Source organism: Corynebacterium parakroppenstedtii, from assembly GCF_019754935.1.
GTDB lineage: Bacteria > Actinomycetota > Actinomycetes > Mycobacteriales > Mycobacteriaceae > Corynebacterium > Corynebacterium parakroppenstedtii.
On record NZ_JAGSOA010000001.1, the window covers coordinates 749728 to 807398 of the forward strand.

51 protein-coding genes (2 of these 51 only partly in view) are annotated in these 57671 nt (G+C 59.0%); 16 read left to right on the plus strand and 35 right to left on the minus strand.

From position 1 onward, the window contains the following. From KCQ76_RS03145 to KCQ76_RS03165, 5 genes are all read right to left on the minus strand, one after another. Positions 1-2321, minus strand: the 5' portion of a protein-coding gene (locus KCQ76_RS03145; protein ID WP_060941912.1) for an ATP-dependent helicase. Its footprint begins 1285 nt before the window's first position; the window shows 2321 of its 3606 coding nt (coding positions 1-2321); it begins with the start codon at positions 2319-2321; the stop codon falls past the left edge of the window. 98 nt (positions 2322-2419) lie between these two features. Then, positions 2420-5965, minus strand: coding sequence for an ATP-dependent DNA helicase (locus tag KCQ76_RS03150; RefSeq protein WP_046202643.1), 3546 nt, complete (start codon positions 5963-5965; stop codon positions 2420-2422). A gap of 112 nt (positions 5966-6077) precedes the next feature. Then, complete coding sequence (locus tag KCQ76_RS03155; RefSeq protein WP_052722179.1) at positions 6078-7013, minus strand: TIGR02569 family protein; 936 nt, start codon at positions 7011-7013, stop codon at positions 6078-6080. A gap of 36 nt (positions 7014-7049) precedes the next feature. Further along, positions 7050-8096, minus strand: a complete 1047-nt coding sequence (locus KCQ76_RS03160) for a DUF3152 domain-containing protein (RefSeq protein ID WP_052722178.1) — start codon at positions 8094-8096, stop codon at positions 7050-7052. A gap of 124 nt (positions 8097-8220) precedes the next feature. After that, the gene (locus KCQ76_RS03165) at positions 8221-8454 is read right to left on the minus strand and encodes a DUF3107 domain-containing protein (protein WP_373369096.1); all 234 of its coding nucleotides are present in this window, start codon (positions 8452-8454) and stop codon (positions 8221-8223) included. A gap of 156 nt (positions 8455-8610) precedes the next feature. Here KCQ76_RS03165 and KCQ76_RS03170 point away from each other — a divergent pair, with 156 nt between their 5' ends. Continuing rightward, entirely contained in the window at positions 8611-10260 is a 1650-nt protein-coding gene (locus KCQ76_RS03170) for a DEAD/DEAH box helicase (protein WP_231725329.1), read from the plus strand. 85 nt (positions 10261-10345) lie between these two features. Beyond that, positions 10346-11680 (plus strand): Rv3212 family protein, encoded by a 1335-nt coding sequence (locus KCQ76_RS03175; protein WP_221914786.1) that lies wholly within the window; start codon positions 10346-10348, stop codon positions 11678-11680. A gap of 29 nt (positions 11681-11709) precedes the next feature. Here KCQ76_RS03175 and KCQ76_RS03180 read toward each other — a convergent pair whose 3' ends face one another. Together KCQ76_RS03180 and KCQ76_RS03185 are read right to left on the minus strand one after the other, a co-directional pair. Then, on the minus strand, positions 11710-12258 hold the full coding sequence (locus KCQ76_RS03180) for a hypothetical protein (protein WP_231725330.1): 549 nt from the start codon (positions 12256-12258) through the stop codon (positions 11710-11712). An 80-nt stretch (positions 12259-12338) separates the two neighbouring features. Next, positions 12339-12578 carry a hypothetical protein gene (locus KCQ76_RS03185; RefSeq protein ID WP_146003191.1) on the minus strand — a complete coding sequence of 80 codons (240 nt, stop codon included), beginning with the start codon at positions 12576-12578 and terminating at the stop codon, positions 12339-12341. A 264-nt stretch (positions 12579-12842) separates the two neighbouring features. Between KCQ76_RS03185 and KCQ76_RS03190 the strand changes: the two genes are divergently transcribed. Then, positions 12843-13103 carry a WhiB family transcriptional regulator gene (locus KCQ76_RS03190; RefSeq protein WP_046202645.1) on the plus strand — a complete coding sequence of 87 codons (261 nt, stop codon included), beginning with the start codon at positions 12843-12845 and terminating at the stop codon, positions 13101-13103. A gap of 223 nt (positions 13104-13326) precedes the next feature. Beyond that, positions 13327-13401 (plus strand): 50S ribosomal protein bL37, encoded by a 75-nt coding sequence (locus tag KCQ76_RS11145; protein WP_012732104.1) that lies wholly within the window; start codon positions 13327-13329, stop codon positions 13399-13401. Between the two features lie 144 nt (positions 13402-13545). Here KCQ76_RS11145 and KCQ76_RS03195 read toward each other — a convergent pair whose 3' ends face one another. Genes KCQ76_RS03195 through KCQ76_RS03205 form a run of 3 tightly spaced genes read right to left on the minus strand, consistent with a single transcriptional unit; the run spans position 13546 to position 14685 of the window. After that, the gene (locus tag KCQ76_RS03195) at positions 13546-13866 is read right to left on the minus strand and encodes a hypothetical protein (RefSeq protein WP_052722176.1); all 321 of its coding nucleotides are present in this window, start codon (positions 13864-13866) and stop codon (positions 13546-13548) included. Between the two features lie 56 nt (positions 13867-13922). Beyond that, entirely contained in the window at positions 13923-14510 is a 588-nt protein-coding gene (locus KCQ76_RS03200) for a sigma-70 family RNA polymerase sigma factor (RefSeq protein ID WP_373369095.1), read from the minus strand. Further along, complete coding sequence (locus tag KCQ76_RS03205) at positions 14503-14685, minus strand: hypothetical protein (protein ID WP_146003190.1); 183 nt, start codon at positions 14683-14685, stop codon at positions 14503-14505. The genes KCQ76_RS03200 and KCQ76_RS03205 overlap by 8 nt, the downstream gene beginning before the upstream one ends. Before the next feature lie 83 nt (positions 14686-14768). On the opposite strand from KCQ76_RS03205, the gene KCQ76_RS03210 reads away from it, so the two are divergent. From KCQ76_RS03210 to KCQ76_RS03230, 5 genes are all read left to right on the plus strand, one after another. Beyond that, positions 14769-15332 (plus strand): aminoacyl-tRNA deacylase, encoded by a 564-nt coding sequence (locus tag KCQ76_RS03210; RefSeq protein WP_046202804.1) that lies wholly within the window; start codon positions 14769-14771, stop codon positions 15330-15332. A 94-nt stretch (positions 15333-15426) separates the two neighbouring features. Continuing rightward, positions 15427-16890 (plus strand): 3-phosphoshikimate 1-carboxyvinyltransferase, encoded by a 1464-nt coding sequence (locus tag KCQ76_RS03215; protein ID WP_046202805.1) that lies wholly within the window; start codon positions 15427-15429, stop codon positions 16888-16890. Further along, complete coding sequence (gene rsgA / locus KCQ76_RS03220; protein ID WP_046202647.1) at positions 16887-17954, plus strand: ribosome small subunit-dependent GTPase A; 1068 nt, start codon at positions 16887-16889, stop codon at positions 17952-17954. Before KCQ76_RS03215 ends, rsgA begins: the two co-directional genes overlap by 4 nt. Continuing rightward, positions 17920-19257, plus strand: coding sequence for a chloride channel protein (locus KCQ76_RS03225; RefSeq protein WP_082090318.1), 1338 nt, complete (start codon positions 17920-17922; stop codon positions 19255-19257). Before rsgA ends, KCQ76_RS03225 begins: the two co-directional genes overlap by 35 nt. A gap of 17 nt (positions 19258-19274) precedes the next feature. Continuing rightward, positions 19275-20972, plus strand: a complete 1698-nt coding sequence (locus KCQ76_RS03230; RefSeq protein WP_052722175.1) for a chloride channel protein — start codon at positions 19275-19277, stop codon at positions 20970-20972. Here KCQ76_RS03230 and KCQ76_RS03235 read toward each other — a convergent pair. Together KCQ76_RS03235 and KCQ76_RS03240 are read right to left on the minus strand one after the other, a co-directional pair. Then, positions 20902-21408 carry a DUF6912 family protein gene (locus tag KCQ76_RS03235; RefSeq protein WP_046202649.1) on the minus strand — a complete coding sequence of 169 codons (507 nt, stop codon included), beginning with the start codon at positions 21406-21408 and terminating at the stop codon, positions 20902-20904. The two genes, KCQ76_RS03230 and KCQ76_RS03235, sit on opposite strands and share 71 nt — an antisense overlap. Before the next feature lie 10 nt (positions 21409-21418). Further along, complete coding sequence (locus tag KCQ76_RS03240; RefSeq protein WP_041628875.1) at positions 21419-21829, minus strand: HAD family hydrolase; 411 nt, start codon at positions 21827-21829, stop codon at positions 21419-21421. A 164-nt stretch (positions 21830-21993) separates the two neighbouring features. On the opposite strand from KCQ76_RS03240, the gene KCQ76_RS03245 reads away from it, so the two are divergent. Beyond that, positions 21994-22650: a hypothetical protein gene (locus KCQ76_RS03245; protein ID WP_221914787.1), complete on the plus strand. Its 657-nt coding sequence runs from the start codon at positions 21994-21996 to the stop codon at positions 22648-22650. Positions 22651-22700: 50 nt separating this feature from the next. Here KCQ76_RS03245 and secA read toward each other — a convergent pair whose 3' ends face one another. The 6 genes from secA to mtrA all read right to left on the minus strand — a co-directional run bounded on the left by secA (position 22701) and on the right by mtrA (position 32426). Further along, positions 22701-25436 (minus strand): preprotein translocase subunit SecA, encoded by a 2736-nt coding sequence (secA, locus tag KCQ76_RS03250; protein WP_046205107.1) that lies wholly within the window; start codon positions 25434-25436, stop codon positions 22701-22703. A 241-nt stretch (positions 25437-25677) separates the two neighbouring features. Further along, complete coding sequence (hpf, locus tag KCQ76_RS03255; protein ID WP_046202652.1) at positions 25678-26373, minus strand: ribosome hibernation-promoting factor, HPF/YfiA family; 696 nt, start codon at positions 26371-26373, stop codon at positions 25678-25680. A 243-nt stretch (positions 26374-26616) separates the two neighbouring features. Further along, the gene (locus KCQ76_RS03260; protein WP_052723061.1) at positions 26617-27357 is read right to left on the minus strand and encodes a ComF family protein; all 741 of its coding nucleotides are present in this window, start codon (positions 27355-27357) and stop codon (positions 26617-26619) included. 62 nt (positions 27358-27419) lie between these two features. Continuing rightward, positions 27420-29318 (minus strand): MtrAB system accessory lipoprotein LpqB, encoded by a 1899-nt coding sequence (gene lpqB, locus KCQ76_RS03265; protein ID WP_046202654.1) that lies wholly within the window; start codon positions 29316-29318, stop codon positions 27420-27422. Further along, positions 29315-31759, minus strand: coding sequence for an MtrAB system histidine kinase MtrB (mtrB, locus tag KCQ76_RS03270; RefSeq protein ID WP_231725332.1), 2445 nt, complete (start codon positions 31757-31759; stop codon positions 29315-29317). The genes lpqB and mtrB overlap by 4 nt, the downstream gene beginning before the upstream one ends. Further along, a complete protein-coding gene (gene mtrA / locus KCQ76_RS03275) occupies positions 31752-32426 on the minus strand; it encodes an MtrAB system response regulator MtrA (protein WP_041629492.1) in 675 nt (224 codons plus the stop codon). The genes mtrB and mtrA overlap by 8 nt, the downstream gene beginning before the upstream one ends. A gap of 97 nt (positions 32427-32523) precedes the next feature. Between mtrA and KCQ76_RS03280 the strand changes: the two genes are divergently transcribed. Then, the gene (locus tag KCQ76_RS03280; protein ID WP_146003188.1) at positions 32524-34686 is read left to right on the plus strand and encodes a 6-carboxyhexanoate--CoA ligase; all 2163 of its coding nucleotides are present in this window, start codon (positions 32524-32526) and stop codon (positions 34684-34686) included. A gap of 22 nt (positions 34687-34708) precedes the next feature. Here KCQ76_RS03280 and KCQ76_RS03285 read toward each other — a convergent pair whose 3' ends face one another. The 3 genes from KCQ76_RS03285 to KCQ76_RS03295 all read right to left on the minus strand — a co-directional run bounded on the left by KCQ76_RS03285 (position 34709) and on the right by KCQ76_RS03295 (position 36715). Continuing rightward, entirely contained in the window at positions 34709-35368 is a 660-nt protein-coding gene (locus KCQ76_RS03285) for a dTMP kinase (RefSeq protein WP_046202655.1), read from the minus strand. Between the two features lie 64 nt (positions 35369-35432). Continuing rightward, entirely contained in the window at positions 35433-36251 is an 819-nt protein-coding gene (gene mtnN, locus KCQ76_RS03290) for a 5'-methylthioadenosine/S-adenosylhomocysteine nucleosidase (RefSeq protein WP_046202656.1), read from the minus strand. After that, a complete protein-coding gene (locus KCQ76_RS03295) occupies positions 36248-36715 on the minus strand; it encodes an S-ribosylhomocysteine lyase (RefSeq protein ID WP_046202657.1) in 468 nt (155 codons plus the stop codon). Before KCQ76_RS03295 ends, mtnN begins: the two co-directional genes overlap by 4 nt. A gap of 325 nt (positions 36716-37040) precedes the next feature. On the opposite strand from KCQ76_RS03295, the gene KCQ76_RS03300 reads away from it, so the two are divergent. Further along, on the plus strand, positions 37041-38417 hold the full coding sequence (locus tag KCQ76_RS03300) for a hypothetical protein (protein ID WP_221914788.1): 1377 nt from the start codon (positions 37041-37043) through the stop codon (positions 38415-38417). Positions 38418-38426: 9 nt separating this feature from the next. Here KCQ76_RS03300 and manA read toward each other — a convergent pair whose 3' ends face one another. The 4 genes from manA to KCQ76_RS03320 all read right to left on the minus strand — a co-directional run bounded on the left by manA (position 38427) and on the right by KCQ76_RS03320 (position 43498). Next, a complete protein-coding gene (gene manA, locus KCQ76_RS03305; protein ID WP_046202659.1) occupies positions 38427-39761 on the minus strand; it encodes a mannose-6-phosphate isomerase, class I in 1335 nt (444 codons plus the stop codon). A gap of 99 nt (positions 39762-39860) precedes the next feature. Next, on the minus strand, positions 39861-41093 hold the full coding sequence (locus tag KCQ76_RS03310) for a hypothetical protein (RefSeq protein WP_046202660.1): 1233 nt from the start codon (positions 41091-41093) through the stop codon (positions 39861-39863). Positions 41094-41104: 11 nt separating this feature from the next. After that, positions 41105-42484 carry a phosphomannomutase/phosphoglucomutase gene (locus KCQ76_RS03315; protein WP_046205104.1) on the minus strand — a complete coding sequence of 460 codons (1380 nt, stop codon included), beginning with the start codon at positions 42482-42484 and terminating at the stop codon, positions 41105-41107. A gap of 60 nt (positions 42485-42544) precedes the next feature. Further along, positions 42545-43498 (minus strand): DUF3499 family protein, encoded by a 954-nt coding sequence (locus tag KCQ76_RS03320; protein WP_052722173.1) that lies wholly within the window; start codon positions 43496-43498, stop codon positions 42545-42547. A gap of 85 nt (positions 43499-43583) precedes the next feature. Here KCQ76_RS03320 and KCQ76_RS03325 point away from each other — a divergent pair, with 85 nt between their 5' ends. Next, a complete protein-coding gene (locus tag KCQ76_RS03325) occupies positions 43584-44036 on the plus strand; it encodes a metallopeptidase family protein (protein ID WP_012732132.1) in 453 nt (150 codons plus the stop codon). A gap of 24 nt (positions 44037-44060) precedes the next feature. Here the strand turns inward: KCQ76_RS03325 and KCQ76_RS03330 are convergent, their stop codons facing one another. The 4 genes from KCQ76_RS03330 to rfbD all read right to left on the minus strand — a co-directional run bounded on the left by KCQ76_RS03330 (position 44061) and on the right by rfbD (position 48302). Beyond that, positions 44061-44372, minus strand: coding sequence for a WhiB family transcriptional regulator (locus tag KCQ76_RS03330; protein WP_046202810.1), 312 nt, complete (start codon positions 44370-44372; stop codon positions 44061-44063). Positions 44373-44960: 588 nt separating this feature from the next. Next, entirely contained in the window at positions 44961-46112 is a 1152-nt protein-coding gene (gene manB, locus KCQ76_RS03335; protein ID WP_046202662.1) for a mannose-1-phosphate guanylyltransferase, read from the minus strand. A gap of 211 nt (positions 46113-46323) precedes the next feature. Next, entirely contained in the window at positions 46324-47280 is a 957-nt protein-coding gene (locus tag KCQ76_RS03340; RefSeq protein ID WP_231725336.1) for a glycosyltransferase family 2 protein, read from the minus strand. Positions 47281-47303: 23 nt separating this feature from the next. Continuing rightward, positions 47304-48302 (minus strand): dTDP-4-dehydrorhamnose reductase, encoded by a 999-nt coding sequence (gene rfbD, locus KCQ76_RS03345; protein WP_052722172.1) that lies wholly within the window; start codon positions 48300-48302, stop codon positions 47304-47306. A 230-nt stretch (positions 48303-48532) separates the two neighbouring features. Here rfbD and KCQ76_RS03350 point away from each other — a divergent pair, with 230 nt between their 5' ends. Both KCQ76_RS03350 and KCQ76_RS03355 read left to right on the plus strand, forming a co-directional pair. Next, on the plus strand, positions 48533-50557 hold the full coding sequence (locus tag KCQ76_RS03350) for an LCP family protein (RefSeq protein WP_082089758.1): 2025 nt from the start codon (positions 48533-48535) through the stop codon (positions 50555-50557). 86 nt (positions 50558-50643) lie between these two features. Further along, positions 50644-51549 carry a TIGR03089 family protein gene (locus KCQ76_RS03355; RefSeq protein ID WP_052722171.1) on the plus strand — a complete coding sequence of 302 codons (906 nt, stop codon included), beginning with the start codon at positions 50644-50646 and terminating at the stop codon, positions 51547-51549. 120 nt (positions 51550-51669) lie between these two features. On the opposite strand, the gene KCQ76_RS03360 is transcribed toward KCQ76_RS03355, so the two are convergent. The 6 genes from KCQ76_RS03360 to KCQ76_RS03385 form a co-directional block, all read right to left on the minus strand. Next, the gene (locus KCQ76_RS03360) at positions 51670-52245 is read right to left on the minus strand and encodes a DoxX family protein (RefSeq protein WP_012732139.1); all 576 of its coding nucleotides are present in this window, start codon (positions 52243-52245) and stop codon (positions 51670-51672) included. A gap of 153 nt (positions 52246-52398) precedes the next feature. Continuing rightward, positions 52399-53400 carry a YdcF family protein gene (locus tag KCQ76_RS03365; RefSeq protein WP_052722170.1) on the minus strand — a complete coding sequence of 334 codons (1002 nt, stop codon included), beginning with the start codon at positions 53398-53400 and terminating at the stop codon, positions 52399-52401. Between the two features lie 22 nt (positions 53401-53422). Next, a complete protein-coding gene (gene purE, locus KCQ76_RS03370; protein WP_257994307.1) occupies positions 53423-53995 on the minus strand; it encodes a 5-(carboxyamino)imidazole ribonucleotide mutase in 573 nt (190 codons plus the stop codon). A gap of 50 nt (positions 53996-54045) precedes the next feature. Then, complete coding sequence (locus KCQ76_RS03375) at positions 54046-55371, minus strand: 5-(carboxyamino)imidazole ribonucleotide synthase (protein WP_221914789.1); 1326 nt, start codon at positions 55369-55371, stop codon at positions 54046-54048. A 20-nt stretch (positions 55372-55391) separates the two neighbouring features. Beyond that, positions 55392-56012, minus strand: a complete 621-nt coding sequence (locus KCQ76_RS03380) for a YdbT family protein (RefSeq protein WP_046202663.1) — start codon at positions 56010-56012, stop codon at positions 55392-55394. 189 nt (positions 56013-56201) lie between these two features. Then, positions 56202-57353 (minus strand): biotin--[acetyl-CoA-carboxylase] ligase, encoded by a 1152-nt coding sequence (locus tag KCQ76_RS03385; protein WP_052722168.1) that lies wholly within the window; start codon positions 57351-57353, stop codon positions 56202-56204. 197 nt (positions 57354-57550) lie between these two features. Here KCQ76_RS03385 and KCQ76_RS03390 point away from each other — a divergent pair, with 197 nt between their 5' ends. After that, a protein-coding gene (locus tag KCQ76_RS03390) for an acyl-CoA carboxylase subunit beta (RefSeq protein WP_046202664.1) crosses the window boundary here: on the plus strand, positions 57551-57671 show its 5' portion. The gene runs 1508 nt beyond the window's last position; 121 of the gene's 1629 nt are visible here — the first part of the coding sequence; the start codon lies at positions 57551-57553; its stop codon lies beyond the right edge, outside the window.

Genomic DNA, 57671 nt, shown 5'->3' on the forward strand with positions numbered 1-57671 from the left:
GGGAAACCTAGCGGGTTATCGGGTGAAAGGGGGTCGCGTCTAAGGGCAGAGGGCAGGACACTCGAGTCTTTCAACCACGTGCTTGTCCAATTCCCCCTTGCCCTGTTTATATCTGGACTGTTGTAAGCGGAGTCATCACAAAATGGAACAGCGACGACATCCCATTCCAATCCCTTTGCCTTATGGACAGTAAGAATTTGTACCTGGTCCGAATGAACAGAAACTTCTCCTGCCTCCATAGTCGACCCGGTAGCCTTCTCCGCTGCCTCGAGATAGTCGAGGAACTCTTGTGTGCTTCCTCCGCGCGCTGTAAAGTCTTCGGCCACGTCGCGGAGCCGATCGAGGTGAATTGTTCCTGCAGCACCATCCTCGGATGGATCTTGCCGAGCAAGTACCTCGGTTCTCACGCCTAAGGTGCTCTCAATCTGTGCAAGGAGGTCCGGAAGCGGCACTGTCATACTTTGTTGACGCAGCCACCGCAGTTCAGCTGATAAAGCCTGTAACCGTATGCGTCCTTCATCGCTGAATGCCGGTTTCTCCACCTGGTCTGGCCTTATCCCGAGATCCGCGATCGCATCAGCAAGGCTAACTTCGGTTCCATCCCCTGGGAGTTCCAGTTCGTTAGCTTTTTCTTCAAAAACTTCTTTAGAATCAATCTTTTCGGGTTTCGATTTCCTCGTCCCGAGTTGATCGGCGACCCCTCGAGCAAGGTCTTTGGCCCTGTAACTGAGTGTTTTAATATCCCGAGTCCCTATTCGCCACCGCGGGCTACTCAGCACTTGGAGTGTAGCCTCGTCGTCACTTGGGTCGACCACAACACGGAGTACGGATAGAACCTCTCTGACTTCTGGGATGTCATACAGAGCATCTGGCGACACACCGACGGGAATGCCTCGCTTAATGAGAGCTTCAGCAAAAGGGGCTACATCGGCGTTTTTGCGCACGAGAATAGCACCTGTAAATGGTTTGGTGGACCCACCTTCTGAGCTCTTCTGCATCGCTGAGCGGTATTCCTCTGTGAAAATGCCAGCGACCCACTCCACTTCTTCTTGCTTATCTAGAGCCCATTTCAGAGATACTTTCCCCGAACTGGTTTCCCCACCGCTCTCTAAATTTTCTTCATCTCCAGGCAATGCATCTTTCGCTACAGCGTTGGCTAAATCGAGTACTTCAGTCGGGTTACGAAAGGACGTAGCGAGCGATTTCGTTTTACATCGGCTTAGAGAACCGTTCTCATACCGAGGAAAGTCCTTGGGGAATAGATCTAGGTTGCCAGGAGTTGCTCCACGGAAACCGTAGATGCTTTGCATTGGATCCCCCACCGCTGTCACACCGATAGGTTCATCCGTTGACTCCTCATTCTCCGACGCCGAAGCAGAGCCAAAAAGATTGCGGAGAAACTCGTGCTGGGCGAAGTTAGTGTCCTGGTATTCGTCGAGGAATACAGCTCGGTAACGGGTACGCAATTCCCGCCCTATTTCAGGATGCTTTTGAACTAACTTCGTAGCTTTGGCAGTAATCTGACCATACGTCATCAGATACTTGTCAGAGAGCCTCTTATAAAACTCTTCCTGATACTTAAGGAGCATCAGACGATCTTTTTGAGCGTCACAAAGGTTGACTACATCGTCTCGCAACTTGCCACGGTTTGGACCACGTTTATAGGTAAGATCATCGGCATTGATTACGTTGTCATAAAAAGCCTGGGATTCTTCCCTCACTTCTTCGGGAGTGGCCAGGTGGTTGTCCATCGCTTCAGACAAGTCAAGCATTCTTTTTCTGGCCGTTGAGGCCTCTTTCGAAAAGGTATGTTTGAGTGCCTCATCTTCATATCCAAGATCACTAATGACTCGGCTGGCAGTTAACCATTTTTCCGGTCCATCAGCTACTTGGGCAACTGGTTCAATCGGCAGGAGCAGACCAAATTCGTGAACGATCTTCTGCAAAAATGAGTCATAGGTCACCACCGTTTGTTGCGAATCCCGGATGGTTTTCATGCGCGGATCATTCGATGGAATGAGACCACTATCAGCAAGCTGGTTGAGGCGGTGACGAATACGAGCATTAAGCTCACCCGCAGCTTTTCGGGTGAATGTTAAGCCCAGTATTTGATCCGTGGAAACCCACCCGTTAGCAACGAGAAAGACCGCGCGGGCCGCCATAGTCTCGGTCTTTCCTGCACCTGCGCCCGCGACAACAAGCTGTGGTTCTAATTTTGCCTCAATAACTTTTCTTTGTTGGTCCGTGGGGGCAGGCTGGCCGTCTATAGACTCAGCAATTTTTTCTGCGCTGAATTCTGGTTCATGGGAAGCGTAGGACATAGTGATCTCATCCAATCTTTTTAACAACTGTGTTCACAAATGTGAAGGGGGGCGGTGAGTGTGCAAAAGCGCCGAGGTGACGAGGTTCGAAATGGCAACTAATCTGTGTCCTCAGGGGTCGATGGGGTAAAAGTCGGGTCCAGCGCCGATTTTCCGGTCAGCAGAAGACCGAGAGAGCCAAAACGGATTTTCTCATCGTGTTGTAGTTCAGAACGCCCTGCAAACTGGGGACCAGCCATAATAATTGCAAGGTCAATGAGCTGTCTCGTCCAAGCGTCAATGTCGTCATTAGTAAGCGGGTCTTGTTCACGAGAGGTAGCTTCACTCCCGGGCTTCGCGTCCCCTAGCTTCAGATATATGAGTTCTGCTCCTGCCAAACAGCTGTCTCCTCGAGCTTCGTCCGCGCTAGAAGAGGAAACAGGTAAACCAGAATCAGGACTGAGCTTCTCCTCTTGCCTTTTCGCCATCGCAGTCTGATAGGTCTTGAGTTGCGGGTGATTCTTCGCATCATTTTTGCCAATGGCCTTGCCCCCTGTTTTGAAATCAATGATGAAATCCTTTCCGTCATCATTAGTTTCACGACGGTCGATTTTCCCCTTGATCACCACGTTGTCACCAGAATCTGTCTGACCGACGATAGAGCTCAAGTCTTCTTCAATCCTTACCGAGCCGGCCTCATTATTCCCTCGCCCGTCCAGCCATCTCTTTAGACGATCAAATCCATCTTCCCATTTTTTGAATTCTTCTTCTTTTTTCCACGCATGCGGGCCTAGAAGGCGAGGTACTGTATCTAGAAACTCATAGCGAACGTCCTCCTCATCAACGCCACGCTCCATGGCCTCAGCAGCCATGTGCGTTAACGTACCCAACAACGTTGCGCTACTATCACTCCCCACAGTTTGGACGCTCTTTAGAAAAGCCCCCAGAGGATAGGCAAGGTAATCTTCCACCTGAGATGGAAAAATGACGTACGGCTTATCATCGTCGTGCAAGCTCTTCGTCGTCGAAAGTCCCTGAACACCCCACCAATGATCAGGGTTGGCCGCAGCGATCACCGATTCCCGGGACGGGGCGTCACCCGCAGCCAAAGCCAGACGAGCTAGCTGACGGGCAGCCTGTTCCCGCTCATGACTAGGCGTGTCCTCAGATTCAACCGCGCGCCTAAGTTCCGCAATAAGGGAATCCGCCGATAAGACGCGAGGGAACTCGCACTCCGAGCGCATCGACAACGACGGCTGCGCCGCCGCCCCATCACTGTTTTCTGCAGCACCGGAATCCGTGCTTTCAGAGGACTCATGATCGCTTTCACCATGCGAATTCACCACAATATCGTCGGTAGCAATCTCCTCCAAAAACCGAGAGCGCGTATCTGCGTCGCTATCAACTTTTCCATCATCCGAAACATGAGGCCCTACAGCTGTCACCAACAAGGAGCGTCGTGCACGTGTCACTGCCACAAGGAACAGACGGCGTTCTTCGGCCAAACGATCGTCATAACGGCCACGTCTATTCCCGGGCAGGCCCGGTTCAACATCACGATCCACCAAGTCAATAAATTCTTCTTGTCGGAAGATAGTGCCTGTTTCAGACAGCGACGGCCATACGTCTTCCTGCAACCCGGCAACGACGACAGTATCCCACTCTTTTCCTACAGTGGCGTGGGCTGGAGATACAACGACGGCGTCGCGCACGGGGCCGCGTCGATCACGAGCACCCGTCGGTAATTCTTGATCACGCATGAACTGCAGGAACGTGGTGATTGTGCTGGCTGGATGGCGTTCAACATAGTCGCCGGCAGCGTCAAACAAGGACATGACAGCATCGAGATGTCTGTCGGCCATTGACCCCACAGCACCACCACGTAACGATTGATCAACCAACACATCCGACAAGCCCGCGGCATTCCATACTTCCCACAGGATTGTCTCGATGCTCTCACCGTTGCGATAAGCCGTCTGACCAGCTTCAATGACACTGCGTACCCGCATGATCAGATCTTTTTCACGGGCGGTGAGGTTCTTCGTGAGATCGGCAAGCTCACCACCTAAAAGAATGAACCGCAGAGCATCAATCGCGCGGAAAACTCGTCGACCGTCGTCCTCAACATCGGTCCTAATCATGCGTGTCAGACCATCCGCTTTGTCGGGATCATCGAACTCTAATCTCATGAACCCACGCCGAAGCCCGCGCAAAATACGCCGGAATGTTACTGGATCACCACCACCGATGGGGCTGAGCACCATTCGTTCTAGCTCGTCGTTCGTGAGGTTTGTATCAACAGCACCCCGGACAACGAGAAGAAGTGCTCGAACCATCGGTTGCTCAGACAGGACGATCTCGGTCGGATCATCGGCGACCGGCACACCCGCGGACAACAACCCCCGCCTGATTGGGGCGGCCTGACTCTTTGACCGAACAATAACGGCAATACCTTTCCACGGAACATTATCGACGAGGTGAGCACGCCGAACACGATCCACAACCGCGGCAACCTCTGCTGATGGTGTCGTGAGAATGCGGATACCAGCCTCGCCGCGGTCGATACCATCATTTGCCGAGTTCGCGGCAACCTGCTGCCGGATTTCCTTCGCCCACTCATTACTTTCGCGGGTATGCATCGATTTAGCTACACCAGCATCCAGTTCCGCCACCGGAGGGGCCATTCGTCTCGTCCCCGGCAAGTAGATAGTCTTTCCTTTGTCCACTAGCTTCTCCGCGTAAGTCGTGCTGCCACCGCGGAATCCAAACACTGATTCCGATTCCGCGCTAGCGACCATTGTTAGCCGCGCACGAGATCGGAAGCGTTCCACCAGAGCCGAGGACAGCGGATCAAAAAACTGGGAGTCGTCGATAAGGATGACATCGAACTTCAGCGACTCCGATAATTCCTCATCGTTGTCGAGTGCGTCGACGGCGGTACGGATCAGTTCTGAGGCATTAAGAGCGTTCGACCCCATAAGGCGAGCCGTGGAGCGATAGTCATCGTAAAAATCAGCGGCAGCAATCCATTCCTCACGAGAAAATCTCTGGCCCAGCTCACGGAGATCCTCGGACGTAACCCCACGCTCAGTCACACGCAGCAAAAAGTCTCGCAGCTGGCGGGCAAAGCCAAGAGTTGTCAGGGCAGGTTTCAACTTGTCCGGCCATATATCGGAGCCCTGTTCCGCCTGTTCACGGAGCAGGTCTTGGGTCAAAGCATCGTGTTCCGCGCCCGTTAATAGACGCAGTTTCGGTGCTCCAGCGTTGTGCGCCGCTTGGTGCCGCAATACAGCGAATGCGAACGAGTGCACTGACCGGGCGATCGGCTCAGAAAACACTCTCTCTACCGCGTTATCTTTATCAAACTCTTGTTCGATTGCGCTTAAAAGCCACCGATTAGTTTCACCAGCAGCCTCTTTCGACGCAGTAAGAAACAAGATAGAATCCGGATTTGTGCCGGCCATAATCTCTGCCCGGGCAACATCCCGTAAAAACGACGAACGACCGGAACCAGGCCCTCCCTGCACTACAAAAGTGCCTGATGAGGAGCCTGCTGAGCTAATAAGATCAGCCGCTTGTCCTTGCCAATGGAAGTCAGCATGGACGGAAGCTTCTTTAGTCAGTTGAATGTGGAGGGGACTGTGTGAGGGGGTCGATGTCAGCATAGTGCTAATTATTGCACTTGGTTAGGACACGCTAGCTCATTTTCTACTCACATTGTCCAAAAACACACTGCACTGCCACTGTCTCAGGAGGTGCAGCAGGACAGCCACTGCCCTACGACGTGCGCACCCCAGAACCGCGACGAGCGCGCACGACCTCAACCATGCGCCCCAGCCCCACGAGTGAGCTCTCCTTGGCATCGGGATGCAGAGCATGAATGAACAACCGATAGAGCACCGCGCGAACCATCATTTCGTCGAAGTCCGGCAAGTGCGACCACCGCGACGCCAAGCCGTCGTCGGCATTTCCCCAGGCCATACCGTCGACGACGGTCAAAGCGACGGGCCATGCATGTGGGTGAAACACCGGCGGAATCTCGGTCACAACGGCCGGGGAGGACCCATCAAACACCGTCGTCCCGACCATGTCAGAGGACACCACGCGGTTGGGAGCCCGCACCTCGTCGCGCAATGCCGCCACCGAGGACGCCAACTCCAAGGCTTGAGCAACGGTGGAACTCGCCACTGCGGAGACGTCGAGACCCGGCGCGATTACCTGCGATGGATCCTCGGAGAACGCCGCCTGATCGGCTGCGGCGAAGAGGTGTTGCGTCGTCCACGGGCGTTCGTCGAGGTCAATTTGCGGAAGTGGGTTCTCGCTGAAACGGTCGTTTCCGCCTACCCCCATCGCCTGGTCAATGGATTCCGACAGCAGAAGCGATGCGGCGGCGATTTCATCAAACCGAGGAGCAGGGTGGCCCTGTACCCACGTGTCCGCGTGCCACCCTCCAAGAATGTAGCGCCCATCAGAGGAGCTCAGGGGACGGACAACACCGATCCCCGATGGCTTCAACTTGTGCCGCATTTTCGCCGACCAAATTGCCGTATCGGCATGGTGCGCGCGCCGGAGCACTGCGGATTGGACTTTCCACCCGTACCCCCATTCGCGCCCCAAGAGTTCGGGGGTTCCGCGATCCGCCCGGAAGCCCATCAGGATGGGGTCCGATGGTGGGGCCATGTCATGAAGTGGTGTCGGCTCCGCTGAAGTCATGGGTTCCATCCTTAAGTACGTTCTGTCCCTTACGCACTACGATTTCGACGCTTGCGGGTACGGCCATGCATTGTATTTACAGACTTTATTGTCCTCGGGGTACACCTGGGCGGATTCTTTATCCAGCTTATGCAATGGGTTATTAGCCAACCCCAGTGTCTGCTGCATCATGATAGGCGCTAATCCGCCATCGTCTTCACATGCTTTGTGGTGAGCGTAGCCAATTCCGTGCCCGACCTCGTGGTTGATCATGTACTCGCGATACGACCCAAGATCACCATTAAAAGCCCCGGAACCACGAACCCAACGAGCCTCATTGAGAACAACACGATTACCCGCGGCAGTAAAACAGCTGGTTTCAATTTTGATGCTATCGCCACAGGCCTGGCGGGCGGTTTCCGGGCTGGAAATCTGGATGCGCAAATCGGGCGTCTGGGTGGGGTCATCGATATCGATGTGTTCAAATGCGATGTTCTTATCGTGTGTCCAACTCCGCGGATCAGAAAGAGTGCTATCAATCATCGTCGAGACCGCATCGTCCCCACCGTAGCTATTCGTATCAAGCCCGTTTTCAGCCTCGATAACAAATTTCACACGCTTGGTTTTCCCCTCGCCGACCTTCATCCCAGGTCTACCGATCGCCCGGTACGTCCCCTCACCGGCCTCGGTGTACGGACCACCTTTCGGCAACTCCTTCTGCAGGCCTTTTTCCGACTCCGGCGACGACGGAACCGGATTATCGCCCAGCCCATGCGGGCCATCGCCTTGCGCTCCATCACCATCGCCCTGGCTAAAGGGGGAATCTTGCACTGTCGACGCGCGAAACGGGTTCCCCACTCCTGTCGTGGCAGCGACAACCAGCCACAGGACAAGTACCGCGACGACGGGGATAACCAGCGCACCCCAACCCCATCGACGGGCCAGCATCACGGGCGTGGATTCCGCAGGGGCGGCCGCGCCCGGCCGAAGCTTCTTCTTCAACGGGGTACGGGTCATCGGCGCAGGACCGTCGGGGTCGATAGCAGAGTTATTGGCGTGGCCGGCATTGGCGCGGTCACGGTGCACGTCGTTGTTGTGGCTCATTCGATAATGACTCTTTGGGGAAACCTCGTGGGGGCGGACAGGCGAAAGCAGCAGGCGGATATTAAACGGGCGATATTAAAACACGAATACTAAAACACGATTGCTAAAACAGCTGGCGCGTGGTTTACGCGAAGCCGACGGGGCGGGCCGACTCAGAGCCGATCTCTACGTAGGCAATGGCGGCACGGCGAATCAAATGGGTGTGCCCTTTGGCATCGTCGATGCTCAACACAGCACTGGTATCCGTCGGCTTGGACAAGGCGTCGTTAATTGTGGTGGTGATTTCTTCTTTCTTCCCCTTGGCATTAATGACCAGCTCACGGGGGTTATCTGTAAAACCAATCTTGATTTCCATCATCAATCCTTATCATCAACGTCGGGTTGTCTCTATGCCGCCTATGACCTCACCATGATGGCTATATGACGGCACCATAACGGCTATTTTTCGGCAGATGCGAACACGCCTCACCAGCCCAGCACCGGCCATTGTAGGCACCACGATAGGATAACCACCATGACGGACAAGCGGCGTTCGCAGCAAGCACGTACATCATCGCGACGGCGGAGAGCTGTCCGGCGTTCATCACGCTCGGCAGCGCCTCAGACGGCATCGCCTAATCAAGGGACGAACAATACCACTCCCGAGGCCACCTTCGCTCCCAAAGACGCGACTGCCTCCACATATGCGCCCGCCGACGATCATGCGACCGCTTCCGACACGGCACCCCAGCCCGCCGACTCCGCGCAATCCGAAACACCGACATTTGAGGAACTCGGCGTCGCGGCAGAAATCGTCGATGCGCTGGCCGAAAACGGTATCACGCACACATTCGCCATCCAGGAGCTCACTCTACCGCTGGCCCTCGACGGTAAAGATCTCATCGGACAAGCCCGAACCGGCATGGGGAAGACGCTGGCATACGGGGTGCCGCTCCTCGACCGCATTTTTGACGACGCTGCCATCCCCGAGCTCGACGGAACGCCCCGGGCACTAGTCGTCGCCCCCACCCGCGAGCTGGCCTACCAGGTCTCCGATGACCTCACCTTGGCCGCGAAACACCTGGCCAATTTCAACGATGAGCATCGTTCGCTACGCGTGACGACGATTTGCGGCGGCCATCCCTTCGAGAAACAGATTGCGCAGCTCCGCGAGGGAACCGACTGCATCGTCGGCACACCCGGCCGGCTACTGGACTTGTGCAAGAACCGTGAGCTCGACCTCTCCCACGTCGCCGTTCTGGTGCTCGACGAAGCCGACGAAATGCTGGACCTCGGGTTCCTCCCCGATATCGAGAAAATCCTCCAGCAGGTTCCTGAGACGCGCCAAACCATGCTGTTCTCGGCGACGATGCCGGCCCCGATTATGGCGTTGGCCAGGACGTTTATGAACAAACCCGTTCATATCCGCGCCGAAGGTACGGATGATTCGACGACGCACGCCACCACGAAACAAGTGGCGTTCAAGAATCACAAGCTCAACAAGCTCGCCACCTTGTCCGCCATTCTGCAAGCGCATAATCGCGGCCGGACCATCATTTTCACGCGCACCAAACGCTCCGCCGCCGACGTTGCCGACGACCTCGCCCAGCGCGGTTTCCTCGTCGGTGCGGTCCATGGGGATATGGCGCAACCCGCGCGGGAAAAGTCCCTCGACGCCTTCCGCAGCAAGAAGATCGAAGTTCTCGTCGCGACGGATGTTGCCGCCCGCGGTATCGACGTCGACGACGTCACCCACGTCATTAACTATCAAGTGCCCGACGACGCCATGACCTACGTGCACCGCATCGGCAGAACTGGCCGCGCCGGGCACACCGGGACCGCAGTGACCCTCGTCGGATGGGATGAGATCACCAAATGGAAAGTCATTGACGACGAACTCGACCTCAACGTCGGCGAACTCGATGAGTGGTTTTCGACGTCACCTGAGTTGCGTGAGGCGCTAGATATCCCCGATGACGTGGACGAACGTGTCGGAGAATCCCGCCCGGTCTATGGTGGCGCCAAGGTGCTCAGTCCGCAGCGGAAGAGCGCGAAGAGGGCCTCGCGCCCGCGTCGTGATGACCGGCGTCAAGGCGATCCCCATCGACGGTCGGAGTCGCGGTCGCGTCGTTCACGGTCCGGATCGCGTTCGCATTCTCGCTCGCGGTCCCAGCGCCGTAAGTAACGATCCCCACGTCGGGTCCCAACGTCGTAAGCAACAGTGAAGCCCAATGAGGGCGGCGCTGACAACACACGTAAGGTCACAGTGTATGAAGAGATTCAGGCCCCGGGTTCCTGCGGAACGTTCCACGCGCACTGACCGGATTGCAGTAGCTGTTATCACGCTCATTGTGGTCGTGTGGATTTTCGGCGTGTGGGTGACATCTGAGGCGCGCCATTCTCACCTTTCCACCGCGGATGGCACGCCCCAAGCTGAGGATCAGCTTACGAGTGTCCCCGCTCACCTGCAGCAAACGTGGACTCACGAGATTTCCGGCCCGGCCCCCGAAGGGCCTGTTGTCAGTGGCCCGACGGTTCTGGCGACGGGGGAGAAAAAAGTGGAAGGCCTGGACCCCGCCACAGGGGAGGCCCGGTGGTCATACACCCGCAACCAGGACCTGTGCGGGGTCACGGCGTCGTTCTCCCAGTTCGTTTCCGTCTTCAAGGGCCCTGCTGGCTGCGGTGAAGTCAGTTCTCTCGACGAAGCGACCGGCGAATACTCGCACAGCCGCGAGTCGGCGAACTCGAGCCCCGTGTCGATGATCCGCTCCAACGACAACGTCGGCGTCGTCACCCCCACCCGGATGGAATTGTGGCGTAATGATCTCGTGCGCACGGTTGAATTCGGTGATGTCGAGAACCAAGCCGAGCCTGATATGCAGCCCTTCCCCCACTGCACGATCCGTTCTGCGCTGACCCGATCTGACTTGCTCGCCGTCGTCGAAAATTGTCCCGACGACAAAGACAGCGAGGGTCATGCCATGCTTCGGCTGATGAAGGCTGTGCCGGACGATTCCCGCAAGCCCGAGATGATTAAGTCCTACAACTTGGGTGCCGACACCGCGCAAATCGTTGCCATCAGCGAAAACAAGGTTGCTGTGTATGTGGCTGCGAGTGAACCCCGCATTGACGTCGTGGATAAGAAGGGGCACGTGACGTCATCGCAGCGAGTGAAGCCGTCCCCTCTGATCGACGCCCATACCCGGGCGAATGCGGACGCGGCTGAGAAGGGTGAACCTCAGAACACCTTCGAGCCCGCCATTAACGACGGCCCACACAACATGTTCTGGTGGGATGGGGAGCGTCTTTATGCCTTCGATCCCGAGGATCTTTCCGTCCAGTTCGTTGTGGCCGATGCGCTGGGGACTGGGGATGTCGTCGGCGATAATCACCTCTTGCTGCCGGTTAAGGGAGGCATTAGCGTCGTCGACACTAAGAAAGGCGAGGCGGGTAAAACTATCCCCGTCGAGAGGACTTCCCGCGGTGATGCCGTGTCTACCGGTGGGGATGATTCAACAGCCATTGCCGACGCTGTGAGCGTGCGCGTTGCGGGCAAAACCATTGTGGAACGGCAGGGAAATAACCTGGTGGGATATCGTTCCTAGGGCGCGGATTAATGCAGGCTAGTGGCGATCTATTGGCCGTATCGTGATGCCGCCCAGGACACCGCGGCGGGATTAAAAATCAGCCCAAGGCCGACCAGGGACACAAGAAGCGTCGGGATGCCCAGCTCCGGCCGGGACGACGAAAACATATACCAAGCCACCGGCAGCAGAAGCATATTCAGCATTGCCACTGGAGCACGTCCCCACCGCTTACCACGCGTCAACGCCCATCCGGCCGCAGCAACAGCGCCGAAGATGATGACGAACCATAATGCCGTTCCGTAGCCACTACCCCAGCTGGCCAGCACTCCCTCAACCTTCGCGTCGCCATCGCCGTGTCCCCGGGCTGTTTGAATAACCATCACGATCGCGGCAATCAGCCCCACAGCACCTTCAATCATGCCGACGTAGCCCGCCCACTTCACGGTCGACGGGAGCGTTAATTCTGCCTCTCGGCCGTCTTGCTGATGGTCGTGCGCTGGCTGAACATCCTCGCGGGGCTGGCCTAACGACGGCCGCTGGTCAGACTTCCGCCGCACACCACGATTGACCGAACGCTTCTTACGGGAACTAGACACACGCTCACTGTAGCAACCCCGGCACCGACCACGCCCCACGCACGGGTTCGTCGTCGGCAATGAAACCGCAACCAGGCTGATTACCGTACTGCAACCACATCAGGCGGAACATCGGGCTGAAAGATGAGCATATAAGGCCCTGCCACCCCCACAGCTACCCTGTGTTTACCTTGAATTTCCGTGATGTTCACCTGAATATCCAGCGCTTTTAAGGTGACACTCTGTCGCTTTTTAGGCTTAAGGAAGCTATTACAAAAAATCCAAATAATGCTAGAGGTTGACGGCTGGCTGTCAAAAACAGTTCCTGTGACGTTCAACACATTTTACCCCCGAAGCCTAGAAATGCTGGCCAAGCCGTGCCATAGTTTCCAAGTACGCACATCAGCGAGACAAACGTTTCTGCTGACGAGGGTGCTGTTTCGAGGACTAGTTTCGGGATTTCCCCCGGTCATCCTCCCCTAATCCACTGTCGACGCCATGGCCATGGCTGCTTTTGGCGTGCCTGCCGGCCGGAGCATCGGTCGAGTTAGCAATAACCGGACACAGCACCCGCCACACCCACCGCACGTAACAAGGAGAATTTCATGGATTGGCGCCACAAAGCCGTTTGTCGTGACGAAGACCCCGAACTGTTCTTCCCCGTCGGAAACTCCGGCCCCGCACTGGCACAGATCGCTCGTGCAAAGGTCGTCTGCAACCGCTGCCCAGTGACCTCGCAGTGCCTCGCCTGGGCCATCGAGACCGGCCAGGACGCCGGCGTCTGGGGCGGCATGAGCGAAGACGAACGACGCACTCTGAAGCGCCGCCGCAACCGCAACAACTCCCGTCGTCGCGCTACGGTCTAGGGCTCGTTAGCTCACTGACGACGGCTCAGCGCGCGTGAGCTCATCAGGCGATCCGTGGTACATAACTGAACCCCGGGATCAGACCGCGTTAGCTATCACAATGACCATTCGATAAAATCACCTTCCTATGGCGTCGTGACCGCCCGCGCGTGGCCCGGCCCTATAAAAAGACACGACGTGCACTGCACGTCCACTGCCCCCAATCAAGTAAAGGAGAGCCGCGATGAGCAAACGTGGACGCAAGCGCAAGGACCGCCGCAAGAAGAAGGCTAACCACGGCAAGCGGCCCAGCGCATAAAACACCTCGCGTGAAACATTTAGTGCAGCTGCCGAATAGCTGACACAACTCATAACAAAAAGGGTGAACCCACCATGAGGTTCACCCTTTTCTCGTCTATAAATATCGTCGAGACTCCCCGTGACGGACGAGCAACACCCCCACTCACTCGTAGCGAATTTGCTCCGTAATCGCCACGTGAATACGGGCACGCAACTCGCGCGACGCTGGCTCTGAACAGCTACGACGGAGGAGGCTCCGAACGGTTTGCTCAATACCGTAGGCCTCAAAATACTCCGGGCAGCTATTCACCCTCTCCATCAGCGCCTGACGTCGCTCCGGATTGCATGGTTCATCCAGAAGATCGTTCAACTCATCGATAATGTCGTGACAACAACTATCGAGCGCATACCCACCGGCAGATGCTGAGGAGTCTGACGCGCCAGGCTCCTCATCCTTGGGTTCATTCCCGCAGTGATGAGTCATGGGGTCGTTCCTTTCATACATGTGACGGTACTTATTCTTGACGGTACTTTTCGGATTTATTTATGTGTTTCAGCAGATCCGGCAGTTTGGACGCCGCCTATGCCACGTTCCGAGGCCACTTCTTTTAACGCTTCCCGCAGCTTTTTTCTTCCGCGGTGAAGGCGGCTCATCACCGTTCCCACCGGAGTACCCATCACATGAGCGATCTCCTTATACGGCATCCCCTCAACATCGGCATAATAAACAACCATCCGATTATCCTCGGGAAGATCCATGAGAGCATCGCGGATACGCTCGTCGGGAATGTTCTTTAGTGCTTCGACCTCGGTCGACTCCAGCCCCGTCGAGTCATGCTCCGCGTTGGCAGCCAATTGCCAATCGGTGATCTCATCAGTCGGCGATTCCGTCGGCCGGCGCTGTGCCTTGCGGTAAACATTGATGTACGCATTTGTCATGATGCGATACATCCAGGCCTTTAAATTCGTGCCTTCCTTAAAAGACCCGAAATTGCGATACGCCTTCATATAGGTTTCTTGGACAAGGTCTTCCGCGTCCGGTGGATTCCGTGTCATCCGCAGCGCACCCGCATAGAGCTGGTCCAACAGCGGCATTGCTTGCTCTTCGAAATCGGCTTGATTAGCCACAGAGAACCTCCTCACGACGTGCACCTTGAAGACTCTCTTCTGTGCTTAGACTCGCGAACGAGCCGCGTTCCCACGCATCGTGGTTGCCAGCGGAACGGCGCGATCGGTTATTCCCCATCACCAGCCGAGTTCCCGACATCGATCGACACAGAACAGTCGCAACATTCGCAGTCATCGTTCTTCATCGTAACCGACATGATCGTAATCGACATGCCCCACCGTGTATTTACTTTCGGTGACGGTGTACAAATAGCAGCCATGAGTGGCAAGAAGGGTCATGGGAAAGCATCGTCAGGGAAGAAAACAGGTCGAGCCGCAACGCCCGCGCTACAAGTCTGCGCAAATGCCGGCGTCGACCACGAGGTTCGGGAATTCGACCATCACACCACCAATTACGGCGAAGAAGCCGCCGAAATGCTGGCGAGCGAAGGAATCGAGGCCGACCAGATTTTCAAAACCCTGCTCATTGACCTCGCTGCCGGGAAAGAGCCCAAGCCCGACCTGGCGGTAGCGGTTGTCCCCGTCACTGGAAGGCTGTCCCTCAAACACGCCGCCGTCGCCTTGAAAGAACGCGGATACGGGCACGGGAAAGCCAGCATGGCTAAGCCCAAGGACGCAGAGCGCAGCAGCGGATATATCACCGGCGGGATCTCTCCGCTCGGCCAAAAGCATCGCCTTCCTACCGTTATCGACGAAACCGCCCTCCTCTGCGACACCATGTACGTCTCTGGGGGCAAGCGCGGCCTCGATATCGGCTTATCCCCGCAGGACCTCATTTCACTCACCGACGCCACCACCGCCGACATACTCGAAGGCCACTAGGTGTGCTGCTGGGGTCCACGCCATTTTCGGCCTCACGCGTAACCAACCCCCACCATGACGCACTTCTATGCAGTCCCGCGCCGATAATGCAACAATGACAACCGTGAAAGCGCAGTCACCCGACACCCTACTGTGGGAGGCCCCCACTCCCCGACACCCTGTCACCGCCACCGTGACCATCCCCGGTTCCAAATCCATGACCAACCGGGCGCTCATTCTCGCGGCACTGGCGTCGGGCCCCTCCACCATTACAGGTGCGCTGCGCAGCCGGGACACGGACCTCATGATCGCCGCACTGCGAGCCATGGGAGCCACTATTGAGGAGAGCGATTCGTCGTCGGGCTCATCGTCCGGCTCGTCGTCAACGGACAATAATTGCCGACGAACACCACCGGCATCGATTTCCCTCCGCGTCACCCCGACGCCACAACTACACGGAGCAACTGTCGACTGCGGGCTAGCTGGAACAGTCATGCGCTTCCTACCTCCCGTCGCGGCTCTTGCCGACGGGCCAGTTCTTATCGACGGCGACCCGCACGCGCGAAAGCGACCGCTACGAACCATGGCCGACGCGCTGCGTCAATTAGGCGTCACCGTCGAGGGCGACTCGCTTCCGCTGCGGATTGAGGGGGTGGCCTCGTCGGATGCGCACACATCGACGGGTAATCCGCACGCGTCACACGTCGGCACTATTGAAGGACCGCGCGGGGGAGCTATCCGCATTGATGCGTCGTCGAGCTCGCAATTTATTTCGGGCCTGCTGCTCTCGGCGGCGCGCTTCACTCATGGGATTACGGTGACGCACACAGGGACCACGCTCCCCTCGCAGCCGCACATCGAGATGACTATAGACATGCTGCGGGATGCGGGTATTGGTGTCACGATGCCGGAACCGCACACGTGGCAGGTTGCGCCTGGGGATATTCAGCCGAACCGATGGGTCATCGAGCCCGACCTGTCCAACGCCACCCCATTTATGGCCGCCGCGGCAGTCACGAGAGGGCGCGTCGTGATCCCGAACTGGCCGACCAAGACAACTCAACCGGGAGATCAATTCCGCACCATCCTGGAAGAGATGGGGGCTCATTGCGATCTCGTCGATCATGATCTCGTCGTCACTGGTCCTGATGCGCCCGCAGACGGTCGCAGATCCGGTCCCGGCCTGACCGGGATCACGATGGACCTTCACGACATCGGTGAGCTCACCCCCACTATCGCGGCCCTCGCCGCTCTCGCGGACACCCCCTCCCACCTGTACGGAATTGCTCACCTGCGCGGACACGAAACCGACCGCCTTCACGCCCTGGCCACCAACATCAACGCACTCGGCGGTCAGGTCGAGGAAACCGACGACGGCCTCATCATCACCCCGGCCCCACTTCACGGCAACACTTGGCCCACCTACGACGATCACCGCATGGCCACAGCCGGCGCCGTCATCGGTTTGGCCGTGGCCGGGGTTCGCGTCGAAAATATTGGGACCACTTCGAAAACCTTCCCCGACTTTGCACGAACATGGCTGACAGCCACGAATTCTGCAGAAGGCGGCCCTGAATGAGCGCACGACGACGCCCCTCACGCGACTGGGATGAAAGCGATGTCCATATTCGCCCAGGTAAAGGCTCCCGGCCACGCACGAAAGACCGCCCCTCCCACAAGAATGCGCAGTGGGGCATGGTCATCACCAAAGATCGCGGACGGTGGGGAGTTGTCCTGGACGACGCACCCGACGACGCTCGCACCATCGTGTGCATGCGTGCCCGTGAACTCGGTCGAACCGCCATCGTCGTCGGTGACCGTGTGGGCGTGGTCGGCGACACCTCGGGAAACCCGGGAACGCTCGCGCGGATCGTGAAGCTGGCCGACCGGCGCTCCATCCTCCGACGCACCGCGGACGATAACGACCCGTATGAACGCATCGTCGTCGCCAACGCTGATCAGCTGCTCATTGTCTCGTCCGTCGCGGATCCGCCGCCACGGGCGGGGTTCGTGGAGCGTGCCCTCGTGGCCGCTTTCGCCGGCGGTATCTCCCCCATCCTGTGCCTCACCAAGAGCGACCTCACCGATCCCGCGCCCTTTGCGCACGAATTCGAGGATCTCGACATCCGCATCGTTATCGCCGGACAAGATGACGACATTACCGACGTCCGACGCCTGACGCGCGGACATGTCACGGCGCTCATCGGGCACTCGGGCGTCGGCAAATCAACCCTGGTCAACCGCCTCGTGCCGGACGCGGACCGGGCTACAGGGGAAGTCTCCGGCGTCGGCAAGGGAAAGCATACGTCGACGCAATCGGTGGCCCTCCGCTTGCCGACGGGCACTGAACACGCCACGGAAGACGAACCAGCCGACGCCGGGTGGATCATCGACACCCCGGGAATCCGCTCCTTCGGCCTGGCCCACGTCGATCCCGATACGGTCATCGCCGCGTTCGAGGACCTCGCCGAGCTCATCACCGACTGCCCGCGAGGATGCACCCACATGGGGCCGCCCGCAGACCCCGAGTGCGCGCTCGATACCGCCACCGGCGCAACCGCCCGGCGCGTCCACGCGATTCGCTCCGTCTTAGAAACCCTGCGATCCAATGACGAGTGGGACCTCAATCGGGATGACTCGTAGTCGTCGCCTCGCCGTCCTCAGTCTGTGCATTGCCGGGGTGGCTGCGCTCACCGGCGTATCCGCAGCACTCCTCACCATCCTTTTCCTGGCCGTCGAGAAACTCTCTTTCGGTACCGACGAATCCAGCACACCCATTCCTACCGACGCCACATCCCCCGGCCGAATTCTGACCGTGTACATCGCGTCAGGTGTCATCGGAAGTATGTTGTGGTGGGGTCTTCAGCGGTGGGGGCGCCCGCAACCATCGGTACCGCAATCGCTCAACGGACAACCCTCTGTCATCCCCGAGACCAGCGCAAATGTTGCCCTCCAGGTAGCGCAGGTCGGCACCGGCGCGTCCGTGGGTCGGGAAAATGCACCGCGCGTGGCTGGTGCGCTATGGGCCGACCGCGTTGCCGCATGGGCGCGCATGACCCCCGAACTCCGACGACTGCTTATTGCGTCGGCTGCGGGCGCGGGACTTGCCGCCGCCTATCACGTTCCCCTGGCGGGTATCGCGTTCGCCATCGAGTTGTGCGGGGTGAGCATCCGACTCCACAAAATCATCGTCGTGAGCGCGACCTGCGTGATCGCGACCGTCATATCCGCTCTTATCGAGCCCACCGGGCTGCAATACAGCGCGCCGCGAGTGACCTGTTCATGGACAACCTTGCTGTTCGCCATCCTGGTGGGCGTGATCATCGGCCCTTTGGGCAGCGCGTTCCGTCACCTTGCTCGATGGTGTCAACACTGGGCCACCCACGACGCCCGCGTCCTGTATCGCATGCCGGTGGGATTCGCCCTGGTCGGAGTCGCAGCAATGAGCCTTCCCGCTCTTGCCGGCAACGGAAAATACGCGGCGGTGTCGGCATTTGACGCCTCGATAGGGTGGAAAGCTCTTGCGCTACTCTGTGCGCTCAACATCCTCGTCACGCTCATCAGCCTCGCCAGCGGAGCGTTTGGCGGGATCCTGACCCCGAGCTTCTCTATCGGCGTGATGGTGGGAGCATTGGCGGGCGTTGCTCTCGCAGGGGTCATGGGCGCCGTCGGAAATACAGGAAGCACGCCCGACGTCCTCACTGAAAATGTCCACGGGACACCGATCCTCGCCTGCGCGGTCCTTGGTGGGGCAGCCTTCCTCGCTACGGCACAACGCGCTCCCCTCTTCGCCCTCCTCATCACCGTGGAATTCACAGGGCAAGGTCTCTCCAGCATTCCCGCCATCGCCGTCGCGGTGATCGTCGCAAGTCTGCCCCTGATCTACCCCACATTGAGTAAAAAATGTCGCGGGGCAGGCACCTTTTCTTTCTTGACACGCCAGTGAACCCTTAACCTATTTTCATGTGGTGGCGCAGGGCGGTGAACAACTGGCAACAGAGAAACACGCGCGCCACCGACTCGTCGTGCGAACACCCCCTCCGTACCCGATTGCGGTCGTACTCCATCGCGTCGGCCGGCGATGATGACATTTCGCAATTCCCGCCCGTGCCCGCCTCCAGCGTGTCACGGTCCCCCATCGGGCTCGTCGCCGTCTACGCCACCATCATCGGGATTATCGTGGGGGCATTCATCGCCGGAGTGGCCCAACTGATCTTGTTCACCGAGCGGTTGGTGTACGGCTCCGACCATCAACACGAGATATCTCCCCTCGATTCGCTCGGCCCTACCATCAATCTGCTCATTCACCTCGTGGCCGTCGGATTCATCTCCGGGGTCGGGTGGGCCGTGTTGCACTGGCGATCCACCCGGCGCGTCTCTATCCCCCAGGCCATGCAGGGCACCACGATGCCCGTCGGCTCCACGCTCTCCAGCTCATTACTACAGATCATCAGCGTTTCCGCGGGCGTTCCCATCGGCCGCGAGCAGGCTCCCCGTCAGATCGGCGCCCTCATCGCCTCCGCGTTCTCGCGGCTATGGGAAGTAGACCGACGAACCCTCCGTCTCCTCGTTGCGTCGGCAGCCGGGGCCGGCATGGCGGCGTCATTCCACCTACCCTTGGCCGGTGCGTTGTTCACCATCGAGCTGCTCCTGGTATCCGCCTCCGTGCGAGCTGTTGTGACGACGATGACTTGCTCGGTGGTCGCGACGACGGTCTCGGGCCTCCTGGGCGCACCACGAGTCACCTATAACGCGGCACAGTTAAACGAAAGCGCGCTGACCTTGCTCTGCGCTGTTGTCGTCGGCTCGATAGCCGGCCTGGCCGGCGACTATTTCGCGCGCCTGGCTCATCGGGCATCCGCGCGACCCGTGTCGGCGCGCTGGCAATGGCTGGCCACAACAGGCGTGATGGCCATCGTCGGGGTTCTGTCCCTCTTTTTCCTGGGATCCAGCGGTAATGGTGCGTATTCGGCCAACCTTGCGCTCACCGCGCGGGTGACACTCGGCGGGGCCATCGCGGTCTTCATCATCCGCCTGGCGGTGACCTGCGCAAGCTTTTGGGCGGGCGCGGTCGGCGGAATCTTGACGCCGTCCTTCGCCTTGGGCGCGTTACTCGGATGCGTGTTGGGCTACGCGGGGCAATGGATGTTCCCCAGCGTCGACCCGCGTGCGTGCGCACTGTTGGGAGCGGCCGCATTCCTCTCGACGACGATGGCCGCACCGCTATTTGGGCTGGTCGCAGCCGTCGAGTTCACCAATCAGGGTGCCGACGGTTACCTCGCCATGTTCGTCGCTGTCATTGCTGCAGCGCTCGCTGTCCGCGCGACACAGAAGGGCCAAAACTGGCTATTCCGGCGCACTGTCACACCCAATAAGGCCGGCGTCGCCACTGCTCAGCACGGGCCCTTTGCCGACGATATGCGGTCGCAAAAGGCTGCTCGACCGTCACGAAGCACTCACACCACAGAGCCAGGCTGGCATCGGGTTGAAAAGGTGACGGAAGACGGCGCCCAGGATCAGGGCGCGCACTTTCCGTCAGCAGGATCTCCGCCTGCCGGATCGGCGTCGGCAGGATCGGCGTCAGCAGGTTCTACAACAGCTGAGCCACCATCGACAGCTCCTGAGGGTCATACCAGGCGAGATCGTGATCCTCGCAGTTAGCCAGGAGATGTTCCGCATCGTCATCGCCCAGGTCGGCTTCATCAATGACACGTAAAGCCTGCGCGGTGTCATCTTCGGCCTGCTTAACATCGATATGAATGGACGCAAGATCGTCGGCAGATAATGTCGGTGGATCCAATCGCACCGTTGATTCGCCCGCCGTCGGATCCGGAGTCACTGTGGACTCATCCACCTCGAAAGTGAGGATGACACGGCGGTGAGGAAAGCGATCCTCGTCCCCCACCGAGAGCAAGCGCAAGGAGGCCCGGCCTGCATCTAAGTACGCCTGGTAGCCCAGCTCTTCGTCGTCACCCGAGGTGAAGTACTCGCGCAATGCCGGGGTGACGGCAAAAGCTACGCCGCTACGTACCGGCATAGATTTGTTCTCCGCCAGCTCCTGCAACGTACTGAACGTGGCCGGCACGTAAATCCGCATTGTTGCCAACCTAGAAGTCACCATCCAGACCGAACAAGCCCGTCACCTGCACAACCGTCCGGTCAAACTGCTGGTACAGCACCCCGACCATGCCGGATTCGACAGCGCCCTTGACATTCTCGATCGAGTCATCCACCAGAACACAATCATTCAGTGGAAGTTCAATGGCGTCGGCGGCTGCCTGGAAAACTTCCTCCGACGGCTTATCCGCCCCGACTTCGCCGGAAAGGACGACGGCATCGACGGTGCCAGAGCGCTCCCACTCACGGATGGGATCTGCTTGGGGTCCGCCGGGATCATTCGACAAAATAGCGGTGGCCACGCCATTTGCTTTCGCTGCTTGAAGCAGGGCGCGCCACCGGTCCGCGTCCTCCTCGGACACGTCTAAAACGCCACAATAATCCACAATCAAACCTCTCATGTCGCACTATCGTAACCGAACTTCGGGTTCGATGCCCTGTCTCAGGGTGGGCGTGGCATATATGACTGTGGAGTGGCGATATGGCCGGGGCGCCGCATATATGGCAGCGAAGGGAACCATGAGCGCATTTTTACGTCAAACCAAGTATGAACACCGCAACCACCATGAACTCAGCAGCTGAAGAAGCGATAGCCACCGAGTCGAATGCCATTGCTCCCCCTTCGGCCCGACGCTTCACTGAACCAGACTGGTTAGCACCCATCCCCGGGTTCACCTTGTTGCATCACGTCACTAACCGAGCAATTCTGGATGCCAGCAAGTACGTGGATAACGGCGAATACACCAATGATCACGCGGACACCAGCGGGTACGTGGACACCAACGAATACTTGGAGAATCCCCCAGCACAACCTGCTCTACTCAGCCCGCCGCCATCCGAAACCGACTCCTCACCGATTCCTCTGGCAACCCCCACGGCCGTGATCCGAAGACTCGTCACCATCGCACTAGAGGCCGCGAGCGGCCACCGGCCACCATCCAAATTATCCTCCGACGATTTCGCCCCCATGGTTCGGCAATCACTCACGACGCTATCCCGGTTGAGCACCAGCCCCCATGCACCCATCGTGGCGGGGCGGCTCATCATGGTTCACTGCTCGACGAACGAGGCCGAAGGAGAACGCCCACGTTTCGTTGAATTCTGCGGAACGTGGCAAGCACGACTCCCCCGGTCGCACCAGCCAGGACGGGTCCGGATACTGGCTGGTAAAGCGGCCAAAACCCGGACGTCCTACCGGATCACGACACTCCGGTTCATGTGAACATCCGGGCACTCCACGCAGGAAACCCCTCCACGCGGGAGGGCAATCAGTTACCGAGCGTGACGTCCGCTCTTGCGCTGAGCCCGTGCAGCCGCACGACGCTCACGGCGGTTCTTCGGCTGAGCCTCCGCGTCACCCTCGTTCACTGCCGAGGCAGAACCGGTCTCATCTGGCCCGGAGTAGCTCATCTGCACTTCCTGGCGCTCGCCCGCGAAGTCCGTCGCATCGACTTCGCCGTCACCGTTGACGTCGGCATTTTGCTGCATCTTATTCGCTTCGATCTGCTGGCGAACCATGAACAGCTGCCGGACGGCCTCTTCCTTGATGCCGTCCTCCATCTTGCGGAACATGTCGCCACCCTCGCGCTGATACTCAACAAGGGGATCGCGCTGAGCCATCGCACGCAAACCGATACCCTCTTTGAGGTAATCCATCTCGTAGAGGTGTTCGCGCCACTTCTGGTCCACCACGTTCAACAGGGTATAGCGCTCCAGGTTACGCATCTGCTCGTCGCCACCGATGGCCTCGACGACCTTCTCGAGGTCCTCGTACTGGGCCAACGCGTCGTCAATCAATGCCCGACGCAGATCTTCAACAGGAAGCTCACCCGCCGGACCGTATTCAGACGAATCGATAAGAGACTGCCAGCTCATCGTCGGTCCATAGAGGCTCTCGAGGGCGTTCCACAATGCACCCAGGTCCCAATCCTCGACGTACCCGTCGGCGGTCTCTGCATAGACGTACGCGGAAATGGTGTCGTCGATCATGGCGCGAACCTGGTCGCGCAAATCCAGGCCCTCAAGAATCTGACGACGCTCTGCGTAGATGACTTTACGCTGCGAGTTCATGACCTCGTCGTACTTCAAGACGTTCTTGCGCATCTCGAAGTTCTGGCTTTCGACCTGCGTCTGCGCGCTCTTGATGGCGTTGGTCACCATCTTCGCCTCGATCGGGACATCGTCCGGCACGTTGAGGCGATTCATCATGGCTTCCATGGACGGCCCGACGAAGCGCGTCATCAGCTCGTCGCGCATCGACAGGTAGAACCGCGTTTCGCCAGGGTCGCCCTGACGTGCACAACGACCGCGCAACTGGTTATCAATGCGGCGGGACTCGTGACGTTCCGTGCCCAGGACATAGAGGCCACCGGCTTCGCAGACCTCTTTCGCTTCCTTCTTCGAGGCGTCACGCACACGCGCGATCTCCTCATCCCACGCCTGCTCGTACTCTTCGGGGGTCTCCACCGGATCGAGCCCGCGCTGACGCAAGTTAATATCCGCGATAATGTCCGGGTTACCGCCGAGCACGATGTCCGTACCACGGCCAGCCATGTTCGTGGCGACGGTGACCGCACCCAATCGGCCGGCCTGCGCAACAACCTGCGCTTCTTCCTCGTGGTGCTTGGCGTTCAGCACACTGTGCCGGACACCTTTCGACTGCAGCAGGTGCGATAAGTACTCGGAGCGCTCGACTGAGGTCGTACCGACCAGCACCGGCTGCCCCTTCTGCACGCGCTCTTCGATGTCGTCGGCCACAGCGCGGAATTTCGCTTCCTGCGTCTTGTAGACCAGGTCACTCTTGTCGATACGCTGGTTGGGCCGGTTGGTCGGAATCTGGTTCACGTCGAGCTTGTAGATCTGGTGCAGCTCAGACGCCTCAGTCTCCGCGGTACCAGTCATGCCGGCCAGTTTGTCGTACAGGCGGAAGTAATTCTGCAGCGTAATCGTCGCCAAGGTCTGGTTCTCGGCCTGGATCTCTACGCCTTCTTTGGCCTCGATGGCCTGGTGCATGCCCTCGTTGTAGCGGCGGCCCGACAGCACACGGCCGGTGAACTCGTCGACAATAAGGACCTCACCATTGCGGACGATGTAGTCCTTATCGCGAACAAACAGTTCCTTCGCCTTAATTGCGTTGTTCAGGTACCCAACTAATTGCGAATTCTGCGGAGCGTACAAGTTGTCAATGCCTAGCTGATCCTCAACCAGCTCGACACCTTCCTCGCGAATACCGACGGTGCGCTTGCGCTCATCCACTTCGTAGTGAATATCGCGGGTCATCCGCGGCACAATCCGCGCGAAAGCCGTGTACCACTCCGATGTTCCCTCGGCGGGACCGGAGATAATCAGCGGGGTGCGTGCTTCGTCGATAAGAATGGAGTCAACCTCGTCGACGATGGCGTAATGGTGACCACGCTGCACTAACTCGTCCAGGGAGTGGGCCATATTGTCGCGCAGGTAGTCGAAGCCGAACTCGTTGTTCGTGCCATAGGTAATGTCCGCGTTGTAGGCCTGGCGGCGTTCCTCCGGGGTCATGCCGGAGAGAATGACATCAACTTTCAAGCCTAAGAAACGGTGAACACGGCCCATCCACTCCGAGTCACGTTTGGCCAGGTAGTCATTCACCGTCACGACGTGCGCGCCTTTGCCCTCCAGGGCGTTGAGGTATGCGGGAAGCACACAGGTCAAGGTCTTACCTTCACCGGTTTTCATCTCGGCGACGGAACCGAAGTGTAAGGACGCCGCGCCCATCACCTGCACGGGGAAGTGCTTTTGTCCCAGAACTCGCCACGACGCTTCCCGAGCGGTGGCGAAGGCCTCCAAGAGCAGGTCGTTGACCGTTTCGCCATCCTTCAGGCGCTGTTTGAATTCATCGGTCTTCGCGGCCAATTCCGCGTCACTCAACGCTGCATAATCATCTTCAAGGGCGATAACGCGGTCTGCGATGTTCTTCAGCCTTTTGACGGCGCGTCCTTCGCCAACACGGAGGATCGAGGAGAGTCCAAGCACAGGGAATGGTCCTTTAACAACTGTCGATTATGGATGGATAATGCTACCAGCGAGTGTATGCCCCACCAGGTGAGCATAGATAACACGGGCAGTCTACTCGGTTGGCAGTATACGGTGTTGACCACTAACGGGTGAACCACGCCAATTTATCTGGCGACTTATTCCGACTTATCGGCCACCTTAACTGTGGCCAGACATGAGAAAACCGGCCCCACGTGGGAGCCGGATTCGTCAACAGACGTTACTTGTCTGCGTCGGCAGATTCTGCCGCAGCCTCTTCCTCAGAGCCGAGGGTAATCAGGCCGTAGTCAAAAGCGTGACGACGGTACACAACCGACGGCTTGTTGTTTTCCTTATTCACAAAGAGGAAGAAGTCGTGCCCAACCAATTCCATCTCGCTGAGTGCTTCGTCGACACTAATCGGTGTCGACGGGTGAGTCTTGCGACGAACAATCTTGCCCGGCTCGAAGTCCGCTGCGTAGGGATCAACGTCGTACTTGCCAGGCTGCTCTGTCTTCTGCTCATCCTTGGCGTCTTGCACCAGTTGGGCCGTCGCCTCGCCCACGGAGATCGGTGTGCGGTGGCCGGAACGGCTAATCTGCCGGCGCACTTTCACCTTCCGGAGGCTACGTTCCATGCGGCCAATTGCGCTTTCCAATGCCGCGTAGAAGCTATCTTCCTTTGCTTCCGCCCGAGCGATATGACCTTTGCCTGACGCCGTGATCTGAATGCGATCAGCACGGTCAGCGCGGCGCGGGTTAGGTTCATGCAGCAGCTCGACGTGGAAGGAGGTCAACGTAGGATCCAGGCGTTCAATTTTGGCCAATTTCGCGTTAACCCTATCGGCGAAGTGATCGGGAATGTCAACGTTACGGCCAGTGAGGTGTACCTGGGCTTGTGGTGTGACAGCCTCATCTTTCTCAGCAGGTGTGGTCACGAGCTCTACCTCCAACACTAGGGGCGCCAGTGTCGCACGGACTGAATCGCAATAGCCTTATAGGGCTTCTATCCAGCTCTTTTCCTGCGGCACTGTGTATGGCGCCGGTTCCACGGCAACCCAATGGTTGCCTTCAAGGACACTTTCAAGACTACCTGGACGAGCTCGAACTCGGGGGTGGGGGTACCCACAATCACGGCCTTGAGGAGCACTAAACGGACATTATCAAGGGGGTTTAGTGGGCTACGCGCTACACAACGCTACCCCCATCACCGGATGCCACCCATGCGCGCGAAGGACGAGCGCCGATTCAGCGCATGTCGATCCGGTTGTGACGACATCGTCCACGAGGATCACGCGGGGCGAATTAGGGCCGGCCTGCCCCATGTTTGCCCGCATATTCCTGGTGTGCCGCTCCCATTCCCGGGTATCGACGGCTACTGCGCCGGACAGATTCTCCCGCCGGGCGGCGGCTGACAGTCCGACCTGATCTCGCTTGGTTCCTCTGCTTCGCAACACGGGGGCGACGCTGATATCGCCGCATATTCCCTGGGCGGTGTCCTGGCACCACCGCGTCACCAGGTCGCCTCCCCTTTGGCGCGACGCACGAGGTGTCGTCGGGGCGGGAACAAGCACCCACGGCACCACCCTCGGATCAGGCAGGTATCCGTTAGACCACAGCCATCGGAATGTGCCCACCATCAGCGCGCCGCACACATCCCGGGCATCGCGTCGGCCGCGTTCCTTCGCACCCAAAAGCACCTGGCGGTGCACGCCTCCATACGACCCGCTCACCACGATGGGAATACCGGGGTCCAGGCGTGGCGTCGTAAAGAAGGGAGGATCCTGCTGGCACAGGCGCTCGCACCGAATGCACAACCCCGACGGTTCTCCCGGCACCGTGGGGTGCCCGCATCCCGGACAATCTGCGGGGAGAAGAAGATCCATTGTTGCGCGAGCGACCGAACCAATCGTCCACCGCACTGGCACCATCCCCCCGCCGCTTTGTCGCCTGCGTTTTTCCCCCGCGTCATGCTCCAGTCGCGCTACCGGGAGACGATCGGCTGCGCGCGAATGCCCTGCAGGCCAGGCACTTCACGCCAGTTCTGCGTCGCCGTATCCGACGAATTGTTCCGCTCCAGCTGGAGCACAGACCGCGAATCGGTGATGTAGAGCTCGTTGCGCGTGGACGCCACTGCCGACACCGGGGCCTGCACGTTGTTCGAGGTCAGCCTGGTTGCGTCGGCGCCGTCGGGCTGAACACTCCATAGCGGCGCGTCCTGCGACTGCGTGCCAATTAAGAGCGAACCATCTGGTTGCCAATCCAAGCTCGTCGCGGTGTCGCCCACAAAAACCTCTCCCAGCTCGCGGGGCGACATGATGCGGCTCTTACCGCCCTCGCCCGGCGCGATGATCGCGGTGAACACGCGGCCGCCGATGATCATGGCCGCCCGCACGCCGTCGTTGGCGACGCGGAATTCACTGATTTTGTGGTCGTTATTCTCGTCGTCGCCGTCGTCGTCGCTGCGGAGTTGGGCTCGGAGAGCGTCGTTATCCACGATGTATTCATTCTTGACGCTCCCTGACCCGGATTTGCTGTCCGTCCCGGTTTGGTATTCGACGCGGTGGATTTCTTTGCCATCGGCGACGGTCCAGGCCACTGTGCCGTCTTCTGACCAGGACGGCCGGGTGAGCGTTCGACCACGCACAATGGGTTGCGCCGCCCCATCGGCTTCCTCCAGGCTATTCCGGGTGTCGACGTCGGTATCCATCACGTGCCCGATGCGCAAAACACTACTGCCGCTGCCTGACTGGCCACGTCCTTCGTCATCATCGCCGGTGTTGTCGCGTTCCACGACTGCAGCTAGACCACCATTCGGCGTAATCCCGGCAGAGAGGATCTTGCCGTCACGCCCAAATGGGCCACGATCACCAGTAGCGCCCGAAGCCGAGATCGTCTCGATACTTCCATTCGCCACTGCGTGAAGGGTGTTCATCTCCGGCGGTTCGGGGTTGAGGTCTGAAACGTCGGACGCACTCAGCGACTTGTGCGCCTGGTCGAGCAGGGGCGCCCCGTCCGCCATGAGGGTAAACGGTCCGCGCACGTCTGTGTGAATGAGCGTCCACACTACTTGCCCGGCGATCTTTTGGCGATCGTCGCTACTGACTTGGGACAGCCCCTTGATATCGACGGTAGATCCGCCGGCTTTGTCGCTCTTCGCGGTGATCGACGTTCCCGCAGGTAGAGCGGTGCCAATGCCGGGCGCGAGTTCCTGGCGCGGCCCACTGGCAAGGAGCGACATGAGGCTCGACTCAATCGTGTCCTGCTGGGAATAGATCCACCGTCGGTCGGAGACTAAGTACCGGCCGGTGTGGTCCAAGAAGTACACCGAGTAGGCTCGATAGGTCTGTTCGAAGTCGACGCTCTGCAGGATGATGCCCTCGGGTACCGACGAAATCCTCCATTCCCCGTCCACTTTCTTTAGTTTGAATTGTGAACGGTAGGAGCCGCTCCGTGGGGTGAACGTTCCCCCATCGCCCAAGACGCCAATCGTGGAGCCCGACACATCGAATGTCGCTTCATCATCCATCGGTTGACCCGACGAATTGATGTTGAGCTGCTGGACGATGAACGCGTCATTGCCGTCTTTCCATGCATCTGACGACTTGCTGGTCAGGAATGCGCGAGCAGCCTTGTGGCTATGCGACGGATGAGCTGAGGCGGAGAAGAAACCGCGCAGCACTTCGTCGGGGGCGTCGCCCTTTTGGGGCCCGGGAACAGTTGTCCCCGACTCCCCCGGCGCGTAGGAATGGATAGCTTTCGGGTCGCTATGGCTGGGCAAAGTGGCACACCCTGACAATGACGAGGCCACCCCGAGGCAGAGTGCGGTGCTGACGGCGATCAGACGGCCGCGTCGCGACGAGGGCCACGGTTTGTTCATCATTGGTCCTCCTCAGCATCGGTGTGAGCGGTTTCGGTATGGGTGTCAGCATTGCCGGGCGTATCGACGGGCAGCGATCCAGACGGTTCTGGGTCGAAGTCGTCCATTTCAGCCGCCGCACGGAGTTCTTCTTCGCTGATTTCCTCTAACTCCGTACCGTAATAATCATCCTCAGCAGGATAATCATTCCCACGGCCGTCGGCACCTGCACTATCGACGGCTTTCTCGCTGGTGACAGCACTGTTTTCGGCGTCGGAGTCGGCAGCGGATCCGGAGTATACCGTCGGCCACTCTTCACTCGGGGCGATTTCGCCTGAGGTGACTTCGTCCGCAGTTACGGTTGGTTGCGCAGATTCGGCTGATGGTGTGTTCTCAGCAACCGAAGCACTGACCTCACTCGGCTGATCTATATCCGAGGTTTCTGCATGAGCGTTCTGTGCGGATCCGCTCAAAGAAGGTTCCGCCGACGGGGCGAATAACGCCTGTTGGCCATCCGATCGCACCCCGCGTTCATCGGCCACACCAGCGTCGGCCGCACTGGCGCCAGCCGCAGCCGCACCGGCATCACTCGGCTCGCCACCAGCGTGAATATCGGCACCAGCATGAACATCATCACCAGCTGGGGCGTTGTCGCCGGTACTCGCCTCGTCGCCGTCGGTTGGTTCAGTGACAGCGTGGTCCACAGCGCCATACGTCTTCACGACCAGCTCCGGATAGGACGCCAAGGTCGCGTCGGCCTTCTCCCCCACTGCGAGGTCCAAGGCAGCATCGTTCACCGTGACAGGGACGTCGGGATCGATCGGGAGAGTCAGGCGGAAACAGGAGCCGACCTTAATTTCACCGATCGCGTCGAGCTTCCCGCCATGCAACGCAGCGTTCTCGCGGGCAATGGCCAGGCCGAGCCCGGTGCCTCCACGATGGCGCACGCGGGACGGATCAGCACGCCAAAAGCGGTTGAACACGAGGTCTTCTTCGCCCGCTTTCAGCCCGACACCGTGGTCCAACACGATGATCGATACCGCCCGATCATTGCGTCGAACAGCGATATCGACGGGCTTACCTTCGGCATGGTCCAGCGCGTTCTCAATGAGATTGCGGAAAATGCGTTGGACCCGTCGAGTATCAATGGGCATAAACAGTGGCTCGCTGGGCACATGGAAACGCACAAGGACGTTGAGTTTCTTCGCCAGTTGGACGTTCAGCAGCCACGCATCATGCAACGCACCCAGCAAATCAACCTGTTCGAGCGACAACTCCTCAACTCCGGAATCGTGTCGGGAAATGTCCAGAAGGTCGCTGAGCAGCCCCTCGAAACGCCCCAATTCTTTATTCATCAACGACGACGCACGACGCATTACGGGGTCAAGGTTGTCGGCGTTGTCTTCGATGATGTCCGCAGCCATCCGAACCGTCGTCAAGGGTGATCTGAGTTCGTGAGACACATCCGACGTGAACTGTTTTTGCAGGTCACCATACTCTTCGAGCTGTTTAATCTGCTTTGATAACGAGTCCGCCATGGAGTTAAAACTCGTGGCCAGGCGCGCCATCTCGTCGCGACCATTCACCGCCATGCGCTCACTCAAGTGCCCCTGAGAAAACCTTTCAGCAGTACGGCTGGCCGTGCGCACAGGGGTGGTGACCTGCTGAGCGAATGTCCAGACGATGCCGACCAGCACGACGAGCAGAATGATGCCGCCACTGGATATCAGCCCGCGCATCAGTGCCAAGGTGGATTCATCATTATCCATCGGCAAGATCAAATACAGCTCCAGCCCCTGCACATCAGAGGACACCGGGGAGCCAATAATCAAGGCTTTATATCGACTGCCATCGGGGCGTCGCAGCGTATCGAACTGGTACGCGACTTGATTGTCGTGAATAAAATTCCTGAGGCTTTTCGGTATTTGAGCGTTGTCAGGAGAAACGACGTCCTCACCGTTGATATCCGGCGCAATCAGAACCGGCTCATAGGCTGAGTTGACCGGTCCAGATGACGAATCCGACGTCTCGGATCCCCCGCCACGCTCGGTCAGGGCAGTCCTGGCTGCGTTGATACGCACCTGAACTGAGTTAGAGGTATCCGACGCGTCGATCTGCTGCTCCACGGCGCGACGGGCTCTATCGATGCCGTCTTGAGCGGCCTCTACCTTCGATTGGGTGAGCCGAGTCGTCATAAAAGAAATGAGTGTGAAGCACAGAACGAACAGGACGATGGCTGACGCAATAAACATCCGCCCCACGGTCTTTACCTGGGCGGATGTCTGCCACTTGTCTATTATTCGACGCCACACACGCCTGATGCTCAGTGGCCAGTGGCTGTGCCCGTCGGGGTCATTATCGCGCAGCGAAGGGCGGACCAGCGCACTAAGCCCCTCTTGATTCTTCGGATCAAAGAGGGGGTGTCGCAATCGTCCCGGACGGGACTCTGGATTACCGCTACTCACCGATCTTGTAACCCACTCCTCGGACGGCCTGGATCAGCTTCGGATTCTTGTGATCCTTCTCGACCTTGATCCGCAAGCGGTTGATATGAACATTCAACACACGGGTGTCCGTGGGCTGCTTGTATCCCCACACTTCCCGCAGCAGTTCTTCACGCGTGAGCACTTGCTTCGGCCGGCTAGCCAACTGGGTAAGCAGATCGAACTCGATAGGGGTAAGCGGGATTTCCTTCCCATCGCGCTTCACGATGTGCCCCGGAACGTCGATAACCAAATCGCCGACGTGGATGGTGTCCCCCGTGGCCTGTTCACGACGCCGCAACTGCGCACGAACGCGCGCCACCAGCTCTTTCGGCTTAAACGGCTTGTTGATGTAATCATCCGCGCCGGACTCCAAGCCCAGGACAACGTCGACAGTGTCGGTGCGAGCACTCAACATCACGATGGGTACCCCTGACGTCTTCCGGATAGCACGGCACACGTCGACCCCGTTCATGCTGGGCAGCATGACGTCGAGCAAAATGAGATCGGGATCCTCGTTGGATGCGGCGGTCACGGCCTCTGCACCATCACCCACCACGACCGTATCGAACCCTTCACCTTGAAGGACGATCATGAGCATTTCCGCAATGGCCGGGTCATCGTCGACAACGAGGATCTTTGTCTTCATATTTATATATTCTGGCATATGGCTGGGACACAGTCGCAGCAACTTACGATAGCTCCGGGTATTACCCTTCAGCAGATCCTGATAAAAGGAGTGTACGGTGCGGTTTAGCATCAAAATGCGGGCGAGCGCGCGGGTTTCGTCATCGCCCAGCACCAGCGACGGTGCACCATGTGATCACACTGAATCACGTGATCGTGCTGATCGGCATATTTCGGGCGCGGAACGCATCGTGTCGGCGTCGGACATCATGCGGACAGTGACCGAATTAGAGCACCGAGCCTGGACGCACTCGAATGGGCGACCCGATGATGTTGTGGTCAGTGTCCACCGCGTCGATGAGGACGAGATCACACATATTCCCGCTCTCACCCGGGAGACGCGCCATACACAAACTGTCGACGACGCCCACCGCGCGATCACGGAAATCCTTCGCGGCGCGGGAATTCTGACCGCGGAGCACGCACTGGATGCTCTGACGCGTATCCGGGGGATGCGTGGCGCAATGCTTCTTGACGCCGATACTGGCGAACGTCGGGATACGAAAGATATCCGCGGAGTCCGTGTAACGGCCCTGGATAATGACATGCCTACGGGGGCCGACGGTGCCGAAGAAATGTCGTCCTCGGCGGCGGCGAAACCGTATTACTGCGAGGCGCTGACTCTGGCGTCGAAAGTGCAGTACCACCCCGCCGTGTGCGCGGAACTGTGCATTTCTGATGACCCCGACTACACGACGGGATATGTGAGCACACCGGGGCGCTACGTGCGGATCGAGAACATCAAACCCGCGGGCAGCCCACAGGGCGGGCGCGTTTTTCTCGTGCGGGGAACCGACGATGAGATTGCTGACTGCATCGAATATCTGGAAAATACTGCGGTGATTGTGCATGGAATTCCGTGGCCGCCACAGGGCAATCGCTCATCGAACCGTGACGCATCCGACGCCACTGCAAGCGATCCCACAACCAACCTCGCTACTGACCTCACGACGTTCGCCGAACAATCCCTAGCCGCGTGGGAAAACAAGGGTTTGCGCCGCTACCCGCTGGAATTCTCGTCGGCACCTACACCCCACACGACCGTGGCCGGGTCCGACACACTGCTCTTCTCGTCAAGCAACTATCTGGGGCTCAGTGAACATCCCGATGTGATCGCAGCCGCAGCCGAGGCTCTCAACCACTATGGTGCCGGAACTGGTGGTAGCCGCCTGACCACGGGAAACTTCACCATCCACACCAGTACGGAACGAACCCTGGCCGAGTTCACCGGGTACGACGACGCGGTCCTGTTCGGTACCGGGTACCAAGCAAACGGCGCTGTTCTGGCCACGCTGGCTACCGATATTCCCGAGGCCCCCAGCACCGCTCCCGCGAACACACCCGGAATGACCATTTTCTCCGATGAGCTCAACCACGCGAGCCTGATCGATGGCATCCGAATGGCGACCCGGGGAAACGCGGCTGTACACATTTACCCGCACAAGGACATGGAGCACCTCGAGAACGCACTCGCCCAGTGCGCGAGCCCCCGGAAACTCATCGTGTCGGACGGCGTGTTTTCCATGAACGGCGACATCGCCCCGCTCCCCAGCATTATGCGGCTGGCGCGGGCTCATGGTTCATGGGTTCTTATCGACGATGCACATGGCACGGGAACGCTGGGTCGGACAGGTCGCGGCATCGTCGAGTATTGGAGCGACGCTCGACAACAAGATGGTGGCGCGGACAGCTCGCCCGGCGCGGAATTGCCGGATGACTCTGACCTGCGGCCGGATCTTCTCGTCATTACCGCGTCCAAGGCCCTCGGATCAGAGGGCGCGGCTGTGTGCTGTTCCACCCCTGTGGCTGAGTTCTTGCGAAACCGGGCGCGCGGCTACGTGTTTTCTACGTCCTCAGCGCCGGCCTCAGTGGCAGCAACTCAAGCCGCGGTCACGACAATTCTTCGCGAGCCAGAGCGCGTCCACCAACTGCAGGAAAGCTCCCTCTACCTGCGCAATCAGCTGCGCAAACATGATATCCCACTGGTCGATGGGACAAGCGACAGCACCCCCATCATCCCGATTTTTATTGGCGACGAGGCCGACGCCGTTCGCATTTCACATGGGCTATCCGAGCGTGGATTCCACGTTCCCGGGATTCGGTATCCCACGGTCGCTCGCGGCCGGGCGATTCTCCGCGTGACGACGATGGCAACCCACACGCGTGACGATCTTGACCATTTGGTCGACGCTCTACGCGACCTGATGCCTCACTCGGTGTGACGTTTTAACGGCGTTAAAGCTCTCACGCATGTCGCAAGATGGCCTCGACAACCTCCGTGGCTTGCCGGGTGACTTCACCAGGCTCAACAACAACCCACGGCGACTGCCACTGATCACGCGCTAACGCCTCATACGCTGCAGCCGTTCGCTGCTGCAGATCACTATCCTTCTCAAACGCGTCGCGAGCACGGGAAGCATCCTCGCCCTCGCGGGCCACAGCTCGTTCAGAAGCCAGGCGCGGTGGCGTCGATAAGAAAACGTGGAGATCCGGAACTGGAATACCTAGCCGCTCGAACTCGAGCTCAGCAATCCACGACACAGTGGGATTGTCCTGAGAGGGCGATTGCCCATCCCACCCCGAACGCGCTGCAGTGTACGCAGCATTGGATGCGACAAAACGGTCGATGAGCACGAAATATCCGTCTTCCGACAGCTCTGCGATGTCATCGGCGATCTCCGCGCGGTCAAGGGCGAACAGGGTGGCCATCCCGCACGACGAATCGACGAGATCCCCCATCCCCCCGTACAGCGCGGACCGGGCCAACTGCGCATGGACAGAATCGTTATAACGGGGAAAAGACACCAGTGCGACGGGCTTTTCCCTCTCCACCAGATCTTTTTCTATGGCCGTGACCAAGGTGTTCTTGCCCGCGCCATCGATGCCCTCACACGCAACAATCATGCACCGAGCCTACCGCGAGGCCCGGACACGATCGACAGTGAGGGCGAGGGTCCTAGGCGCAGCCCTACACCCGACCAAGAATGCCGAGCGCAGCAGTAGCCGCCTGCTCGGACGAATTATCAACCTCATCAAGGTGTACGGACGTCTCCGACTCCCCAATGACGTCGGTCACGGACCGCACTGAAATAAACGGCGTCCCGTGAAGAACCGCCGTCTGCGCTAGAGCCGAGGATTCCATATCGACGACGGACGCGTCCGGGAAAATCTCGCGAATCGCGGCGGCTTCGGGGATGCCGACGAAGCGATCCACGCTGACGAAGCCCAGCGCTTTCGCGCCAAACGCATCTGCGGCTGCTAAGAGATCCTGGTCGCCGGGGTAGCCCGCGGTGAGGCCGGGGACCTGACCGCGCTCGTAGCCGAACGCTGTGAGGTCAAAGTCGCCCGGGACAACTTTCTCGCTGACCACGACGTCGCCAATTGAGGCACGACCAGGCACAACACCCGCTGTGCCGATTGACATGACGCAGCCGATCTCACCGAGCTGCGCGGGTTGGCTCGCTGTGCCATCCGAATTTCCGTCACGAACAGTTCCGTCGTTAACAACCGAAGGGCCTAAACATAACCCAACAGTGGCAGCATGCGCCGCGTTCACCAAACCGATACCGCTGAGAAGCAGCAGGATGGTCTTGCCACCATGACGGCCTACCACAGCGTCGTGAATACCGGGAAGTTGAACGCTGCGTGCGTCGTCCAAACGCGATTTGAGCGGCTCGAATTCTTCCGGCATCGCGGCAATAAGCAGGGCTATGGATGAATCAGATTCGCCATAGGTACGCCCTGGGCGTGGAACGTCGGACATGACCGATGGTTCGTCACCGCTCACGCGAAAACCTGATTCCACTCATCGCTGCGGGCGTCGAAATCCGCCAGCTCTTTCTTGGCGCCGTCGAGATCGTGATGCTCCGCCCAACCGCACGACTTAATTCCCGCGCCGGGCACGGAATCCCACTTCTCAATATCCTCAATGGCCTTCTTGACAGCGTCGGCAACTTCATCCCAGGTTGGACCGTCGGCAGTCGTGTCTACGGTCAAGTAAAAGCCGGTCTGGCACCCCATCGGACCAAAGTCGATGACTCCCTTTAGGTGATCGCGGAGTGCCTCGGCCATGCTGTGCTCGATCGCGTGCATCGTGGACATCTCGATGTGCGACTTATTCGGCTGGCGGAACCGCAGGTCGTACTTGACGATCGTGTGGCCATCAGCGATCTCGTAATCGGATGCGCGCCGGATATAAGGCGCAGCCACCTTCGTGTGGTCTAATTCAAAGCTTTCAACGTTCTTTGGCACAGTGTTCACTCCTAACAATGTGGGTAGATATCGAGCTACCGTTGTGTTTCGAGACACTTCTTGAAGTGATTTTCATCACTTTATAGTTTATGTCATGCCCCATTTATGGCACTCTACCCACGCTGCAATCCAGGCTATCACTGCTTTGCCTTTACCTTCGTGGCCTGATGGTGCACTAACGCGGCCTGCCAGCGCTACTCACATAAACCAGCACGTCCGTAGCTATTTTGTAACTCTTTTGTTATTCTCTTTCGCAGTTATTGATGCGAGTACCAATTCCCGCGGAAACAAGGGATGACGGCCGTCACTCAAGGGAGGCCACGGATTGACCAACAACAATCCAACCACGGGGAATAATTCCGAGTCCGAACAGCCCGAGGACTCACTACGCGCGAACCCGTCATCACGCTCTGCATCATCCGCCGACGATTCCTCGTTTTCTCATTCCAGTGACACATCTCAGTCGGTGTCGTCGGAACGCGTCGTATATAACGGCACTCCGCCGTCACGCGGTCGCCTTCCCATTTACACATTCGTCGGAACTGGCTTGGTCTTCGCATGCGCTATCGGAGTAGGCGTCTGGAAGCTGTCGTCACCCGAGACGGCTTCCTCAACCCCGAAGCACCCCACCACCGTCGATACAGAATCGGTCTCATCAAACGACAAGACCAACGACGTTGAAGCCGCCGGTTCACAAGGATCGAACGATGGTGGCACGTCCAACTCTGGGCAAGGCAAAAAGAACTCCGGGAACGCTCAGAACAACAGTGACACGCGGTCAGGCAACCAATCCAACAACCGGACTAACAGCGGCGATAAGAGCAACCGACGCTCGAACGAGAACCGCTCACACGAGAGCAACTCACAAGGGAACAATTCACAATCCCATGAGGAGTCGAACTCTAGCGCTCAGTGGGACGAGGATCCCATTTTGCCTCCCGGCACCAAGCGGGGCGAAACACATCTCGGTGCACTCGGTGTTCCGCGGGACAACGGCAACACTTCGATGGGACAGCACAGTGGCACATCTAATGCCAGCGATTCCACGGCGGACTCAGATAACGCGCCGGGGATCGGGCTGTGGTTTACCAACACACCCGACAGTCTGCAACGCGTCTTGAGCAATAGTCAGTTGCACCAAGCTAGGGAAATTATCGACAAGTCGGCCGCACAAGCACAGTCCGAAGCTGTCCACATGCATCGAAACAAAGATGGAGTGTGGATCGCGGACAACAAGGGGGACAACCCCACGGAGATCACAAAGCCCGCCAACCCCTCGGAGCCGCACAGCATCCACCCGTCTAGTAGCGCGAAGCCCACCCCCGCATCAGATGATTCCCACGGTTCGTCGCACGCGCCGACGCCATCCGAACCATCTGCTCAGCCGTCACACGAACCCACTCCGACGGATAATCCAAATGACACGTATTCTGGAGGGGGAGCTGCCCAACCGACGACTACCCACCCGAGTGCGATACAAGCGCCAACTAATCAGGGCAACCAAAACGCTGGCCAGAGCAACGAGGATGGAGTCCCGACGCAGGAGCGTACCGCGACCACTACTGGCACACCTGACACTCAACCACGGTCTGCCGGCAACGCTGCCTCAGCGACTCGCGAGGCGCCCACTCCCACCGTGCCGCACACCTCTGGTGCAAACACCCCTGGGCCGAACAGCGCCGGCGACGGTTCTGAGGAATAAGCTCCCGGGCTAACCTGCGACCGTTGCAACGAAAATTTCAGCGACCTCATCGCTATCATTCGTCACGAGAGTGCTTTCTGCGTCGTCGGGAACCCACGCGGCCTGGCTGGGGGTGAGATCCAGCGGCCCGAAACCATCACCGCGAAGGTGGCCGCCACCCTCCGACGCTGGTACGTCATCAACTGACGGTTGCGAAACATGAACAGTGCCGCGCGTACACAAGACAATCGCAGGCCCAACCAATGTCTCCGACAATGATCGTCCATCAGTGGCCACACTCGAGACCGCAACGGATTGACCCGAATTCAACTCCCAGCGCTGCAAACGGAACTCAGGCGCCGGCGTCGGATAATAAACACCCTGCGCAGAGGCCTGCGAACCTGCAGACTCCCCCGAACCACCCGTCGTCAAGCGATTCGGAGTGATCACAGGATCCGGCAGGGGATCAAACGACAACACGCGAACCAACTCAGGAACATCAATATGCTTCGAGGTCAACCCACCTCGCAGCACATTGTCCGAGTTCGCCATGATCTCCACGCCGAACCCGTGAACGTATGCGTGCAACTGGCCCGCGTTGAGATAAATCCCCTCCCCTGGTTCAAGACGAATGTGATTAAGCAACAACGCACAGAGCACGCCAGGGTCGGACGGGTAACGGTCAGCCAGCTCGATCAGATGGTCGGCCACGATCGCGAATTCCGTCTTACCGGTATCACGGTAGGCCCGAGCTCCCTCCACGACAGCAGCGATCAGTGTTTTGCGCTGGTCAGAGGGGAGAGTAATCCACGTTGTGACCAGGCTGCGCAACCCCTCAGAGGGAAGAATCCCGGAGATCAACACGCGGTAGCGCTCTAATTCCGGGACGGACAATGCGTCGAAAAGCTTGAGGGTCTGCTCAATCGGGCGGAAGCCACACATCGCATCGAACTGAGTGAGTGCCACGATCAATTCGGGCTTGTGATTATCATCGCGATAATTCCGCTCCAACGCATCACGTGCGATACCCAGGGTGTCCTCCCGGGCACACCCCTCCTCTGCCTGCTCTTTCGTCGGATGAGCTTGCAAACTCAATGGCTTATCCGCCGCAAGCAACTTGAGTAAGAACGGCAGCCGTCCCTCGTACGCTCGGGACATGCCAGCACCCAGCGCACTGACGGAATCCGAAGCGATGAGAACATCCAGGGGTTCGCCGTCCACTGTTGCCGGGGCGCCCGGATGGGCACCAAACCACATTTCCGCCTCCGGATGATCCGAGGGCGTTGGCCGGCCAGCCATCTGTGCTATCGCCGTGCGCGACCCCCACGGATACGTACGAATTGCCCCAGTGAGCGGCTGAACCATCTAAACCTCCGTTAAAAATATCTACCGTGCAGCGTGACATGCTGGTAACAACAATGTGCTGGCCACAAAACTCATGCGGACAAGCTACCTACACCGCCATCACTCCTGAGCAACGACATAGGCAGCAGCAGCCGCGCACCGCGCAGCCAACACACAGATATACGCGACCGCGGAATGCAGATCCGAGGCCGTCAGATCCACCACCGTCACCGGCCGCGCATCAAAATACCTCTCGAGTCTACTGAGCTCCTGCTCCGAAGGATATGCCCGCGACACTCCCGTATCAGGCTCATCATTTCTCCCCCGACCTGAATATCCCCCTGGCCCCGGCACCACCACGGCAGCCAGCGGCTGAACCGCGGGAGCATCCAAAAACGGATCATAAAAAATTGACTTATCGACGTCACTAATAGCCCCACTACCCAACCTGGTCATCGTTTCCGACGACGAATCGATCGCCGTATCCATCGACGTCCCCCGGTGAAGGTAGGAATAGAACCGGGCAAGCTCAGCTGTATCGGCGGTAGCAGCGACAATGCCATGCTGGAGCAGCCGCCTTGCCGCGAAAGAGGCAACATGCCGAGTAGCGCCATCGCCTGCAATGACCACCCGGTGATCTTTCATACGCAAACCCAGCTGACGCGCAGGATTCACGGACTCATCGCGCTCGGGACCACTAGCTTCCATCTCACGATCGACGGCATCGGCCGCATAGTCCAACACGCCTTGAATCGGCAGTTGGCCGACAAGGCCACATCCGCCCGTCACCGTGGCCACATACCGCCCCCACGATTCTTCGACGGCACCCGGAATGTCCGGAACAACAAGGCCATACCCGCTGCCCGCCTCCGCAACGGGTCCCGACGTCGGCGCAGCCACCATAACCATCGCACCGACCTGCCGGCACCGCACCACGGCTTCCTCCGCTTCACGGTCCGCAGGATCCGGCGTCAGGACAATCACGCAATCCATTGCTCCCACGTACCGCGGCAGACGGTCCACCACCGCGATGGGGACCGACGGGTCCGGAATCAGCGCGACAGCGGCACGGGCAGCGTGGACTGCGGTATCCGAACACGCCACAATCACAACGCCGCGAGCAACGTCGGGAATACTTTTCGCGAAGGAACGGAGATCCTCAGAGGAATCGTCGGCAGTGTCGTCGGCAATTCCGAAAAAGTCGGAACGGAGACTTTCTATGCTGGGGCCGTCGGGCGTGCTCTCGATCGTCGGGCGATCAAGGACTGACATCACGTCAGATAGTGATCGGGCGACGGAGCGGATGCGCGCGCCTTCTTGAGCTACCGTGACAAGCGTTTCGCGGGGGTACACAACGGCCTATTCTAGGCGCGAATAACCGCTAAAACATCCGAGGTGAGGGCATCGACGGCCTCACGGGTCTTGGCCTCTGCGTTCAACCTGAGGAGCGGTTCCGTATTCGAGGCACGCACATTGAACCACTCACCGTCCCCGAGCTCAACGGTGAGACCGTCGAGTTCATCCATGCTCTCGGCGCGTTCGGCGTACGCGGCACGCACGGCCTCAACCCGCTCCCGCTGAGCCTCGGCGGAATCCAGACGCGAGTTGATTTCACCGGAAGCCTCGTACCGCGAGTAGTGGTCCATCAGCTCCGACAGGGGCTTGTCCTGCGAGCCCAGCGCGGCGAGCACGTGGAGGGCCGCCAACATTCCGGAATCGGCGTTGAAGAACTCCGTGAAGTAGTAGTGAGCGGAGTGCTCGCCACCAAAGATGGCGCCCGTCTCTGCCATCGTCGCCTTAATGAAGGAATGGCCGACGCGGGTACGCACTGGTTTCCCACCGTTCTCCGTGATCATTTCGGGGACGGTGTGGGAGGTGATCAGGTTGTGAATGATGGTCGCGCCGGGCTTCTGGCTCAGGTAGCGCTCGGCGATGAGCGCGCAGATCGCGGATGGCGTGACCGGGTTGCCTTTTTCGTCGACCACGAAGCACCGATCCGCGTCGCCATCGAAAGCCAGTCCGATATCGGCCTTCTGGTCAACCACGAATTTCTGGAGGTCCACGAGGTTCTTCGGCTCGAGGGGGTTGGCCACGTGGTTCGGGAACGTTCCGTCGAGTTCGAAGTACAGCGGGCGAATATCCAGCGGAAGGCCACCCAGAACGGCGGGAACGGTGTACCCACCCATTCCGTTGCCGGCATCCACCGCGACAACGAGGGGACGCGAGGAAGTCAGGTCGACGAGGCTATTGAGGAACTTCGCGTAGCCGGGCAACACATCTTTGTCTGTGGACTCGCCACGGTCACCGTCATACGCCGGCACACCGTGCACGAGGTCATCTTTGATCTCAGCCAAACCGGTCTGCTCCCCCACCGGCCGAGCTCCCGCGCGGCACATCTTGATGCCGTTGTACTGGGACGGGTTGTGAGAGGCGGTGAACATTGCTCCCGCGCACTTCATGCTCCCGGATGCGTAGTACAGCTCATCGGTCGAGCACAGATGGACCTTGACGACGTCGAGCCCCTGATCCATGACTCCCTCGGCGAAAGCGTCGGACAGCGATGGTGAGCTTTCCCGCATATCGTGCCCGACGGCGACTGTGGATTCCCCCTCCGACCGGAGCAGACGAGCAAACGCGGCGCCGACCTCTTTCACAAAAGCTTCATCGATGTGCTCCCCGACGACCCCCCGGACGTCGTAAGCCTTGATAACGGAGTCAACAAATGAGCGATCGCGCGCAGGCACGGGAATCCTTTCGTCTGAATAATGTTCGCAGTTATCTTACACGGGCTTGACTTATCGATGTCACCTATCGCCATCCGGATCCGGGTCCGGAACGGCGTGGAGATGGCCGCGCTTACGCCCCGGAATGTTATGCAACGACGGGTGCCGAACTTCCGACGAGTCCTGTGTCCGCGACCACCCCTGGGCGGGCTCATGTGGTTCTGAGTGGTTCGACGCTCCCCGTCGCATCGTCCTTGCCGACGGTTCCTGCTCGGTCCCGGCGCGGTGGGATTCAGCCCGGTTATGGGGCGCGACGTGTGACGCGTGGTGGTTATCCGGCCGCCGGTGACGGCCCGTTTGGCCCGTCGTGATGAAGGACCTCCCGTAGGAGGACTCCACGGTGGGTTCTTCCCCGCGGCCACGCCACATGCGACGACGACGCTCCCGCTCCTTCGCTGCTTGGAGAAGGGGGGATTCGATCTCCCACTCGGCGTCATCGTCGGAGTCGGTATCGGCGTCGTTGTTGTAGGCGTCGGCTGCGTGGCCGTCGGGTGCGGACCTCATGCTTGACGGTTCCGTCGAGGATGTTCTTTTCTCGTTGTGATGGCGTGTGGCCTCACCGCGGTGTCCGTTTAAGCGCGAAATAGTGTCTTGAATATCGGCAACTGCGCCCTGGGTTGCGTCGGCATGACGAGCGCCAGAACCAGCACCAAACCGAGCACCGGGACCAGCAACAGAACCGGCGTCGAAATGCGCGTCGCCACTGTGAGTGTCATTGACGCTATCCAAGAGCGCTGTCATATCGTCGACACCATCGACGTCGGGCTCGTCGCGAATAACTGTCCACCCCTCGGGCGGGCGGAACTGCGCGGAATGGCGCGCACACAAATCCCAACTGTGGGGATTGTCGTCTAAGGAAAGGGGGCCGACGATGACTGTTTCCTCCGCGTGCGAATACACCAAGGTCGCAGCTGCGGGTCGGCCACAACCGGGGCGGCAGCACAGTCGCTTCTTATTCACGCGCTTTTCGTTCACGTCGCATTAGTCTAGCTGCCCATGTCCTCAACGCCGACGGCGTGGATGATTCATCCTGTCGGCGGCGCCCATTAGGGTTGGTGGCATGGATTATTCCCGCCGAGCTGAGCGCCACGGTCGTGGCATACGTGGGCCGATCTTGCCCCCCGAAGTTCCGCGGTGGACCAGCCGCCCGGCAGAATTCGACCAAGCCGTTTTAGACGCCTATGCCCCGATCCACGAGCAATGGTCGGAAGAGTTAGAACACCTGGACATCGCGCTAGACACTGTGCCACGCATGCGCTCCCGTCAATTGACGACGGTGTGGCCCGACGAAGTGGTGGCCGACGGCGCAGTCCCCCTGGGCCGGCTGATACCTGCCGGTGTCGACGATGATGGCCGTCCGACGCGGCCCCGGATCGTTGTCTTCCGACGCCCCATTGAAATGCGCACACAAAATATGACCGAGCGCTCGGAATTGCTCCACTACATTATCGGGAAGCTGGTGGCGACGTATTTGAACGTCGAGCCACGCATGATCGATCCAGATCTGGAATGAGCCGGCTGCTTTTACCCGGCCGCTTTACCCGATCTGCCTCTTCAAACGACGACGCTCACGTTCGGATAACCCACCCCAAATACCGAAGCGTTCGTCGTGCTCGAGGGCGTATTCAAGGCACTCATCACGAACCGCGCAGGCTTTACAAATGCGTTTTGCCTCGCGGGTTGAACCACCCTTTTCAGGAAAGAAAGCCTCAGGGTCTGTTTCTGCGCAGAGAGCTTGTTCTTGCCACTCTTGCTCCACAGAATCGAAAAGGATATCAAAGTCCTCGGCAAGGTCGGACGAGTAGGAGGCATCGCCAGGCTGGTCCGGCTGTGTAACTTCCTCTCCCATGAGCGCATGGAGGGTAGCGCGAGGGAAGTGCGCGGATGAATCAGCCATGCCTCTCCTTTTTGGTTAAACGACGTGGTCGCGCCGGGGTGGATGGCTACTGGCACGCGTCGCGGTATTCACATCAAGGGTCATTCATGCGGTCAACGGGCCGACAAGCTAGCACTACATCTTGTGGGGTCTTATGTTGTGCAGGCCGGCAAGCTTCTCGCACACTTTCCGCCTGATATGCACCATTCGCCCTGATAGGGGTCAAATACGCCTGGAAAAACCAGGCATTACCACTCCCGCAAGGACAAACCAAGCACATTTTCCGTGTCGGCGGAAAGTCTTTCTACAGGACGATTACACACGTGTAATTCGAATACGTCAAGCCCCGTCACCTGCGTAAACACGCCACATAAACCCCTTTAGTCACATCTGTCACACAGGTTACACAGGGGCGCTGACCCTTTTTCGGAGAAAACACGACATACCCTCATACTTAACCTGCAGACCACTAGATGTTGTGGTCTGCAGGTTCCGAATGATTAATATACGTTTCCTTACCAATTTTTCATCAATGGGTGGGATAGATCCTTCCCGCGGAGGCTAAACGTCGGTAGAAAACCTAATTCCGCTATCTGGGATATTCACTCCGGGCCACACGCGGACACCGTCGATCAGTTCACACCGCGCACCGATCACTGCCCCCTCGCCGATCACCGCGTCGCGAAGAACAGCACGGGCACCAATCCGGGCACCCGCAGCAACGATGCAGCGCTCCAAGGTTGCGCCAGCCTCCACTTCGACACCGTCGAAAAGAACCGTCGTATCTAAGCGGGAGCCGCCGCCGACTTCACAACCGCGGCCCACGTAGGTGCCACCGAGCAAGAGCGCGCCTCCGCCGATCTGCGCCGACGAGTCCACCAGGGCTTCCCCGGTCTTCCCCACCAAAATCGGCGAATACGCAATACCGCGCACCAAGTCCGAACTACCGCGGACGAAGTCAGCCGGCGTACCCATATCACGCCAGTAGGCTTGGTCGACGTGGCCATACACGCGTAGTCCGTCGTCAAGTAGTTTCGGGAACACCTCCCGCTCAACAGACACAACACGGTTCTCTGGGATGCGGCCAATAATCTCGCGCTTAAAGACGTAGCAGCCGGCGTTGATCTGGTCCGTCGGCGGATCCATCGTCTTCTCTAAGAACGCCGTCACCCGGCCGTCCTCATTCGTCGGCACGCAACCAAAAGCACGCGGATCGGGAACGCGCACCAGGTGCATCGTGACGTCCGCATCCTTCGTCGCATGGGTTCCTAACACTGCGCGAAGGTCCGTGCCGCCCAACACGTCACCGTTAAAAACGAGGGCGTTATCGTGGCGGAGCGATGGCAGCACGTTACGAATACCGCCGCCCGTGCCCAGGGCCTCCTCCTCCACGACATACTCGATCTCGAGGCCCAGGTCCGAGCCGTCACCAAAGTGCTCCTGGAACACTTCTGCTTTGAACGACGTCCCCAGCACGACGTGGGTCATCCCGGCCGCTTTGATCCGGCCCAGCAGATGCTGAAGGAAAGGCACCCCCGCCGTCGGCATCATTGGCTTCGGTACAGAATTGGTCAAAGGACGCAGGCGCGTCCCTTTACCCCCCACAAGAATGACGGCATCCGTGTTCTCCGCGAGATGCGCACCGACTTCTAGCTGCTGTTGATCTGCAGAATCCTGTGCCCATCCTTGGGCACCCCTGAAATCAACGACCATTTTTTCATGCCTTTCTAGACGTGCGTGACTCCAAGCCGGGTCAACGGCCTGTGTCACCGCTATCAATGGACGCGCGAAAAGTGGCCGACGCGCGTGCGTACAACGATTCGCGATTAAACTACCACTCCCCTAGGACAAAACTGTGCTCCCGCGCCTAGGGGCGACGACGTGCCCCGTGCTTCCGTCGAGTCCCCCGCACATTCACGACGTTTTAGCTCTGATGCCCTTTGGTATGGCTATCCAGCCCAGCCAAGGCGACGAAAATTCCCGTTCGCGCTTTCAATCCGCACCACAGCGCAACACGCAACGGCAACCACCGCAGCCCCGGGTGCCGATCCGCCTGGAACCGGTAGGCGCTGTCATGATGGGCGGGAAGCATCGTTGATTTGTGCTTATTCGCGGAATGGCCCTGCGCGTGAGTCACCGTCGCCTCGGGAGTGAAGATGTTTTGCCAACCCGCGTGCGTCATGCGATCGCCCAGGTCAACGTCTTCCATATACATGAAGTACCGCTCGTCGAACCCGCCGATGGATTCAAACGCACCCCACCGGACTAACAAGCAGGAACCAGACACCCAACCTGCCTCGCGTTCACGGTCAAGGTCAGCGCCACATCGATACTTCTTTGACCAGGGGTTATTCTTCCAAATCGGCCCCAACAGAGCGTGTCCAATACCGCTAATAACTTCCGGTACTTCCCGCGCGGACGGATACACACTGCCGTCGGGTTCCACAATTTTCGGCCCTACCGCTCCGGCCCGTGGGTGGCGATGCGCAGCCTCAATCATGCGGTCAATCGACCCCGGCGAGAACTCCACATCGGGGTTCACAATCACAAAGAATTCGCTATCCACCGCGTTGTCGTGACCCCGCCGTCGAGCCAACAGACGAGCCGCAATGTTCACCGCAGTTCCGTACCCCACATTTCCGCCCGTGCGGAGCAGCTCCACATTGGGCGCGACAGCTGCTTCCGGAGCGCCGTCGGTCGATCCATTATCAGCCATCACGACGACGAACTCCCGGCTGGTCGCGTCGGCAAGAGAATCGAGGAAACGACGGAGGTGATCCCCTGGCGAATAGGTCACGGTCACGATGGCTAGCGGAGCTCGATCCCCCTTGAGCTGGTGTTCTGCTGGTGACTCTGCCTGTTTATCGCTCACAGGTTCCATACTGTACTCGATCCCGCGATGAATCAGCACACACCGGTGACAGCGCGATGGACACCATCCTCCCAGGCCGGCAGCGGTGTCAGCCCCAGCGCGAGCCACGACGAATTATCGAGAACAGACCAGTGAGGACGCGTTGCCGCCGTCGGATAATCCTGGGTCGAGATCGGGATGACACGATCCGGATCTGCCCCGACCTCTGCGAATACTCGACGCGCCACGTCCCACCAGGTGCACGCGCCCGCACCCGTGCAATGAACGACGCTCCCGGGGGCAAGGATCGCGGGGAAACTGATCGTTGCCGACGACGCGCCCGAGAGCTCCCACAGGCCACGGGCAAGGTCAAACACGTTGGTGGGGCTTCCCCACTGATCATTAACGACGCGGACGTGGGGGCTATCGTCGCCGCGGGACTGCTGCTCCAGGCGCATCATGGTGGAGACAAAATCTTGGTGGTCAGGCAAGGCCGAGCCTGAATAAACCCACGCGGTTCGGACAATGACGGAGGGCACGTCGGTATTCTCGAATGCTGCCTGAACAGCGCGGTCGCCGGCTAACTTGGTACGGCCATAGACCGACTGCGGATAAGTGGGGGTGTCGACGCGTAGCGGTGCGTGTCCGCCGACGAAGGGCTCCGACGTTTCTGTCTGATTGACTGACTCGTCGCCCCCATCCGGTTCTGTGGCGTCGTTCTGGCCGTAGACATAATCCGTCGAGATGTGGATAAACGGTATTTCTGCCTGCGCGGCCGCCTGCGCTAAATACGCGGCCCCATCAGTGTTGACGGCACGTGCAGCGTCCTGGTGAGCAGGTTCTTCGGCGCGGTCCACGGCGGTGTAGGCGGCGGCGTTAATGATCAAGTCGGGCTGTTCCGAATCCAGAACGTCATGAATAACGTCCTGGTTGGTGATGTCCAAATCCGCCCGCCCCACACATGAGATGCGCCCACTCCGTACCGGTGCCGGAGCAGTCATTGCTAACGCGGTTCCTAGTTGGCCTCGCCCTCCGGCGATGAGGATATTCACGGTCTTTACTCTCCTTGTGCCTGTGTACACGGGGCCGGGTCGCACCACCGACGTTTGCCACCCATATGTACTCCCATGCGTGCTCCGTCATAACGGTCATGACGTTCGACATGCCAAACGGTTATCGCGTCTCGCATAAACTACAGCGTAAACTGTATATTCTCGAAAAGCTTCACGGTCATGCCGCCTTAATGTGTAGGCATAGCTATCGACCAAAGGAAATTTTTTGTATGGGTAGGACTGACGATTCTCGAGGCCAGGGCCCGAAGGGGCACTACTGGCGCGGTGACGATTCACATGGACGCTCGTCGCACGAACGCAGCGGCGACGCATCACGGCGGAGTTCCTATCGCCACGAGTCGCCATCTGGAGCCGGGGCCAACGACGCCACCAGCGAACAGTCTGGTGCTGGGCGTCGCGGCTACAACGGATCTACCCGCTATTCCGCCTCACGTCATAATCCTGATGACCATTCTGGTCACGAGAATCTGCGCGACCGCACCCCTCGCGAGCGCGGCAATCACCGCCATCGGTCCACCGACGCGTACCGACGCAGGAACACCTACGCGGAATCCTCCCAACCGTCACGCAATCGGGGCCGCCCTGCGAACCGGGCGGCCGGTGCCAGAGTCATTCAGGCGCCACCGAATGCACGCCCCAGTCACAAACAGGTGGGATCGCGGACAGTCAAGTCGCTCTTAGTAGTCATCGCGTTGGTCTGCGTCATACTGCCCGCCGTCGGCTATAGAGCGATCGGCGGGTTGGGCAATGAAATGGCCTCCGCCGGAAACCTCAAGCTGGGCGAAAAAGGCAAAGCTAAGGACGGCGCCACCGATATCCTCCTCGTCGGCGCGGACTCACGCACCGATGCCAAAGGGAATCCATTAAGTGAGGAAGAGGCGAAAATGCTCCGCGCCGGGGATGACGTCGCAACCCTGAATACCGACACGATCGTCCTCATCCGCGTGCCCAATGATGGGTCGTCGGCAACGGCAATCTCGATTCCCCGCGATTCCTATGTCCACACAAAGGACTTGGGGAACACAAAGATCAACGCGGTGTTCGGGTCAACCAAGTTTGAGAAAGAGAAGGAGCTCCAGGACGAGGGGAAAGACAAGGACGACATAGATAAGGAGTCCACAGAAGCTGGGCGTTCCGCACTGATCGATGCCGTGGCGAACCTCACGGGGATTACGGTCGATCACTACGCGGAGATCGGGCTCCTCGGGTTCGTGCTGCTCACCAACGCTGTCGGTGGCGTGGAGGTCTGTCTGAACAACGACGTTGACGACGACTTCTCCGGGGCGCACTTCAAGAAGGGCGCACAAACGCTTGATGGCGCGGATGCTCTTTCTTTCGTCCGCCAGCGCCATGGTCTTCCTCGTGGCGACCTCGACCGCATCGCGCGGCAGCAGGCGTTCATGGCGTCGTTGGCTCACAAGATTCTCTCGACGGGCACGCTGACGAGCACGTCAAAAATCTCGAAACTCTCCGAGGCTGTTGAACGGTCGGTGGTGTTGGACAACGACTGGGATGTCATGAGCTTTGCGACGCAGATGCAGGATGTTGCCGGCGGGCATGTGTCATTCCAAACCATCCCGACGACCAGCCTGGACGGAACGGGCGACAACGGCGAATCCATCGTTACCGTTGATCCCGACCAGGTGAAGGCGTTCGTCGCGAAGACCGTCGGCGAGGAACCGCCGAAGAAGAGCGAGGATAGACACAAGGATTCGAGTGAATCACCGTCCGAGAGCTCAACTGAGGAAGAACCGGTCGAACGGGACTTCATGGCGTCGCAATACACGGTGACGGTGACGAATGGTTCATCCGTCACGGGCCTGGCCAGCCGGGTCTCGAAGATCGCGACTAGCGAGGGCTACGCGGAAGGGACCACGGCCAATGACACGGAGGGCAGCTCGCAGACCAGCGTCGTAAAGGTTGCCGATCCCGATTCGCACCCCGCGAAGTTCCTGGCCCAGAAGTTGCATCTGAAGGTGGAGCAGGACTCGTCGCTCTCGGATAACGAGATCAACGTGTACCTGACCAATGACTACAACGGGCCGGGCAAGACCGAGGATTCTCTGCAGAAGTACCTTGATGGAGAAGAGTCCGACGACGCCAACAACGCGGATGCGAACGCTGGGGCTGGGGGTGCCAGCGATGCTGGTCCTGGCGAGAAGGGTGAGACCAATACTCAGCCTGGCGAGTCGCCTAAGTTTGATGCTGGTGACAGCCCCAAGTGCGTGAATTAACGGGTGTGTACCGGCGGGGCAACCCGCCTCCGCCCCGCAAACGGCGCGCAACCCAATAACGACGCAACCCTAGAAATGGAGCACCGATGGACCTGCTGAGAGCTGCGCTGAAGCACGACCCCAGTGCGCCCCGCCTGACTGTCTACGTGGATTCCCCCGACCCGCGGAAATCGTCCCGCATGGAGTTCAGCACCATCACCCTGGATAATTGGACGTCCAAGCTCGGGAATTATTTCCTCGACGAAGCCATGATGGAGCCCGGGGACTCGGTGGCCGTGGCTATGCCAGCCCGGTGGCAGACCGCTGCGGTCATCCTTGGAGCAGTTCGAGCTGGCATCACACTTATCGACGACGAGAGTGACGCTGATGCGGAGACCGTTGGCCTTGTTGCGTTTGTTGAATCTCTTCTTGCGCCCTCGGGCGAGGGCACAGATGGCACGGAGGCTTCAAGGGATGCCGGTGCTCGGGCCGGGAACCCGTTTGCGCGCTATACCGACAACGTAACGGCATATTCTGACGCGCCGGTTTATCTCTGCACCGACGACCCCTTCGGACGCTCAGTCGAAGACACCGGGGTTGACCTGGACGAACTCGACGTCGAGGAACCGATGGATCTCTTTGGCGAGGCCCGCCTGTGCCCCGACGCTTTTATGGGCGACGACGCTGCAGCAGACGATCCCGACCACATCGTTCTCCGCGACCACAACGGAACGCTAACCGTCGGCGAACTCCATGAGGCTGGTCAGCGGTGGTACGAGGCGCAACTTCACGACAATGATGCGGTAGCGGAAGCCAGTGAAAACGCACCTCAGCCACACCGTGCGCTTCTGGGCGCGTGGCCAAGCATCCGTGACTTCTTAATCGTCGCCGTCGGCACCTGGGCGAATAATGGCTCGCTCGTCTTTTATTCCGATGAAACCAACCGGAATGACGGCCGATACCGCGATATTGCGGCTTCCGAAAAAGCTGCTATCAGCGATTATCTACAATAACGAGCAATAAGGGCACTATCTGGGGCATCTTCCAGCCCAAGCACCGGCGCCATCATCAACGCATGACAAAAGCGGATGCCTCGTCGGCATCCGCTTCATCTAAAAATTACCAAGCAGAATTTACTTGGAGTGGCACTTCGAGTGGCACTTGGTCAGGAAAGCCAGCTTTCCACCGGTGCGGCCAACTTTCTGCAAGCCACTGCTCTTGGCTGATTCAATCTTGGCCTTACGCTCTGCACGTGCAGCTTTCTTCTCTGCCTTGCGTGCGCGACGGGATTCCTTCTTGGAAACTTCCTTGTGCTTCGTGCGCGGAGCCGCAGCGATGTTCAGCAAACCACCGACGATAGCGGTGTTCAGCGCGAAGCTCAGGGCTTGAGTATTCTTCTTCTCTGGTTCACTTTCCTCCCAGAAGCGGTGGCCGGCGTAAGTCGTCGGAACGAGGGAGCCCACCAAGCCAAGTGCTGCAAGGCGCGGGAAAATGCCAAGGCCCAAGGCGGTTCCCAGGCCCATCATCGAAACACCATTTGCTTGAACAAGAAGGTTGGAGGAAACCGGGAGTTCCTTAATCCCCAGCTTGTCAGCGGCCTGCTCAACAACGCCGGACAGCTGTTCGGAGTTGTCCAAGGCGTTCTTTCCGCCGACGATAAAAACAGGGGCAATGGCCGCGCGGCCAATGAAACGCAGAAGCTTAGACATAAATGTTCACCTCATGAGTCGGATTGGTTCAGTAATGATTCTGGTGAAGGTCAGTTGTCGATTGTAGGCGCATTCAGGACATTAATCACCATCCACGCGCCTGTAGTGAGGTTTTCTTCGCAAACGTGGCCGCTCTGCAGAGACCCCACACTATTAACGGAACAAATTTTTTACATAGTGCATTCCTACCGCGGCATATTCCCTCAACAAGCTATGGTTCTGCACGCTGCGCGGATTCGTCGCCCCCACAACCTCAACATCGCACTCACGGAAAAGCCCGGCACGACGCAACCGCTCCACGATCATGTCAATGCGTATGCAGTGGAAATCCGTGCTCACCACCACGAGCGATTGCGGTTCCCGGCCCAACCGCTGCGTCATAATCGCGTGAGCATGCCGAAGGTTTTCCTCCGTTGTCGTCGAGGTGTCCTCAATCACAATGTGTTGCGGCTGCATGCCTTGTTCGCGCGCATACTCCGCCATCGCCTCCGCCTCGGGGCGCGGCTCGTCGTTCCCCCGCCCACCGCAGAGCACCAACACTGGTTCGTGTTCGAGCCTCTCGTCGCGGCCACTTTCCGACGGATGTGCGCGCTCTGTGTCACGCCAGACTTCTATTCCCTTGTCGACGCGATACGCCAAGACGCGGGATACCCGACCTTGGATCAGCCCGGCGCCACAGACGATGATCCCTTTCGGAACGCCTGCATGATGCCGGCCAGAACTGTCATACTGGCTGTCATACTGGCCCGAACGATGCGACCAAGGCGTTGACCGATGACGCCGCACAGCACGCACAAAACACACGAAGCCAGCGCCCAGCACGACGAACACCAGCGAATACCCACCTGCGACAACCCTGACGAATGGCTGCACACCACTCGGCATCAGCGCAATCCATGCGGCCGGAATAACGGTGGACGTCCACCACGCCGTCGCCGTCACCGCAGCCAGGTGGATAGGCCCTCGGCCGTCGGGCGTGCGAAGGGCTCGGCCCATCTTCCGCGCTGTCCACACCCCCACTGCGCTGGTCACGGCGAGCCCCGCGGGAAGTAAGCGCCACGTTCCCACGTCGATAAGAAAAGAGAGTGACCAACCGATCACCCCAGCTCCGGTCAGGGCAATCGCGGCTGCAGGAGTGCGCGCGGTTTTCTTCACTGGCAGATCACTTTCTGGCAGCTCACTCGGCGTCAGACATGAGCTTCTGGCGGAGCGCAAGGTCCTTCTTCAGGACGCTGGTCTCCATATCTTCCTGGTACTTCACCATTTTCGTGATTAACGACGGATCCCCTGCCGACAGAATTCGCACGGCCAGGAGGCCCGCATTTTTAGCGCCACCAACGCTGACCGTGGCGACGGGAACACCGCTGGGCATCTGGACGATGGAGAGGAGCGAATCAATGCCTTCCAAATTGTCCAGGGGACGGGGAACTCCGATGACTGGGAGCGGCGTCGCTGCGGCCACCATGCCGGGCAAATGCGCTGCCCCACCGGCGCCCGCGATGATGCACGAAATGCCCCGCTTGTGGGCCTGACGTGCGTAATCAAGCATGCGTTGTGGGGTTCGGTGCGCGGAGACCACGCCGACCTCGAAGGGGATCCCGAACTCCTGAAGAATATCGGCGGCCGGCTTCATTATTGGCCAGTCTGAATCCGACCCCATGATGAGGCCCACCTTGGGACCGTTGGGCTGCGAATCAGTGCTGACCTGCCCGGCGCTCGCCGAATCCGTGTATCCACTGTTGTCACTCATGTCAATTGTCCTCTCTTGCCCGGAACTTTTATTGCCTAGTTGCGCCGAACCTAGTCGGCAGTCTCCGGCCAGCGCCCGTGAACCAAGAAATAGGCAGCTTCCTGGGCCTTCTTTCTCACATCATCGGGAGACACAGCATTCGACTGCTCACCGAAAGAGCCAGCTGAGCTAGACGAGTCCCCGGAATCCGACCCCAATGATGCCGAGATGTTCACATGCCCTATCTTCCGCCCAGGCCGGAACCCTTTGCCATAGAAATGGATTTTTGCTTCCGGGAACCGCTTCCACACATGAACCATGCGCTCTGACCAGGCCATATCCGGATCCTCGTCTCCACCCAGTACATTGGCCATCACCGTGCACTCAGCAGTCATCGCGGTGCTACCGAGTGGCATGTCCGCCACCGCCCGCACATGCTGCTCAAATTGGCTGGTCACGCACCCGTCCTGCGTCCAATGGCCGGTGTTGTGCGGTCGCATCGCCAGTTCGTTAACCACCACGGCCGGATCGCCGTCCACATCTGTCGTCTCGAAAAGTTCGACGGCCATCACGCCGGTCACGCCGAGTTCTGTCGCAATGCGCGTAGCGATTCGTTGTGCTTCGTCGTGAAGAGAGGGCTTCAACCCCGGCGCGGGAACGATAGCCAGCCAACAAATGCCATCTTTTTGTACAGATTCGACGACGGGCCATAACGCGGTTTCTCCTGATGGTGTCCGCGCAATCATCGCGGATAGCTCGCGAACCAAGTGAACTTTGCGCTCGGCCATGACCGGGGTGCCGTCATCAAGGAGGGTAGCGACGAGGTCCGCGCACTCGTCTTCGGATTCGGGGAACCAGACGCCGTGTCCGTCGTACCCGCCGCGGCAGGCTTTGATGCACACTTCCCCGTCCATGACATGCCAGAACTGGCGCGCGTCGTCGACCGACTCCATCGCCATGAAGGGAGGCACGGGGAGCCCCATCTCCCGGAGTTTCTTCCGCTGGGCCAGCTTGTCCTGGGCGTAAAGCAGCGCGTCGGGGCCCGGCTCCACATTCACCCCTTCGGATTGCAATGTTCGCAAATGCTCCGGGGGTACGTGCTCGTGATCGAAAGTGACAGCGGTCGCCCCCGATGCCACGCGATGCAAGTCGTCGAGATTCGTGTAATCACCAATGACCACGTCGGGAATGATCTGGGCGGCGGACGCTGAGGTATCTGAGGCGAGCAACCGCAAGGACTGCCCTAATTCCGCCGCGGCAGGCTGCATCATGCGAGCCAATTGCCCGTCGCCGACGACAGCGATCGTGGGCTGGCCTTCGATATGCGAGTCCGACGCGACCCGATCTGCCTTATCTTGATCTGCCTTGTCTACGGTATCTTCCGATCTAGCACTCACCCGGTTAAGTATAGGGGCCGCTACCAGCGGTGGCGCAGGCGTCTGGTGGTCACGCGTTTTACTCTGCGTACTTTTGCAACATTCGGGACCATCAAGGGGGGCATTCGGTAGACGTCGAAAATAAGGGTTGATCGACGACGATGCAGCCCGGTGACCTGGTCTAATGGGATATCAACGATATCGTCTTTAGCGAACCTAGCGACGACGCGATAGTTCGTGACGACGAGGCGATTGCGCCACCACTTCATCACCGGGCGGGCGAAGAACCAGGCCATGGCGACGACCCACGCTATGAGGAGGAACTGGCGCAGTCCGCCGAAGCCACCATCGACGAAAGGGCCGGCGGCGCCATCGATCATGCCGATGATTCCCCACATGATTCCGCTGATGAGGATGGTCTCCAGGACAGGGAAGACGAGGGTACCTCGTTTGGAATGGACGTCAACGAGAACTCTTTCATCGTCCGCGATGCGGTATTCGGGGAAGCCGCCGTTGAAGGGTGGGAGCGGTTCCAACGAATCGTCATCGAGGGGCTCGCCACCGTAATCCTGGCTCCACAGGTCGGAGCCTCCGTAACCTCTGCGGCCATCGCGTTCATCGAGGTCATCCGTCGGTCGGTACGCATGGCTTCGGATGGCCACAGTGAGGCACCTCCCTTCTCAGCGTGAGTCCCTTCGCGACGTGCATTGGTTTTTGGCGTATGTCGTTCTCGACGTGATCGTCGACAAACTACCAGTTTTACCAATTGTCACATGATTAACGTCAGTATCCCAGTGTTATCTCCTGTAACATCATAGTGGGCGACGGAACACGGCCTCGTGGACACAGGCTCATGAGTAGCGCAGATGCGTAATATCGCCGGCCGCCACGGTGTGAATTTGCCCCCGAGCATCGCGAATGAGCAATTCACCCGCGTCGCTAATATCCACCGCCGTGCCGGTCAGTTTTCCGCCATCGGGCAAACCGGCGCTAACCGACTCGTTCAAAGTTGCCGACACCGACTTGTAATCGTCGATAAACGACGATGCCGATCCGCCCGCATTCCGCCATTGCCGCTGCCTCTCAAGCAGTGAGCCCAGGACGGCGATGGTGACCTCTGTCCGATCGACATGCTTGCCTTCCAGGGCAAACGAGGTTGCCTTATCAATGGGTAGTTCCGCCTTCGTGAGATCAATATTGAGCCCGAACCCGACGACCACCGTGGGATTATCAGACATACTGACCGCTTCGGCGAGGATTCCGCACATCTTGTCCCCGCGCACCAAAATGTCGTTCGGCCACTTCACGCGGGCATCAATGCCATACGAGCGAACCGTATCGGCCACCGCCACCCCAGTCAGAAGTGGGAGCAATCCGAGTTTTGTCGGTGGCACTTCCGGGCGGAGCAGCACACTCAACGTGACCTGGCTGTGCCGCGGCGCGCTCCAGGCTCGCCCCAAACGACCGCGTCCGGACACCTGTTCTTCCGCAATCAGAACAGAGAGATCCGGGAGCGTCCTGGCCGCCGCATGAAGATCAGTGTTGGTCGATCCCGTTGACTCAACGATCGCGACATCGTTCCACCCCTGTTCGCGCAGAGCCTTCACCACACGCTCGTGATCTAACGGTGGCCTTACCCCCGCATTTTCACTTTCATTATCATTTGGCGACGTTGTGTCGGTGCGGTTGTCTTGCTCGCCGGAGCTTCCTTGCGAACCCTCAGACCACTTTCCTGGGGGCACTTGCGCACCTTTCGCCGACGCATTACCCGCACCGGACCACGTACCGGGAGGAACTTGTGCCCCCTTCGCGGATGCATCACCCTCACCCGACCATTTACCGGGCGGAACTTGTGCCCCCTTCGCCGACGGATCGCCACCGTCGGACCACTTCCCCGGCGGAACCTGCGCACCCTTCGCAGACGGATCGCCACCCGCGCCCTGCGCGTCCCGTCGGTCGTCGCCTGTGTCGTCGTTATTCCTGTGCTTATCGTCGTGAGTCATGTTTCTTATTCTTCACCATAAGGATTGAGAACCATAAGTATTAATGACGCAGTGAGGTCGCCCAGCAACCGTCGAGAGCTCACACCAGCACCACATGCCTCTTTCCGCCACTTTCCCTCTTTATGGGGGGGCTCATCCGGGGGAATTGCAGACGTTTCAGTCCGTTCCTGTTGGTATTTGGGCCTAGACTTAAGCACATGACAGCCGCCACACTCACCGCGGATACAACCGCACAAGACATCCACACCACCGCCGGCAAGTTGGCCGATCTACGGTCGCGTCTCGCAGAGACTCAGATGCCTATGGGCCAAGCGTCCA

Bases quoted from the DNA above. Each gene is read 5' to 3' on its own strand.
- KCQ76_RS03150 (WP_046202643.1), bottom strand. From the start codon at position 5,965: ATGCTGACATCGACCCCCTCACACAGTCCCCTCCACATTCAACTGACT.
- KCQ76_RS03155 (WP_052722179.1), bottom strand. From the start codon at position 7,013: ATGACTTCAGCGGAGCCGACACCACTTCATGACATGGCCCCACCATCG.
- KCQ76_RS03160 (WP_052722178.1), bottom strand. From the start codon at position 8,096: ATGAGCCACAACAACGACGTGCACCGTGACCGCGCCAATGCCGGCCAC.
- KCQ76_RS03165 (WP_373369096.1), bottom strand. From the start codon at position 8,454: ATGATGGAAATCAAGATTGGTTTTACAGATAACCCCCGTGAGCTGGTC.
- KCQ76_RS03170 (WP_231725329.1), top strand. From the start codon at position 8,611: ATGACGGACAAGCGGCGTTCGCAGCAAGCACGTACATCATCGCGACGG.
- KCQ76_RS03175 (WP_221914786.1), top strand. From the start codon at position 10,346: ATGAAGAGATTCAGGCCCCGGGTTCCTGCGGAACGTTCCACGCGCACT.
- KCQ76_RS03190 (WP_046202645.1), top strand. From the start codon at position 12,843: ATGGATTGGCGCCACAAAGCCGTTTGTCGTGACGAAGACCCCGAACTG.
- KCQ76_RS03195 (WP_052722176.1), bottom strand. From the start codon at position 13,866: ATGACTCATCACTGCGGGAATGAACCCAAGGATGAGGAGCCTGGCGCG.
- KCQ76_RS03205 (WP_146003190.1), bottom strand. From the start codon at position 14,685: ATGACTGCGAATGTTGCGACTGTTCTGTGTCGATCGATGTCGGGAACT.
- KCQ76_RS03210 (WP_046202804.1), top strand. From the start codon at position 14,769: ATGAGTGGCAAGAAGGGTCATGGGAAAGCATCGTCAGGGAAGAAAACA.
- KCQ76_RS03215 (WP_046202805.1), top strand. From the start codon at position 15,427: ATGACAACCGTGAAAGCGCAGTCACCCGACACCCTACTGTGGGAGGCC.
- rsgA (WP_046202647.1), top strand. From the start codon at position 16,887: ATGAGCGCACGACGACGCCCCTCACGCGACTGGGATGAAAGCGATGTC.
- KCQ76_RS03225 (WP_082090318.1), top strand. From the start codon at position 17,920: ATGACGAGTGGGACCTCAATCGGGATGACTCGTAGTCGTCGCCTCGCC.
- KCQ76_RS03230 (WP_052722175.1), top strand. From the start codon at position 19,275: ATGTGGTGGCGCAGGGCGGTGAACAACTGGCAACAGAGAAACACGCGC.
- KCQ76_RS03235 (WP_046202649.1), bottom strand. From the start codon at position 21,408: ATGCGGATTTACGTGCCGGCCACGTTCAGTACGTTGCAGGAGCTGGCG.
- KCQ76_RS03240 (WP_041628875.1), bottom strand. From the start codon at position 21,829: ATGAGAGGTTTGATTGTGGATTATTGTGGCGTTTTAGACGTGTCCGAG.
- KCQ76_RS03245 (WP_221914787.1), top strand. From the start codon at position 21,994: ATGAACTCAGCAGCTGAAGAAGCGATAGCCACCGAGTCGAATGCCATT.
- lpqB (WP_046202654.1), bottom strand. From the start codon at position 29,318: ATGATGAACAAACCGTGGCCCTCGTCGCGACGCGGCCGTCTGATCGCC.
- mtrA (WP_041629492.1), bottom strand. From the start codon at position 32,426: ATGAAGACAAAGATCCTCGTTGTCGACGATGACCCGGCCATTGCGGAA.
- KCQ76_RS03285 (WP_046202655.1), bottom strand. From the start codon at position 35,368: ATGATTGTTGCGTGTGAGGGCATCGATGGCGCGGGCAAGAACACCTTG.
- manA (WP_046202659.1), bottom strand. From the start codon at position 39,761: ATGGTTCAGCCGCTCACTGGGGCAATTCGTACGTATCCGTGGGGGTCG.
- KCQ76_RS03325 (WP_012732132.1), top strand. From the start codon at position 43,584: ATGGATTATTCCCGCCGAGCTGAGCGCCACGGTCGTGGCATACGTGGG.
- KCQ76_RS03330 (WP_046202810.1), bottom strand. From the start codon at position 44,372: ATGGGAGAGGAAGTTACACAGCCGGACCAGCCTGGCGATGCCTCCTAC.
- manB (WP_046202662.1), bottom strand. From the start codon at position 46,112: ATGGTCGTTGATTTCAGGGGTGCCCAAGGATGGGCACAGGATTCTGCA.
- KCQ76_RS03340 (WP_231725336.1), bottom strand. From the start codon at position 47,280: ATGGAACCTGTGAGCGATAAACAGGCAGAGTCACCAGCAGAACACCAG.
- KCQ76_RS03350 (WP_082089758.1), top strand. From the start codon at position 48,533: ATGGGTAGGACTGACGATTCTCGAGGCCAGGGCCCGAAGGGGCACTAC.
- KCQ76_RS03355 (WP_052722171.1), top strand. From the start codon at position 50,644: ATGGACCTGCTGAGAGCTGCGCTGAAGCACGACCCCAGTGCGCCCCGC.
- KCQ76_RS03360 (WP_012732139.1), bottom strand. From the start codon at position 52,245: ATGTCTAAGCTTCTGCGTTTCATTGGCCGCGCGGCCATTGCCCCTGTT.
- purE (WP_257994307.1), bottom strand. From the start codon at position 53,995: ATGAGTGACAACAGTGGATACACGGATTCGGCGAGCGCCGGGCAGGTC.
- KCQ76_RS03385 (WP_052722168.1), bottom strand. From the start codon at position 57,353: ATGACTCACGACGATAAGCACAGGAATAACGACGACACAGGCGACGAC.